The organism is Streptomyces sp. NPDC001890, assembly GCF_042891445.1.
Lineage (GTDB): Bacteria > Actinomycetota > Actinomycetes > Streptomycetales > Streptomycetaceae > Streptomyces.
This window is the reverse complement of record NZ_JBIATE010000015.1, coordinates 167,561-213,812: the sequence shown is the minus strand read 5'-3', so window position 1 is coordinate 213,812 and position 46,252 is coordinate 167,561. Positions and strand designations below refer to the sequence as shown.

Below are 46,252 nucleotides of genomic sequence, written 5' to 3'. Positions count from 1 at the left end.
ACCTCAAACACCCCCATCACCACAACACACCACAACCACCAGCCAGAACAGTCACACTCATCCCACCCACCAAACCCACCAGCAGACGCCAGAAGAGTCCTTAAAGCAGCGGTATTGGGCCTAGCCGAGAGATCGCCAAGGTCTTGAAATCGGACAATTCCGTCAACTGCTCATCGCGTGTGCTGATTCGCCTTCTCAGCTCAGCGTTGTGCTTCTTGAGCCGCTCGATTTGCGCGACTCGCGGATCAAGGATCTCCCCGGCGTCTCGAAGCTCCCTAAGCCGCCGCTCGAACTCCTCGGCCAGGTGCTGGTAGGCGCCGGGCCTTGTGGTGCCATCGCGGTTCGTCTTGGGATAGAAGCCGGTGCGGGTCACCCCGGCCAGAGCGGCGAGGGTCTTGAGGTCTGTCTTTCCCCCAGGCGGCAGGTTCCCGCTCAGGATCCGCTCCATGGCAGCCCGGATCGCGGCCTCGTTACGGGTCTTGGTCTCCTCGGTGAGCCGGGCCATCTCAGTCCTTTCCAACGGGCGCCGCAGCTTGGGAGGCGGCGCCGATCTCGGCGACGACCCGTCACGGTTCCCGCGACCAGTCCCGGCTCGGCTTCATCGGGCACGATCACTTTTGTCCAGTCCGTGTCCGCCGCCGCCCGTTGGGCATCACGTCGGACCTTCGACTCCATGCCCTCGCGAGGCAACGGGCCTCCAAGCTCGACCATCATGGCCAGGTTGCATCGCATCCGAACATAGGCGTCGACATCGCCGTACTCAACATCACGTAGCAGCATCCGTGTTGCTCCCTTGCCTACTGGTCTCATGCTTCTCCCGCGATCATTCCGGGAGGCTGTCGGATATGGACGTCATGGCTGGCGGTTGCTGACAACGGCTGCGTAGGCGGCCCAGTCGCCGGCTGATGTTTTCTGCCACTGGACGGCAACTTGGATGTGGACGCCGAGTACCCGGGCGAGGATGGCTGCGGGCAGTTCAGCGGCAAGGGTGAACAGTGCGGTGGAGCGGTCCTGACGGGGCCGGATCCCGATCTCGTGGAGGCGCTGGGCGATCCGATCGTCGCGGAGGGGGTGCCCGGGGCGGCCCCCGGGAACAGTCAGGGGACATCGTCTGGGGTTCCGATCTTGGCTTTGCCGCGTCGGGTCGCGACGAGTTCGCGGATCAGGCCGGCCAGCGGTTCGGGGAGGACGACCGGTGAGGTGCCGAATGTGATTGCGACGGTGTCGTCGTCGACCGAGACGGCGAGGATGACGGCCTCCCCCGGCGAGAAGGGCCTGCGGCTCTGCTCGCGCCGGGCCATCACGAACAGCACGGAGGACGGGGCGTAGATGATGAGACAGGCGCTGGCCCAGTACCCGACGGCCGAGAAGAACCCGAGGTACTCGCCGAACCCGGCCTTGGCGTAGGCGTAGACCCCGGCATCGAGGTCCGGTCTGCGGACCGCGAGCGCCTGGAAGACGAAGGCGAGCATCAGCATGCCGGTCCCGGCGACCGCCCAGGCAATGAGGGCCCCGGCGGCGCCGGTCTCCTCGGAGAACCGGCGCGGCAGGGAGAACACACCGGCCCCGACCATGGAGCCGACCACCATCGCGGTCAGTGTCGGAACGGTCAGCTTGGCGGCCTGTCCGGCGGCCGGTGCCGCGTCTCACGTCGAAGCCCCGAGAACATCTACCGAAAATACGCATTACGGACATTAGTAATCCGGTGGTTGAATCGCCCGCAACCCGGCGGAACCGCCGGTCAGCCCGTGGGAAGGAGTCCGAGCGGCAGGCCGCGGACCCGGGATTCGATCTCGTCCCGGATCGGGCGGACCGCGTCGGCCCTGCTTCTGGTCCGGGCACCGTCTGCCGCGACCGGGAACGGCTGCGCTTCGACTACCTGGACCACGCCGGTTCGCCCCCCCCGCCGCGTCGTGGAGCCGTACCGGGCGGTGAACCGGGGCCGGCGCTGGTACCTGGTCGCGTGGGACGTCGAGCGCGAGGACTGGCGGACCTTCCGCGTCGACCGGATCGAGCCCCGCATCCCGACCGGACCGCGCTTCCCCCCGCGCGACCCGCCCGGCGGCGACGTGGCGGCGTACGTCTCCCGACGGGTGTCGGCCGCGGCCTGGCGCCACCACGCGCGGGTGACCGTCCACGCCCCGGCCTCGGCGTTGATCGAGCGGATCAACCCCGGCGTCGGCATCGTCGAGGCGCTCGACGCCGACACCTGCGTCCTGACCACCGGCGCCGACACCGTGCAGACCCTCGCGGTCCACCTCGGCACGCTCGACTTCGACTTCGACGTCACCGAACCCCCGGAACTGGTCGACCGCCTGCGCCGGCTCGCGGAGCGCTACGCCCGTTCCACGCGCGCCGATTGACCGCCGGCCGTTGCCAGGACCTCCGAGAGGAACCCCTGGAGCACCTGCCGCAGGACGTCGGGCCGCTCCAGGTGGACATCGTGTCCCGTCCCCGGGATGCTCACGGCGACCGTATGCGGCCGTTGTCGGAACATGCCGTCGGCCTCCTGCGGCGTGATGATTCCGGATTGCCCGAGGACGGTCAGGGTCGGGCATGCTACGCCTGCCCATTCGTCCCAGTAGGAACGCCGGACGTTCTCGGCCAGGGAGCCGACCATCACATCGCGGTCGAAGCGTGGCCACCATCCACCGTCGCGTTCTTCGAGCCCGGCCGCCCAGCCCTCGCCGACCGGTCCGCCGCCGAGGAACCGTACGGCTGCCTGCCTCGTGGGAAAAGGCGTCGGCCAGGTGTCGAGCCAACTGCCGATCTCGGCGGGAAGCTCCGGACCCGCCCCGCCGGGCCCGGCCTCGACGAGTACGAGCGCGCGGATCAGGCCGGGGTGCGCGGCAGCGGTGAGCATGGCGGTGTGGCCGCCGAGCGACTGACCCATCAGAACCGGCTGCCGGAGGGCCAGTTGATCGATGACCGCGACGGCATCCGCTACGTACGCGGCACGGGAGACGTCGCCCGGGTGGCGTTCGCTGGCGCCGTGGCCTCGTTGGTCGACGGCGATGACCCGGTACCGGGGACTCAGGCCCCGGGCCACGACGTCCCATTCGCCCGCGTGACCGGCCAGCCCGTGCAGAAGGACGAGAGGATGTCCGGTTCCGCCCCAGTCGCGGCAGGAGATGCGGACACCCTCGCGTACGACGGTGCGCTCGGACCAGTTCATGTGTCTTCTCCCGGTTTCACGGACGGTCGGGCCAGGCGCTTCGCCGGATCAGCGGTGGGCGGCGAGGAAGGCGCGGACGCCGGCGGCGGCGTAGTGGTCGAGGTCCGCCTCGGTGTGCTGGGCACTGCCGTGGAACATGGCCTTGTTCACGGGGATCCACAGCAACAGGCCGGCGAAGTGATGGGCCGCCAGCATCGGGTCGTCGGTCCGCAGCAGGCCCTCGTCGGCGAGATGCCGGAAGGTTTCCGACAGAGTGACCAGAACCCTTTCGAAGCCCTGCTCGTACCAGGCGGCACCCAGCTCGGGGAAGGCATCGGCGTTGGCGATGATCAGACGTCGCAGCTGAAGGACCTGGGGGCGGGTGAGGGCGGCCAGGAACTGGCGGGCGAGCCGGTTCAGGTTCTCTTCCAGGGCGTCGGCGTCCGCGGGGACGGCGGCCACCAGGTCGATCATGCCGTCGATGCGATCGGTGGTGGCCAGGACGATCTCGGAGAACAGCTTCTCCTTGTCCGCGAAGTGTTTGTAGACCGTCTGTTTGGACACCGCGGCCAGTTTCGCGATGTCGTCCATGCTTGTTCCCGAGTAGCCCTTGCTCAGGAACACCGTGGTCGCGGCCTCCAGGATCGCCTGGTGCTTGCGTGCTGAACGGCTGTCCATCGCCAACAACTTCCTTCCTGCCTCGGTTGGCCCCCATCGAAGAGTACTGGACTGACCAGTACTCATGTGGGTACTGTACCGTCCAGTTCCAAAAGCGCCAGGGATTCCGTCCCTGTGCGTGCGCACTGCGTATGAACATGAATGGGAGTGGGGATCTCGCATGGACAAGGTGTTCTCGTCCGACGGCACGGCCATCGCCTACGAGCAGCAGGGCTCGGGCCCCGCGGTGGTGCTCGTCGGCGGTGCCTTCATGACTCGGGGCGACTCCGCCGCGCTCGCCGGCCTGCTGGCCGAGCGGTTCACCGTGATCACGTACGACCGCCGGGGCCGCGGCGACAGCGGGGACAGCGCGGCGTACGACGTGCAGCGCGAGGTCGACGATCTGGACGCGCTGATCGAGCGCGTGGGCGGCGAGGCGATGGTCTTCGGGATGTCCTCCGGTGCGGTGCTGGCACTGGAGGCCGTGGCCCGGGGCAGTGCCGTGTCCCGCCTGGCCCTGTACGAACCGCCGTTCATCGTCGACACCACCCGCCCTGCGCTGCCCGCCGACTACGTCGACCACCTGAAGGCGCTCGTGGCCGAGGAGGCGTACGGCGATGCTGTCGCCTACTTCATGACCGCGGCCGTGGGCATGCCCGCCGAGGCCGTCGCCGGGATGCGGCAAGCCCCCTTCTGGGCCGGGATGGAGGCCGCCGCCCGCACCCTGCCGTACGACGGGCAGGTCATGGGCGACACCATGTCGGGCCGCCCCCTGCCCGCCGACCGCTGGCAGTCCGTGACGGTCCCCGTCCTCGTCGGCAGCGGCGATGCCGACGAGGACATGCTGAAGGGGGCGCGCGAACTCGCCGCGCTGGCGGACAACTTCACCCTGCACACCCTTCCCGGCCAGGACCACAACATCGACCCGGAGTCCCTCGCTCCCGTCCTGGACGGCTTCTTCGCCGCCGGGCAGCAGGTCTGAGCAGGGCTCCAGAACCACCACACCTACGTACGCACATGTACATGCGCGCAGGAGGAGACAACGACATGACCGCACCGGTGAACGGCCCCGCCAGCTACTTCCCCTCGATCGAGAAGAAGTACGGCCGCCCGATCGAGGATTGGAAGAACCTCATCCGCACATCGCCCCTGACCAAGCACATGGAGCTCGTCACCTGGCTGAAGACCGAGCACGGCCTGGGCCACGGCCATGCCAACGCCCTCGTCGCACACACCCTGGCCGAGGCGAAGTCCGGCGCCGAATAGCGGTTTGTGCACACTGCCGGTCGCGGGGTCGAGTCCGGCTGTTGTCGTGCGGGTATGGATCTCTTATGAAATGGTCGTCACCGCAACCCGGTTCGCGTTCACGCGGACGGCGGCGGGCGGTGGCGAACCGTACGTAAGGTCCGCGACGTCCCGTACACCTCGGGCTGAAGGGAAACGAATGGCTAGTCCTCTGTCCGCCTCCGCTGTGCTCAAGGCGTTGCGCGCCGAGGGCGTGCGCGTGGTCGAGGTCGGCAACTGGCGTACTCACAACCGCAATTCGAAGGGCCCTTGGGGCCCGGTCAACGGCAGCATCGTGCATCACACGGTCACCAAGGGAACGGCGGCGACCGTGGCCATGGTCCGGGACGGATACGCGTCCCTGCCCGGCCCGCTGTGCCACGGGATGATCGCGAAGGACGGCCGGGTGCACATGGTCGGCTGGGGCCGGGCGAATCACGCCGGTGGCGGCGATCCCAAGGTGCTGGAGCAGGTCATAGCGGAGTCGTATGGCACCCGCCCGACTCCGCCGACCCGCGGCAACAGCAACGGGGTCGACGGCAACGCCCGGTTCTACGGATGGGAGTGCGAGAACCTCGGCGACGGCAAGGACCCCTGGCCCAAGGCCCAGTACGACGCGATCGTCCGCGTCCAGGCCGCCCTGTGCCGGGCGCACAAATGGTCGGCGAAGTCCGTGATAGGCCACCTGGAGTGGTCGAACGACAAGGTCGACCCCCGCGGCTTCACCATGCCCGCGCTCCGCGCCGATGTTGCCGAGCGGCTCAAGCACCCCGCGAGCTGGAACCCTGGCTCGGACCAGGAGGAGGACCCCATGGCAGGCATCACCAAGCGCGACATCTTCGACGCCGTGTGGAAGACCGACGCGATCGGCGGTCCGGCGGACGCGGCGGACCACTCGACGAATCCGACATGGCAGCCGCAGTCCATCCTGAAGGACATGCAGGCCCGCATCCGGTCCATGGACAGGCGGATGGCCGCCCAGACCGCCGCGATCACCGCGCTCGCCGGTCAGGTCGGCACGGGCGCCGACACGCGGACCGTCGTCGCCGCGGTCGAGGCCGCGATCGAACGGGCCGTCATCGACACCGACACCGACACCGAAGCCGACACCGAAAGCGGCGCCGCCTAGGGACAGCCCTTAGGCTCCCGCCGGCCGGCTTTCCGTCGCGGAGCCGGGCAGGGCGCTCAGGGGCAGCAGTTGGGGACGCTTCGCGGTGCGGCCGGCGCCGGAGGACCGGCCGCGAAGGCGGCGTCCGAGCCAGGGGCCGAGGAACGCGGCGGCCCAGCGCAGTTCGGCCGCCGCGGTCTGACGGCCCGTGGGGGCCTTCCGCGGCGGCAGGGCGCGGGTCCAGGCATCGCTGCTTCCGGGCAGGTGAAGGGCTTCGGCGAAGGCTGCGGCGATCCGCTCGTGGCCCAGGGGACTGGCGTGGAGCCGGTCCGCACTCCACAGCCGGGGATCGGTGGCGACGGCCGCCCGGCCGGTTTCGGCGACCGTGACCCCGTGGCGGGCGGCCGCGGACCGGATGCACGTGTTGAGGTCGGACACGCGGGACCTGATCGGCCGGGCGAGGGGCACGATCTGCCCCACGTCGGGGAAGGTCAGCGTCACCACATGGGCCCCGGCCGCGGTGAGCGCGGCGAACATCTCCTCCATGTGCCCGGCCACCTCGGCCGCGTCGAACCGGGGCCGGAGCAGATCGTTGACCCCGGAGACAACGGTGGCCAGATCGGGCCGCAGATCCAGGGCGGGCCCCAGCTGTTCGGCGCGGACCTGTCCGGCGACACGGCCGCGTACGGCGAGGTTGGCGTACCGAAGGCCCGGGTCGACGGCCGTGAGGTGCTCGGCGAGCCGGTCGGCGAAGCCCCGCAGCCCGACGGTGTCGTCACCGTCGCCGAGCCCTTCGGTCTGGCTGTCGCCCAGGGCGACGTAGCGCAGGTACTCACCGTTCGGCATGCGTCGACTGCCTTTCCCGGAGTACGGCCGCGATCCGCCGGCACCAGTCCCGGTGCTCCTGCTCGAAGGCCAGGCCGCGCAGACAGGTCAGATACGGCCCGATCCGCTCGCCCCGGAGGAGGAACTCCTCCTCGTCCATGTCGCCGCGCAGCTGCCGCAGCAGCTTGCCGAGAAGCTCGATCTTGGCCTCGGCCGCGGACGCCCGCTCCTGGAGCTGCTCGATCACCGAATCCGTGCCGATGCGGTCGGCGACCTGGACCTTGACGAGCAGATCGTCGCGGATGAACGAGGGCTTCGACACGGCTGCGGCGAAGTTCTCCAGCTCGGCGCGACCGGCGTCGGTGACCTGGAAGAGGCGTTTGTTGGGCCGGGTCTCCTGGACCACCTGCCGCCCCGCGACCAGACCTTCCTTCTCCAGCTTGGCCAGCTCCGCGTACAGCTGCTGCGGCAGGGCGTGCCAGAAGTTCGCGACGCCGATGTCGAACGCCTTCGCCAGCTGGTATCCGCTGTACTCGCCGTCCAGCAGCGCCGCCAGCACGGCATGTCGCAAGGCCATCGAAGCGACCCCTTCCCTTTCCTCGTCCGCCACTGCATCATACTCAAGAAAATGACTAATCACATTCTTGTGTATCAGGAGGAGCCATGGAGGTCATGGAGACCGTGGAGACCACCGAACGCTTCCGCGCCGCCGTGGAGAAGGGCGAACTGGCCGCGCTGGGCGACCTGTTCACCGAGGACATCCGCCTCTACAGCCCCGTGAAGTTCACCCCGTTCGAAGGCAGGCCCATGGTGCTGGGGCTCTTCGGCGTACTGCTGCGCACCTTCGAGGACTTCCGCTACGTCGGACACTTCGAGGGCACGGCCGAGACGAGTGCCGACGGCGAGGAAGCCCCGTCGACGGTCCTGCTCTTCCGCGCCACCGTGAACGGCAAGCAGATCCACGGCATCGACCTGCTCCAGTTCGACGGGGCGGGCCGGATCAAGGAGTTCACCGTGATGGTCCGCCCCCAGTCCGCCGTGCACGCCCTGGGCCAGGCGGTGCTCGACGGCCTGATCGCCGACGGCCTCGTCCCCGGGGCCGTCGACCGTTGATGCCCGATACGGCATGATCCTCAGCCTCCTGGCACGACGGGACAGCCGTCAGCCCCTGATACGAGCCGGGTTCGTGCGCCGCGCGAGTCGGAGGAGCGAACCGAGGCGCTGCGCGGTTCCCGCCCGGGGCGTCGAACCCGGATGCGCGCGGACGGTCGGTGCTGGGACACTTCCGGCATGCCGCTTGTCGAAGCCTTGCCCGGGGTGTCCATCGAGTACGAGACCTTCGGTGACCCCGCTGATCCCGCCGTTCTGCTCGTGACGGGTTTCAGCGCCCAGATGATCGCCTGGCACGAGGACTTCTGCCGAGCGCTCGCCGAACGTGGACGCTACGTGATCCGGTACGACAACCGCGACTGCGGGCTGTCCACCAAATTCGACGAACATCCCGTCGACATGGGCCGGTTCATCGAAGTTGTGAGCTCCGGCGACATCCCGTTCGCCCAGGCGATGGCGCCCTACAAGCTGCAGGACATGGCCGACGACGGCCTCGGCCTGCTCGCCGCGCTCGGCATCGAGCGGGCCCACGTGGTCGGGTCCTCGATGGGCGGCATGATCGCCCAGACGATGGCCATCAGCCGGCCGGAGCGAGTGCTGACCCTGACGTCGATGATGTCCTCGACCGGCGAGCCCGACTACGGACAGCCCAGCCCCGAGGCCCAGGCAGTGGTCTCCAGTCCGAAACCATCGGACCGCGAGGGGTACATCGCGGCGGCGGAGAAGGACCTGGTGTGGGCCTCCAAGCGGTACGGCGACCCGGCGCCCCTGCGTGAGCTGGCTGCCCGGAGCTACGACCGCGCCCACTACCCGGCCGGTGCCGGGCGGCAACTCGCGGCAATGATCCTCAGTGGATCGCGCACCGACGCGCTGCGCGGGCTCCGAGTGCCGACCCTGGTGATCCACGGTCTGGACGACACGCTGACCGACCCCAGCGGGGGCAGGCGCACCGCCGAACTGGTGCCCGGCGCGAGGCTCCTGCTGCTCGCCGACATGGGGCACGACCGGCCCCGCGAACTCTGGCCCGAGATCATCGACGCCCTGGAGACCCACACCCGTTGAGCGGCCGTGCTCAGGCCGTGGTCAGGCCGTGAACCAGCGCCCGACCGCCGCCCGCAGCCCGGCCAGTTCGGCCGGGTCCGGGACGGGGGAGCCGCTGGCCCAGGCCACGTATCCGTCCGGGCGGATCAGCAGGGCGGAGAGGCCGGCCGGGCCGCCACCCCGTGCGACGACGGGATCGATGGTGTCCTGGTCCTTCGCCAGTACGGCCGCCGCCGACCGGTCCTCGGTCAGGTCGATCAGCAACGGCCGGGCGCTCCGGGCGAGTTCGGCGAGCCGGACCTTCTCCGTCCCGGTGACCAGCTCCAGTTCCGGTGCGAAGTGGCCGACCGCGGGGTGGGGGTCGGTGAGGCCCATCTCGTAGCGCACATCGGTTCCCGCGGTGAGATCGGCGAGGCGCTGGACGACCTCCTTTTCGGTGAGCAGCTCGGTGAAGAGTTCGCGCAGGGCCGTGGTGTCGCTCCCCGGAGCGGTGAGCGCGGACTGCGCCTCGGAGTTGAGCACCATGCGGCGGGCGGCCAGACGGCGCTCGGTGTCGTAGCTGTCGAGCAGGCCGGGCGGGGCGGTGTCGCGCAGCGTGGCGGCGAGCTTCCAGCCGAGGTTGGCGGCGTCCTGCAGGCCCAGGTTCAGCCCGGGACCGCCGCCGGAGGCGTACACGTGGGCGGCGTCGCCGACGAGGAGGACCCGGCGGTCGCGGAACCGGTCGGCGACCCGGGTGTTGCCGCCCGCCAGCCGCCGCAGCACATGCGGGCCCGTGCCGTCCGGTGGGCCGAGCGGCAGGTCGACGCCGAGGACGCGGCGGACACTCGCCTCCATTTCGGCCAGGGTCATCGGCTCGTCCGTCGCGGGCTGGTCCCATTCGGTGGTGCTGACCAGCGGTGGCTGACCGGGGAACGGCGCGTAGGAGAAGCCGCCCCGGTCGGTGCGGTGGGGCAGGAAGGGCAGGACCGGCCCGTGGCCGGGAACGGTGAGGGCGCCGTTGCCCGGGTCGACCCAGTCGGCCGGGACGGTGACGTGGGCGGTGCGGTTGGTGCGGCGGTCGTGGCTGACGCCGGGGAACCCGATCCCGGAGAGCTTGCGGATCACGCTGTGCGCGCCGTCCGCGCCGACCACGTAGCGGGCGCGGAGCTGCCGGTCGCCGTCGGGGCCGGTGACGTCGAGGGTGACGGCGTCCTCGTCCTGGGCGACGGCACGGACCCGGTGCCCGCGCCGCAGGTCGACGCCGAGCGAGCGGGCGCGCTCCTCCAGGACCTGAACGATGCGGTGCTGCGGGGCGGCCAGGCCGAAGACCGGATTGGCGTCCAGTAGGCCGAGATCGAGGCCCATGGCGGCGAACATGAAGTAGGCGGAGTTCGGCTGCGGGGGTTCCGGGCTGCCGCTGAGCGGCTCGTACAGACCGCGGTGGTCGGCCAGGCGCACCACCTGGCCGAGCAGGCCGTTGGCCTTGGGCTCGGTGCTGGGCTCCGGGAGTTGTTCGAGCACGATCGGGCTGATGCCGGCCAGGCTCAGCTCGCAGGCCAGCATCAGCCCGTTCGGGCCGCCTCCCACGATGATCACGTCGGCTGTCACGGTCGTGCCTCCTTGGTACGGAAGGGGGAGAGAAGAGGGCGTCGGCGTGCGGTGGTGGTCAGCGTTCTTCGCTCGGGACCGGCAGGCCGGCGGCGAGCTGCTCGAAGACCTGGGCCAGGACCGCGCCGAGCGGCGCGGGGTCGTCGGCGCGCAGACTGTGCTCGACGGCCGTCGCGCTGCCCGCCGCCACCACGGCGGCGACCAGCTTCGGGTAGACGTCGCGTTCGGCGTCGGTGCCGGTGCGGCGGGCGACGGCCTCGGCCAGCGCCTGCTGGGCGGCGGCGTTGGCCTTGACGATCTCACCGGCCAGCGCGGGTTCGCCCAGCATCAGCCGCACCCCCTCGCGCCACCGCTCGTTCTGCGGTGCGTTCCGGGACGCGGGGGTCTTCGGCGGTACGAACCGGCCGACGACCGCGTGGAGCAGCGAGTCCCAGAGCGGTTCGCCGGCCGGGCGAGCGAGCAGGTCCTCGGCGACCTGCAGCATCCTCTCCAGGTGGCTGGCGGCGATCGCCTCGGCCTTGCCGGCGAAGTAGTTGCGGAAGGTGCGGACGGAGACGTTGGCCTCGGCCGCGATCTGATCAACCGTCACATCGGCCCAGCCGTGCAGGACGCAGAGGCGGATCGCCGCCTGGCTCAGGGCGACCCGGGTCTCCCGCTTCTTGCGCTCACGGAGTCCGGGCTGCCTGGCCGTACGGGCCTCGTCTGCAGGTGTCATGCGAGCAGCGTAGAGCAAATCTTGCCGTCACGGCAAGATTGCAAAAATGGAAAAATTGCTGGGATGGAAGGAAGGTTCGAGATGGGTCGCCCGGGCGTGTGGCGGTGCCGCCTCGACGGTGTCGACGTGACGGCGCTGCCGCGACAGCGCCGGGTGGGGGGCGCCGGTGGGGGTGCCGCCTCAGTCGGGGGAGGCCGCGAGCAGGGCGATGGCGGAGCCGGCGAGGACGGTGGTATTGCGGGGGTAGGTCTGGGCGCGCACCCAGCGGGGGAAGGCGTTCTCGGCGGCTTGGGGAAGCGGTACGCGGGAGAGGGCGGCGACCGGTGAAACCGCACGTCAACGGCTGAATGCTCGCGGTTCTGCGTGAAGGTCGTCCGCTCCTGAATGAAGATCATCATCCGCTGGGATCACCCCATTCATGTCATGGACACGGGGAGTTTGATCTGTGAACCACAGGAGCGGGATGCGTCCGCGGGCGTACGGCGCGGTCGTCGGGATGTCGCTGTCCCTGGCGCTGATAGCCGGATGCGGCAGAGCCGACGGGACGGCCGGCGACGGTACGGCGTCGGCGCCCGCCAGGGCCGCCGATGACGCCGTGAAGGGCCCCGCCTACAAGGGTCCCGCACTGCCCGGCTTCGCCGCCCGGCCCGCCTGGAGCCTGCCCGCGGGCGACGCGGCACCCGGCGTCCTCGACCTCGGCTCCACCCTGCTGCTGGTGAAGGACGCGCAGGGCGACTACGAGAGCTCGGGCGGACTGACCGAGGGCGTGCTGCACTCCTCCGAGGAGGCCGATCCCCTCACGCTGGAGTTCCGTGATGGGAAAACCGGCGCCGTGACCCGGTCCGCTTCACGGCCGACGGCTCGGTGCTGTACGGGGTGACGGACGACGAGAGCGCCACGAGCACCGGCATCGCGGTGGACAGCCGGACGAAGAAGGTGCTGGCGAAGGACCTGCCCGAGGAGAACATCCCCTCCGTCGAGACGGCCACCGGTTACGGCTACGTCGGTACGGAGGCGGGCCTGTTCGTCTTCGCGCCGGCGTGAGCCCGGTCGGCGGCCGGTTGAGCGTCCGACCGCCGACCGCCGACCGGCTCCGGCATAGGAGCCGCGTAGTCCCTCGCAAGGAGCGCGCCGTCCCATGAGGGGCCGTGGGGGTTCTCCGTAGTGGGCTCCCCGGAGGCGAAGGAGGGTGAGATGGGCAGTCCGGACAGTTCCGGGATCGCGCTGAGCGTCGAGCGGGGGCAGGCCACCGACGAGGAACTGGCCGCGCTCACCGTGGTGTTGCTCGCGCTGCGGGCCGATCGCGCGGACCCGCCGCAGCGGCAGTCCGTCGCCGGGTCGCGGTGGTGGCGGCACGCGGACCGGTACGACGCCCCGCTCAGCTGGCAGTGAGGGGGACGCCATGACGACGACGATCGACCCCTCCGCTTCTGCCGACGCCGGTGTGGGTACTGGTGCCGTGGGCGCCCCGACCGATGTCCGGGGGCGTGTCGTGGAACTGCACGCCCTGCGTGAGCTGGCCCGCAGCGGGCCGAGCGAGAAGGCGACCGAGGCCCAGCACGCCAAGGGCAAGCTGACCGCGCACGAGCGGCTGGCGCTCCTCTTCGACGAGGGCACCTTCTGCGAGGTCGAGCAGTTGCGGCGGCACCGGGCCACCGGCTTCGGGCTGGAGGACAAGAGGCCGTACACCGACGGCGTCATCACCGGCTGGGGGCTCGTGGACGGCCGGACCGTCTTCGCCTTCGCCCACGACTTCCGGATCTTCGGCGGTGCGCTGGGCGAGGCCCACGCCACGAAGATCCACAAGATCATGGACATGGCCATCTCGGCCGGTGCCCCGCTGGTCTCGCTGAACGACGGCGCGGGCGCCCGTATCCAGGAGGGTGTCAGCGCGCTCGCGGGTTACGGTGGGATCTTCCAGCGCAACACCCGGGCCTCGGGTGCGATTCCGCAGATCAGTGTGATGCTCGGCCCGTGCGCGGGCGGTGCGGCGTACAGCCCGGCGCTGACGGACTTCGTGTTCATGGTCCGCGAGACCTCGCAGATGTTCATCACCGGGCCGGACGTGGTCAAGGCGGTGACCGGTGAGGAGATCACCCAGAACGGGCTCGGTGGCGCGGACGTGCACGCCGAGACCTCGGGCGTCGCGCACTTCGCGTACGACGACGAGGAGACCTGCATCGCCGAGGTCCGCTACCTCATCGGGATGCTGCCCTCCAACAACCGGCAGGACCCACCGGTCCAGCCCACCCGCGACCCCGCCGACCGGCGCAACGACGGTCTCCTCGATCTCGTGCCCCTCGACGGCAACCGGCCGTACGACATGCACAAGGTCATCGAGGAACTCGTCGACGACGGCGACTACCTGGAGGTCCACGAGCGCTGGGCCCGCAACATCATCTGCGCGATGGCCCGGATGGACGGACAGGTCGTCGGCATCGTCGCCAACCAGCCCCAGTCGCTGGCCGGGGTGCTGGACATCGGGGCGTCCGAGAAGGCCGCGCGCTTCGTGCAGATGTGCGACGCCTTCAACATTCCCATCATCACGCTGCTGGACGTGCCCGGCTTCCTGCCCGGCGTCGACCAGGAGCACGGCGGGATCATCCGGCACGGCGCGAAGCTGCTGTACGCGTACTGCAACGCGACCGTGCCGCGGATCTCGCTCATTCTGCGCAAGGCGTACGGCGGCGCGTACATCGTGATGGACAGTCAGTCCATCGGTGCGGACCTGACGTACGCCTGGCCGACCAACGAGATCGCGGTGATGGGCGCCGAAGGCGCCGCCAACGTCATCTTCCGCCGGCAGATCGCCGCCGCCGAGGACCCGGAGGCGATGCGCGCCCGCATGGTCGAGGAGTACAAGGCCGAGCTCATGCACCCGTACTACGCCGCCGAGCGCGGGCTCGTGGACAACGTCATCGACCCGGCCGAAACCCGGGAGGTGCTCGTCAAGTCCCTGGCGATGCTCCGCAACAAGCACGCCGACCTGCCGTCCCGCAAGCACGGGAACCCCCCGCAGTAGAAGGGAGCGGCGCCGGGGTGCGGGAGATGGGATCCCGGCGTGCCCCGGCGATCCCGTCCCGGCCCCGGTCCGGGCCCGCGCCCCGGTCCGGACCCCGGTTCCGGTCCTGGTCCCGCAGGCGGTTCTGCCGGTGGTTCCGTCCGTCGCGGGTCCGATCGCCGCCGATCGGACCCGTACGGTTGTGACCGCATATGACAGGTAACCGGTCCCCGGCGGTATGTCCGCGGCCGGCACCGGAAATCGGTCATCGAGAGTTCGTCCCCGATCACCCGTTTCGAACTCCTGGACGGGTAATGTGATCCCGGAATTCCTCGGGGTGGGGGAAACGGGAGGCCCGGTGGGGGAACGGCTCTTATTCAAAATCCTTGGCCCACTCATGGTGACGTCGGGCGAGCGAAAGGTGGTCATCGGCGGGGCACGTCAACGGACCACACTCGCGCTGCTGTTGCTCAATCCTGGCCGAACCGTGCCGGTGGACACTCTGGTGCACGAAGTGTGGAACGGGAACCCGCCCGCCACCGCCCGTACCCAGATCGCCATCGTCATCGCCGCGCTCCGCAAGACGTTCAAGGCGCAGGGCGCGGCCGACGACACCATCGTGACCACGCATCCGGGATACCTCCTGGACGCCGGGAGCCACTACATCGACTCGGTGGAGTTCGCCGGCCTCGTCGCCCAGGCGGAGACCGACGTGCGGGAGCAGCGCCTGGAGGACGCGGCGAGCGGGTACCGGCGCGCCCTCGACCTGTGGCGCGGGCCCGCGCTCGCCGGGGTTTCCGGGCTGCTCGTCGAGGAGGAGGCCGGCCGGCTCGGTGAGTACCGGCTCAACGCCTACGACGACGCCACCGCCGTCCAGCTGGCGCTGGGGCGCCACTACGAGCTGCTGCCCGAGCTCGGCGGGGTCGTGCAGGAGAACCCGCTGCGCGAACGGACCCGGTACCACCAGATGCTCGCCCAGTACCGGGCGGGCCGGCGCGCCGAGGCCATGGAGTCCTACCGGGAGGCGCGCGAGCAGTTCATCGAGGAGCTCGGGCTCGATCCGGGCCCGGACCTCCAGGAACTGCACGACCTGATCCTGCGCGACGACCCCTCGCTGACCCCGGCCGACGGACCGGTCTCCGTCGCGGCCGAGGCCGCGGTGCCCGAGGTCGTCGTGGTCCCCTCCGAACTTCCGCCGGACGTACCGGGGTTCACCGGCCGCGCGTGCGAACTCGCGTCCCTGGACGCGCTGATGATCGAGTCCGGGGCCGCGCTCCAGACCCCCACCGTCGGCCTGATCACCGGTGTCGCCGGGGTCGGCAAGTCCGGCCTCGCCCTGCGCTGGGCGCACCGGGTCGCCGACGGCTTCCCCGACGGGCGGCTCTTCGCCGACCTGCGCGGCTACGACGATCAGCACGAACCCGCATCCGTCGCCGACGTCCTCGGCCGCTTCCTGCGCTCGCTCGGCGTGCCGGGGCAGCAGATCCCGGAGGCGCTGGAGGAGCGGATCGCGCTCTACCGCAGCCTGCTCACCGAACGCCGCGCGCTGATCGTCCTGGACAATGTGCGCACCCACGCCCAGGTCGCCCCGCTGCTGCCGGGCAGCGGCGCCAGCTGCGTGGTCGTCACCAGCCGCGACCAGCTGGAGCAGCTGGTGACCTGGCCGCAGGAGGCCCGTGTCCACCTGGGTGTCCTGCCGCCCGACGCGGCCGTCGAACTCGTCGCCAAGATCGCCGGCGAGGAACGGATCACCGCCGCCCGCACGGACGCCAACCGGCTGGTCGAGCTCTGCGACCGGCTGCCGCTCGCCCTGCGCATCGCCGCCGCCCGCCTCGCGTCCAAGCCGCACTGGACGGTACGGCACCTGGTGACCAGGCTCAGCGACGAGCGGCGCAGGCTCGACGAGCTGAGCCAGGGGGAGTCCCGGGTACGGGCCGGGTTCGAGCTCAGTTACCGCTACCTTTCCCCCGACGCGGCCCGCCTCTACCGGCGCCTCGGCCTCGCCGACGTACCCGACTTCACCTCCTGGGTGGCCGCCGCGCTCCTCGATGTCGACGTGATCGACGCGGAGTTGCTCCTGGAGGACCTGGTGGACACGCAGTTCCTGGAGGTCGTGGGCGTCGACGCGACCGGGCGGCTGCGCTACCGCTTCCAGAACCTGCTGCGTCTGTACGCGGGGGAGCGCGCCCGGGACGAGGAGTCGGACGAGGCCTGGCGGGACGCCTGCCGCCGGGTCTTCCGCACCGCCCTGACCATTGCCCGCGAGGCCCATCGCCGGGAGAGCGGCGGGGAGTTCAGCATCGTGCACAGCGGCACCGAGCCGGCCACCATCGACACGGACCTGCTGGAGGAGCTCCTCGCGGACCCACTGGCCTGGTTCGAGGCGGAGCGGCTCTGCCTGGTCGGCATGGTCGAGCAGGCGGCCCGGATGGGCATGGCCGATCTCGCCTGGGACCTCACGGGGTCCGCGTCCGTGCTCTTCGAGACGCGCAGCTACGTGGAGAACTGGGAGAGCTGCGCGGAGCACGCCCTGGACGCGGCCCGCGCCGCCGACGACCGCCTGGGCCAGGCGGTCATGCTGCACCACACCGGGGCCGCCGCGCTGATGCGGCAGAGCATGGACGAGGCGAAGGCGCGCTCCGAGGAGGCGCTGGAGCTGTACGGAGACCTGGACGAACGGCTGGGCCGCGCCCTGGTCCTGCGCAACCTCGCGGTCGTCCACCGGCTCCAGGGCGACCCCGACGCGGCGGCGGACCGGCTGCGCGGGGCCCTGCCCATCTTCCGGGAGGCCGGTGACCTCTCGTCGGAGTCGTCCGTCCTCCAGAACATGGCCCAGCTGGAGCTGGACCGGGGCAACTACGAGGCCAGCCTCGGCCACGCCCGGGACGCGGTACGGGTCGCGGAGTCCATGGAACCCGCCGCCTCGCGCAGCCTCGCCCAGTGCCTGTACCGGCTGGGCAGCGCGCAGCTGCTGTCCGGACGGGCGGAGGAGGCCGAGGAGTCGTACCTGCGCGTGGAGGAACTGTCCCGGGCGAAGGCCGACACCCACGGCCTCGCGCATGCCCTGTACGGACTCGGCCAGGCCCGGGTGGCGCTCGGCGCGCTCGAATCGGCCGAGACCGCGTACGTCCAGGGCCGCAAGGTCGCCCGCGGGCTCGACAGCCCCGTGGTCGAGGGATCGATCCGGCTGAAACTCGGCGTACTCCTGCGGGAGCTGGGCCGGGAGGAGGAGGCCCGCGCCGAACTCCTGGGCGCCAAGGAGCTGTTCACCCGGCGAGGGGCCACGCACTGGCAGGAGGAGGTCGCCCGGGAGCTCAGCGGATCCCCGGATGTCGCCGCGGAGGTCCCGCCGGAGGTCCCGCCGGTCCCGCTGGAACTCGGCCCGGAGGTGGGAATCGGCGAATAGGAAGAAAAGGACCGGCCATTCTTCCCGGACCGGCCACGGGCGACGGGACGGGGGTCCGCTTTGCGGACGGGGTTAATCCGGCGATATCACGCCGATAAGGCCGTTGCCTAGCGTCATCACAGAAATTCGGTTTCCCGAGAGCTGTGGAGTTTGTGATGCCGCCTACCCCCGGGGTGCCCTCGTTCGCCGTGATTCCCGGCGCGCAGGTGCACCGAGTCCTCGACGGCCGGCACGAGGAAGTGGTCCGGCTGATCGAGTCGGCCTACCGCGTGCACGGCGGTGGTGACACGGTCAACCCGCCCTCCTATTTCCTGCGCTTCCCCGACCGCCCCACCTCACGCATCATCGCGCTGCCCGCCTCCCTCGGCGGCGCCGCACCCGTCGACGGCATCAAATGGATCTCCAGCTTCCCCGAGAACGTGGCGGCCGGGATCCCCCGGGCCTCCGCCGTGCTCATCCTCAACGACCCGGTCACCGGCTATCCGCTGGCCTGCCTGGAGAGCTCCATCATCAGCGCGGCCCGCACCGCCGCCTCGGCGGCGCTCGCCGCGGACCGGCTCACCGAGGGGCGCGACCGGCCGCGCCGGATCGGCTTCTTCGGCACCGGCCTGATCGCCCGGTTCATCCACCAGTACCTCGTGGGCACCGGCTGGAGCTTCGAGGAGACCGGGGTGTACGACCTGTCGGAGGAGCACGCCCGGGGCTTCGCCGCACACCTGGAGCGCGAGGGCGACAACGGCACGGTCACCCTGCACACCGGCCCCGAAGGCCCCGAACAGCTGATCCGCTCCAGCGACATCGTGGTCTTCGCGACCGTCGCCGGAGCCCCGCACGTCACCGACCCGGCGTGGTTCACCCACAACCCACTGGTCCTGCACGTGTCGCTGCGCGACCTGTCGCCCGAGGTGATCCTCGCGGCCACCAACGTCGTCGACGACATCGACCACTGCCTCAAGGCCGACACCTCCCCGCACCTCGCCGAACAGCTCAGCGGGAACCGGGAGTTCATCGACGGAACCCTGTACGACGTACTCACCGGCGACCTGAAGATCCCCGACGACCGGCCCGTCGTCTTCTCACCCTTCGGGCTCGGCGTCCTGGACCTCGCGGTCGGCGGACACATCTACGAAACCCTGCGCGCCGACGGCCAGCTCGCCGTTGTGGACGACTTCTTCCACGAGATGCGCCGATACGGCTGAGATGAGACGACCGTGACCACTCTGCTCGACAGCCCGCCCCGGCCCGCTGGGCCCGGCCCGGGTTCCCTCACCGTACGTGTGGAGGAGACCGCCCTCGCCCCGCACGAACCGCTCGACCTGTACGCCGCGCTGCGCGAGCAGTCGGCGCACGACGTCTTCCTGCTGGAGAGCCGCGAAGGCCCCGGACAGTCCCCCGGAGCCACCGTCGTGGGCCACGGACTGCTCGCCGAGATCCGGGTGCACGCCGACCGGATCCGTGTCGACGGCGCCGAGGCCGTCGTCGCCGCGGCCCTCGCGGCCGCCGACGGCCTCGGCCTCGCTCCCCGGCCCGGCAACGAGCGCGGTCTCCTCCACGGCGACCAGCTCTGGCAACTGCTGCGCACCGTGCAGGACCTGTTCACCGTGGAGACCGACCGGCCCCACGACAGCTACGCCTTCGGCTTCCTCGCCACCTTCGGCTACGGCTCCGCCTGGCACATGGAGACCCTGCCCGACCGGGGCGAGCGGGACCACGGCGAACCCGACATCGTGCTCGGCCTGTTCCGCGAGACCGTCTGGTACGGCCCCGAACCGGGCACCGTGCGCAGACTCACCGCGCACAGCGACGCCTTCCCCGACCCGGAACCCCTCGACCTGAGCGAGGAGACCATCGCGGCGGTCGCCGCCGTCGGCCGGGTCCCCGAGGTCCTGCCCGAGGCGCCGAAGCCGCACTCCGTACGGGACACCTGCGACGAGCAGACCTTCCTCGCGCGGGCCCGGCGCTGCCTGGAGCACATCGGCGTCGGCGACATCTACCAGATCCAGATCGGCCACCGCATCGACGTCGAATCCGACCTCGAACCCTTCGAGGTCTACCGGCGGCTGCGCGGCCGCAACCCGTCCCCGTACATGTACCTCGTCCCGCGCGACGGGCGCACCGTCATCGGCGCCAGCCCCGAAGTTCTCTTCCGCACCGAGGGCGGCAAGGTCGTCATGCGGCCCATCGCCGGGACCGCGCCGCGCAGCGGCGACCCCGGCATCGACGAGCCCCGGCTCGCCCGGCTCGTCGCCGACGAGAAGGAACGGGCCGAGCACGTCATGCTCGTCGACCTGTGCCGCAACGACATCGGCCGGGTCTGCCTGCCCGGCACGCTGGAGGCGCACGGGCTGATGACGGTCGAGACGTACTCGCACGTCTTCCATCTCGTCTCCACCGTCGAGGGCACCCTCGCCCCCGAGGACGACACCTGGTCCGTGCTGCGCGCCACCTTCCCGGCGGGCACCGTCACCGGCGCGCCCAAGATCCGCGCCATGGAGATCATCGAGGAGCTGGAGAGCGAGCCGCGCGGCATGTACGCGGGCGCCGTCGGCCTCGTCGACCTGCGCGGCTGGAGCCAACTCGCCCTGTGCATCCGCACGATCGTGCACGACGGCCGCAGCGGCACCTACTCCACCCAGAGCTGCGCGGGCATCGTCGCCGACTCGTCCCCCGGGGCCGAGTGGCGGGAGACCCTGCACAAGATGGGTGCGGCCTACTGGTCGCTGACCGGTGAGGAGCTGCTGCCGTGAAGGTCCTGCTCGTCGACGCGTACGACAGCTTCACCCACATCATCGACCAGTACCTGCGCACCCTGGGCGCCGACACCGACGTCGTCCGGTCGCACACCCGCACCCCGCAACAGCTCGCCGGCATGCGGCCCGACGCGGTCGTCCTCGGCCCGGGGCCCGGCCACGCGGCCGACTCGGGCCACGTCGAGCTGGTGCGCACCTTCGCCGGGTCCGTACCGCTGCTCGGCATCTGCCTGGGCCATCAGGCGATCTGCCTGGCCTACGGAGGCCGGGTCACGGTCGCCGAGCGGCTCAAGCACGGCAAGACCAGCCTCGTGCGCCACGACGGTGCCGGGGTGTTCGAGGGGCTGGAACCGGTGATGACCGCCACGCGCTATCACTCGCTGATCGCAGACGAACCGCTGCCGCCCCCGCTGATCGCCACCGCGCACGCCCAGGACGACGGCTATGTGATGGGGCTGCGGCACCGCACGCTCGCCGTGGAAGGGGTGCAGTTCCACCCCGAGTCCATCACCACTGTCGGCGGCCTGCGGCTCCTGGACAACTTCCTCACGGCCGCCGGGCGGAAATTGAAATCGATCTCCTGAGGCTGGGACCGTCCCGTGGGACATACCATCCAGATGGCTGGAATATTCACGTCCGAATGGCGCTGACCAGCGGTTATATCAAATATATTGCTGCGTCTGATGGGTGGAAGTCCCGGTGATAATGATTCGAAACAGGTCCTTCCTAATGTTCTGGATGTCGGAACGAACCGCAACAGTTCATAGGGGGAAAAGGAATCATGAAGCTCGATGCGATCACCGGGAAGATCCAGCAGACCCTCGTCGTGACGCTCGCCGGTGCGGCGATATTCGCCACCGTGCAGACCGTCGCGGAGGCCGGCCGGTCGGACCGCGCCGGCTCCTACCTCACCGCCGCCGCCACGCCGCTCGACGACCCGTGGCACCCGAGCCCCGTGGCCGCCCAGGCATCGAGACTGGACGACCCGTGGCACCCGAGCTCCGTGGCCGTTCAGGCTTCGGCGTTGGACGACCCGTGGCACCCGAGCCCTGTGGCCGTCCAGGCTTCGGCGTTGGACGACCCGTGGCACCCGAGCCCTGTGGCCGTCCAGGCTTCGGCGTTGGACGACCCGTGGCACCCGAGCCCTGTGACCGTCCAGGCTTCGGCGCTGGACGACCCGTGGCACCCGGCGCTGAGCGCCTGACCGAAGAAGGAGAAGACCAGTGAGCGCCACGACACCCGAACAGGACCGCTCCTGGCCCCCGTTGCTGGGGCAGGTGCTCGACGGCCGGGATCTCACCGCCGTCGACACCGCCTGGGTGATGGACCAGGTGATGCGGGGCCGCGCGACCGACGCACAGATCGCCGGCTTCCTGGTGGCCCTGCGGGCCAAGGGCGAGACCGTGGGCGAGCTCGAAGGGCTCGTGCACGGGATGCTGGCCCATGCCGTACACATCGACGTGCCGGGGAGGACCGTCGACGTGGTGGGCACCGGGGGCGACGGCGCACGCACGGTCAACATCTCCACGATGTCCGCGATCGTCGCGGCGGGAGCGGGGGCACGGGTCGTCAAGCACGGCAACCGTGCGGCGAGTTCGGCCTCCGGCTCCGCCGACGTACTGGAAGCGCTGGGCGTCACCCTGCGGCTGCCGCCCGAGCGGATCGCCGCCGTGGCCGACGAGGCGGGCATCACCTTCTGCTTCGCGCCGGACTTCCACCCGGCGATGCGTCACGCGGCGGGACCGCGCAAACAGCTCGGCATCCCGACCGTCTTCAACGCGCTGGGCCCGCTGACCAATCCGGCGGCGCCCACCGCCCAGGCGGTCGGGGTCGCCGACGCCCGGCTGCTGCCGCTGATCGCCGGAGCGCTGGCCCGGGCCGGCGGCCGGGGCCTGGTCTTCCGGGGCGACGACGGGCTCGACGAGCTCACCGTCACCACCACGTCGACCGTGCTGACCGTGGACGACGGCGACATCAGGCAGGAGCGGTTCGATCCGCGCGACGTGGGGATCGCGCTCGCGCCGCTGGAGGCACTGCGCGGGGAGGACGCCGCGTACAACGCGGCCGTCGCCCGGCGGATCCTGGACGGTGAGCGCGGCCCGGTACGGGACGCGGTGCTGCTCTCCGCGGGCGCCGCGCTCGTGGCGGGCGAACCCACCGGGGGCCGTACCGTCACCGAACGCCTGGGCTGGGCGGTGGAAGCGGCGGGCCGGGCGATCGACTCCGGCGCCGCGGCCGACACCCTCGACCGGTGGGTGCGGGCCACCTCGGCCCCGCACGCCGACGCCCCGCACGCCGACACCCCGGTCGCCGAAGCCCCGGTCCCCCGGGTCGCCACGGCGGCGTGACCGGGCAGGGCACCCGGGACGGACGTGGACCGTGGACGGCACCATGGCGGTAAGGGCTGCCCCGTAAGCCCCGGGAGACCGGTGGGCAGTACGGCCATGGCGCGTCCGCGCGGTCACCTGGCAGCGGTGGGTTCGAGAGCCTGGTCCCGCTCCAGGTCCGCTTCGCCGGCCGCCGCCGGCTCCGCGTCGTCCCGGGCGGCCGCCTCGGACCCCGCCGGCCGGGAACCGCGGAACTTCTCGCGCCGGATCCAGGAGAGGGCCGGCGACGTGAGGCCCGTGGTGATCAGCGCCATCAGCACCAGCATGGTGAACAGATCAGGCCCGATCACACCGAGTTCGAGCCCCAGGTTCAGCACCACCAGCTCGGTCAGTCCCCGGCAGTTCATCAGCGCCCCGATCGCCAGGGAGTCGCGCCAGGACTGACCCGACAGCCGGGCCCCGGCCGTGCTCCCGCCCCACTTGCCGAGCATCGCGACGGCCAGCACCGCCAGCGCCCACAGCCACTGCACCGGGTCGCCGGCCAGCAGTGAGACATCGGTGCGCAGCCCGGTGGCGACGAAGAACAGCGGCAGCAGCACCGGAACCGAGAACGCGCGCAGCCGAGCCGTGCAGCGCTCGATGACCCTGGATCCCCGAGGAGTGACCAGGCCGAAGACGAAGGCACCGAACAGCGCGTGCACACCGATCCGGTCGGTGGCCAGTGCGGAGAGGCACAGGCCGCTGAAGAGGACGACGAGGACCACCCCGTCCACGGTCCGCTCGGCCCGCTTCGCCCAGCGGGCGAGCAGCGGACGCAGCGCGTAGACCATGACGGCGAGGAAGACCGCGGCGAGCGCCGCCGTCGTCAGCGCCTCGGCCGGCGAACCGCTCGTCGACACCGCGACCACCGCCGCCAGCAGGCACCAGGCGGTCACGTCGTCGACCGCCGCGCACGCCATGGCCAGCGAGCCGATCCGGGTACCGATCAGACCCCGGTCGGTGAGGACCCGGGCGAGGACGGGGAACGCGGTGATGCTCATCGACACGGCGATGAACAGCACGAACGGCAACCGGCCCACGCCCGGCGGCGCGAACGAGCCGAACATCGCGAGGGCCAGCAGCGAGCCCAGGACCAGCGGCAGGACGATGCTGGCCTGACTGACCGCGACCGCGGTCCCGCGATGGCCGCGCAAGGTGCCGAGATCCAGTTCGAGTCCGATCAGGAACATGAAGGCCAGCAGGCCGATGTTGCCGAAGGCGCCGATGTACGGCAGCACCGACTCGGGGAACAGCCAGGTCTGTGCCGCGGGCGAGATCCAGCCCAGCAGCGACGGCCCCAGCATGATGCCGAGGGTGATCTCACCGATGACCGGCGGCTGGCCGAACCTGCGGAACAGCTGGGCGCCCGCCTGGCACACCAGGATGACCACCGGGATGGCGATCAGGAGATCGGGCAGGGGGTCACGTGCCGACACGGCCGGCTCCTTCCTTGGCGGTCGCCGTGGCGTCCGACCAGCGTGCGTATCGGCGCCGCCCGTACAACAGCGGCTGGGCGGACTCGTCGGCGGTGAACCGCCGCACCTGGGCGAAGACGGTGGTGTGGTCCCCGACCTCCCGCGTACCGACCACCGAGCAGTCGGCGATGGCGTGCGCGGCCTCCGTCAGATGCGGGCCGCCCGCGCCCAGCGGCAGCCGCCACTCGCTCAGCGCGAACCGTTCGGGGTTGCCGGAGCTGAAGAGGTCGGAGGTGCCGTGCGCGTCCTCGTGCAGCAGGTTGAGGGCCAACTGCCCACTGGACAGCACCGATTCGGTGGTGGGGCTCGCCGTGCGCAGGCAGATCACCAGCGTCGGCGGGGAGAGCGCCACGCTCGCCAGCGAACTGCAGGTCATCCCGCGGGGCGTGCCGTCGGCGTCGAGCGTCGTCACCACGGAGACGCCGGAGGGGAAACTGCCCATCAGCGGGCGTATGTCGGCTTCCGGAACGGGCCGGTCGGTCATGGTTTCTCCTGTCGAAGACGTGTGCCGCGCGCCCGGCAGCCGGCCGGAGAGGGGTCCCGGCTGCCGGGCGGCGCGGTGCGGCACGACTACTTGCCGTGCAGCTGGCGGAGCGCCTCGTAGGTGCTCGGCAGGGAGTTGAGGAGTTCCTGCTGCTCCTTCTTGACCTTGGTGAACATGGCCTGAGCGGCGGCCACGGACTCCGGCTTGTGGTAGAGGATCGGCAGCGGTGCGTCCGGCTCCAGACCGAGGCCGGCGAAGATGCAGTAATAGCGCTCGTTGGTCCAGAAGTTACGGAATTCCGCCTCGAAGTTCCCGTAGTACGTGGTGTCGTCGGTGGCCGCGGGATTGACCGGAAGGCCAGCCTTGTACGCGTCGATCTTCTCGCGGATGCTCGGGGCGAGCTTCAGTTCCTTGTTGGCCCGCCAGAAGGGCGAGTCGGTGCGCGGCGCGAAGTAGAAGTGGGTCTGGATGAAATCGCGGGTGTCGTCGAACATCACCTCTATTTCCTTGTTGAAGTTGTCGACCAGGGCCTGGTTGAACGTCTTGTCCGGGAAGTGCTTGGCCAGCTGATAGGCGGCGGCGGTGATGAAGTAGATGCCGGTGGACTCCAGGGGCTCCAGGAAGGCGCTGGAAAGGCCGATGCCGATGACGTTCTTCACCCAGGCGCGGCGGTTGCGGCCGACCCGGAACTTCACGTGGTTGAACTGGGTGGTCTCGGGGTCCAGGCCCCACAGCTCGCAGAACTCGGCGGTGGCCTCCTCCTGCGTGGTGAAGCGGCTGGAGTAGACGTAACCGGTGCCGAAGCGGCCCAGCATCGGGATCTTCCAGGTCCACCCGGAGGACATCGCGATCGCCGAGGTGTACGGCTCCACGCCGTTGGCCTCGTCGTCGTGCGGCACGGCCGTGGCGACCGCGCGGTCGCACAGCAGCTGGTCGCTCATGTCGACGAAGGGCTCCTCCATCGCCTGGTTCATCAGCAGGCTGCGGAAGCCGGAGCAGTCCACGAACAGGTCGGCGTCGAGGACCCGGCCCTCCTTGGTGTGCAGGGCCTTGACGAAGCCCCGCTCGTCCTTCTCGACGCGGGTCATCTCGTCCTGGATGTGGTGGACACCCTGCTTCCCGGTGGCGAACCGGCGCAGGAAGTCCGCGACGAGCGCCGCGTCGAAGTGCCAGGCGTACCGGGTGGGCGAGGTGCCGTCCAGGTGCCGCGGCGCCTTGTTGGCGTCCATCAGCGGAGCCTCGCGGAAGCAGGCGTAGTCGTACGGCTCGTCCGTCTTCCCCTCGTACTTGTTCTTGAACCAGTAGTGCGACATCGGGGTGTTGTCGTGCTCCGGGCTGATGCCGAACGGGTGGTAGAAGTGGTCCGGACCGCCCTTGTCGAGCTCACGCGGACTGCTCTGGCCCTTGCCGGGAGTACGCCAGTTGATGAAGCGGACCGCCATCTTGTAACTGGCGTTGCATTCGCGCATCCACTCCTCCTCCTCGATTCCGAGGAAGTCGAAGAGAACACGGTGCAGATTGGGCACGGTGGCCTCGCCCACACCGATGCGCGGAATGCTCGGCGCCTCCAGGACCGTGACGTCGACCGTGCTCTGGAGGGCCTTGCCGAGATAGGCGGCGGTCATCCAGCCGGCCGTACCGCCGCCGAGGATCACGACCTTCTTGATGGCGTTGTCTGTTGCGGTGGAGGTGCCCGTCATATCGAATTCCCTCTTCTGGCGGAGTTGTGGTGGCGGAACTGTGGGGATGGCCAGAGTCGGCAGCAGCTCTACGGCACTTCTATAACCCGGCGGAAAAGGCCGAATGAGATTGCTGGGTGTCGGGATTTATGGAGGGCGTATAGCGCGCGGGCACAGCCTGGGACCTGTTGATTCCGCACTCGTATCTCCCAGCAGAGGATGGCCGCATCACATGGCGAGCACAGAACGGGAGCCGGAGACGGGGCTGAAAGGCATCCTTTCCACTGTGGGAGGAACCCCGCTCGTAGAGCTCGAACGGTTGATGCCGGGTTTCACCTCGCGGGTGTTCGCCAAGGTGGAGCGTTTCAACCCCGGCGGTAGTGTCAAGGACCGCTCCGCGCTGAGCATGGTGGCCACGAAGATCCGGTCCGGGGAGCTCGTCCCGGGCCGTTCGACGGTCATCGAGTCCAGCTCGGGGAACCTCGCGATCGGGCTCGCGCAGATCTGCGGCTACTACGGCCTGCGGCTCGTCTGTGTGGTGGACACCCGCACCACCCGGCAGAACATCGCGATCCTGCGGGCCTACGGGGCCGAGGTCGAGATCATCACCGAGCCCGACCCGGCCACCGGGGAACTGCTGTCCGCCCGGCTGCACCGGGTCGCCGAACTGGTGGCGACCACCCCCGACGCCTACTGGCCCGACCAGTACGCCAACCCGCTCAACCGGCGGGCCCACGAGACCACGATGGGGGAGATCGCCGAAGCCCTCGACGGCAAGGTCGATCAGCTCGTCGTGGCCGCGGGCACCAGCGGCACGCTCGGCGGCTGCGCCGAGTACATCCGCCGGCACCACCTCGGCACCACCGTCAACGCGGTCGACGCCCTCGGCAGCGTGCTGTTCGACTCACTCGTCGACTGCGCCCGCCTGGTGCCCGGCCACGGTGCGTCCGTCGCGCCCAAACTGCTGCGGCGGACCGACGCGGACCGGGTGGTGCACGTCGGCGACCTGGACTGCGTGGTGGGCTGCCGCACCCTGGTGCGCCGCGAGGCGATCCTCGCCGGCGGCTCGTCGGGTGCGGTCGTCGCGGCCCTGACCCGGCTCGCCCCCGGCATACCACCCGGCTCCAACGTGGTGATCGTGCTGCCCGACGGCGGCGACCGCTACCTCGACACCATCTACGACGACACCTGGGTGCAGCAGCACTTCGGGGACGTAGCCCACCTGTGGGACGGGCCGTCGGACGCCGGGTTCGTGGGCCAACTGGCCGATATAGCCCAGTAATAGCGCGTCACCGCAGGCTTTCCTCACCAGCGGACAGTTCCAGCGAGCAGTTCCAGCGAGCAGTTCGAGCGAACAGCACCGGGGAGCAGCACCCGCGAACAGCACCGGGGAGCTGCTCCCGCGAACAGCACCGGAGAGCAGTTCCAGCGAACAGCACCACAGACCCTCGAAATGACCCGAACCGAGACCCGGAGGCACCACATGACCACCCAGATCGCCGACCTCAGCACCGAGCGCAAGGCCGAGATCAAGGAGATCGTCTGCGACATCCTCGAACTCGAACTCGACGAGGTCACCGACACCAGCCTCTTCAAGGAGGAGCACGACGCCGACTCCCTGCGCACCATCGAGATCCTCGCCTCCATGGAGCGCAACTTCGGTCTCGTCCTGGAGCAGGCCGAGCTCAGCCGCATGATCAACCTGGCGGGCGTGTACGCCGTGGTCGCGGAGGCCGAGGGAAAGTGAGCGGAGCGACGGGCGGCACGGCGCCGCGCACGGCCCCCCGGCACCGGGTGGTGATCACCGGGCTCGGCGTGGTGACCAGCATCGGCACCGGGGTGGACGCCTTCGCCGACGGCCTGCGGGCCGGACGCAGCGGCGCCAAACCGATCGGCGCCTTCGACACCACCGGATTCGCGTACTCCAACGCCTGCGAGATCACCGATTTCGACCCCGGGGCGTGGCTGCGCGAGATGGCGGCCGACGAGCTCGGCCGGGCCGCGCAGTTCGCGGTGGCCGGCAGCCGGATGGCGGTCGCGGACGCGGGACTCACCGAGGACGACGTACGGGCCAGGCGCACCCTGGTCTCGGTCGGCACCACCGACGGCGAGTCCCGCGACCTGGACCACCTGATCGGCCTTCAGGTCGCCGAGGGCGAGGACCGGCTCGATGCCACCGTCGCCCGCCGGGTGTGGCCCGGCCGGCTCTCCGCCGGCATCGTCCGCGAACTCGGCCTGGAGGACGTGGAGACGGTCACCGTCCCCACCGCCTGCGCGGCGGGCAACTACGCGGTCGGCTCCGGCTACGACGCGATCAGCTCCGGTGACGTCGAGATGGCGCTCTGCGGCGGGGCGGACGCCCTGTGCCGCAAGACGTTCACCGGCTTCTACCGGCTCGGCACCATCGCCCCCGACGTGTGCCGCCCCTTCGACGCCGACCGGCAGGGCATCCTGACCGGCGAGGGCGCCGGGATCCTCCTGATGGAGTCCCTGGAGTCCGCGTTGGGGCGCGGCGCCCGCATCTACGCGGAGGTCCTGGGTTACGGGCTGTCCTGCGACGCGAGCCACCCGGTCGCACCCGACCGGGACTCCATCGCACGCTGCATCACCGCCGCCCACCGCAACGCCGGCATCGAGGCGTCCGACGTGGACTTCATCTCGGCGCACGGCACCGGCACCAAGGCCAACGACGTCACCGAGGTCGGCGCGATCCGGCAGGTCTTCGGCGACGAACTGCCGCGCACCGTGTCGATCAAGTCGATGATCGGCCACACCATGGGCGCCGCGAGCGCGCTGGCCGCCGCGGCCTGCTCCCTGGCACTGCGGGAGGGCTTCATCCCGCCCACCATCAACCACCGCACCACCGACCCCGAGTGCGCGGTCGACTGCGTACCCAACGAAGCGGTCGAGGCCCGGCTGCGGGTCGTGCAGAACAACGGCCTCGCCTTCGGCGGGAACAACGCGGTCCTGATGCTCGGCCACTGGGACGAGAACGCGGCCGAAACCCTGCCCGCCGACGCGACAGCGGCGGCCTGAACCGGCCCGACGCGGCCTGAGAGGAGTTGGACGGAATGTCAGCCGACGCGGTCACCACCGCGCAGGACCTGGTCGTTTCGGGCTGGGCAGTGTCCTCCCCGTACGGGCTGGGCCGGGACGGGTTCACGGCCGGACTGCGCGAGGGGCGGCGCGCCGTCGCCGCCCTCGACAGCGAACAGTGGCCGGTGCCCTACGAAGAGGCCGGGCTCATACCCGGCTTCGACATCAAGGCCGTCCTCGGCCGCAAGGGCACCCGCTCCATGGACCGGGTCACCGCCATCGCCGCCACCACCGTGGGCATGCTCCTGGAGGAGTACGGGGCCGGCCTGGCCGCCGACCCCGAGAGCACCGGCCTGGTGCTCGGCACCTCCGGCAGCGTCCAGTCGATCATGGACTTCACCCGGGACGCCCTCACCGGCAAGGCGCCCTACCTGGTCGACCCCGCCAGGTTCCCCAACACCGTGATGAACTGCCCCACCGGGCACAGCGCCATCCGGCACACGCTCAAGGGCCCCAACGTCACCGTCTCCGGCGGCGCCGCCACCGGGCTGCTCGCCCTCAACTACGCCTCCCGGCTGCTGCGCGGCGGCCACGCCACCGCACTCCTCGCGGGTGCCGCCGAGGAGTTCTCCGTACAGCGCGCCCGGCTGGAGCACGTCGCCGACCACGGCGGCAGCGCCGCCGAACCGCTCGGCGAGGGCGCGGCGCTCTTCCTCCTGGAGAGCGGGGCGGCGGCCCGCGACAGCGGACGCACCGTCCTGGCCACCGTGCTCGGCTGCCGCTTCCGGGCCTTCCGGAACACCGGCCGTGCCTCCGCCGTGCTGAAGAGCTGCGTCGACGAGGTCCTGGCCGCCGCCGGGGCGACCCCCGACGACATCGCGATCGTCGCCCCCGGCACCCCGCCCGGTGTCTTCGGCAAGGAGGAGACGGCGGCCCTGGACGGCCTCGCCGCGCCGCGCCTCGCGGTCCGCCCCCTCATCGGCGACGCCACCGCGGCCGGTGCCGCCTTCCAGCTCGCCGCCGTACTCGCCGAGTCGGCCGCCCGCCCGGCGCTGGTGGACCGGCTCGCCCTGGTCACCGCCATCGACCGGGACGGCACCGTCGGCGCGGCCCTGCTCCGCCTCGGCTGAGCCACCAAGCCCTCCGTAAGTCCCACCCTCCCGCGCAGCACTCGCAGAAAGGGCACGCACCATGTCCGACACTCCCAGGCCGGTGGCCCTCGTCACCGGTGGATCGCGCGGTATCGGGCGGTCCGTCGTGGAGGTCCTGGCCCGCGACGGATACGACGTGGCCCTGTGCTACCAGTCCCGGGCGGAAGCGGCCGAACTCGCCGCGAAGGCGGCCCGGGAGCACGGCGCCCGGACGCTGGCCGGCCGCGTCGACGTCACCGACCGGGACGCGGTGCGCGCCTTCGTCGCCGAGACCGAGAACACCCTCGGCCCGGTCGACACCCTCGTCACCGCCGCCGGAATCGTCCGGGACAGCAACCTGGCCACGCTCACCGACGACGACTGGGACGCCGTGGTGCGCACCAACCTCGACGGCACGTACAACTTCGCCAGGGCGCTCGTCTTCCCGATGATGAAGCGCCGTCGGGGCACCGTGATCACCCTCTCCTCGGTCGCGTCCCAGGGACAGGCCGGCCAGACCAACTACTCGGCCTCCAAGGCCGGGATCATCGGCTTCACCAAGGCCCTCGCCAAGGAGGGCGGCCGGGCCGGGCTGCGCGCCAACACCGTGGCCCCCGGCTTCATCCGTACCGACATGACCGGCGGACTCTCCGAGAAGTACGCCAAGGACATGACCAGGAGCATTCCGCTCGGCCGGTTCGGGGAGCCCGAGGAGGTCGCCGAGCTGGTGTCGTTCCTCGCCTCCGACCGTGCGTCCTACATCACCGGACAGGTCTTCTCCATCGACGGCGGCCTGGTCGTCTGACACCCCGGTCCTCCCGTGATCCCAAGGAGTTCGCCATGACCGCCCGCACCACCAAGCCGCCGCGGTTCTACTTCAACCTGCGCAGCCCCTACAACTTCTTCGCCCTCGCCGACCTGGAGCGCGACCACCCGGAGCTGCTGGACCGCGTCGAATGGCGCCCGTTCTGGGAGCCGGACCCGACCAGCGAGAAGCTCCTCGCCGAAGCCTCGCCCGGCGCCGAGTTCCCGTTCCACCCGATGTCCCGCGCCAAGCAGTTCTACATCCTGCGCGATGTGCGCAGGCTCGCCGCCGACCGCGGCCTGGCGCTGACCTGGCCGGTGGACCGCAAGCCCTGGTGGGAGCCGGCCCACCTGACCTGGTTCCTTGCCGAGCGCGAGGGGCTCGGCCGCGCCTGGGTCGAGCGCGCCGGGCGGGCCCGCTGGCTGGAGGGGCGCGACATCTGCGACCCGGACGTGGTGCGCGAACTGGCCGAGGAGATCGGCCTGGACGGTGCGGAGGTCGCCCAGGCCCCCCATCACCCGCTCGTGCGCGAACAGGGCGTACGGGCACTGCTCGACGTGCACCGCGACGGCGTCTTCGGCGTGCCGTACTTCATCAACGGCAGCGAGCCGTACTGGGGCCTGGACCGCGTCACCGACTTCGCGGCTTCCTTCGCACCCGCCCCGGCCACCGCGGCCGGTGCCGCGCCCACCGCCGCCGAGCCGCCCGCCGTGCCCGCCGCGGGCCGGACCACCGACATGAGCCACGCGGGAGGCTGCGGATGACCACCGCGACCGGCACCGACGAGCGCGCCACGGCCGGGGGAACCCTGCCGCTGACCGCCATCCAGGAAGCGATGTGGACCGCGTACCGCGTCGCACCGGAGAGTGCCTCCTACAACATCGTGATGCCGCTGCTGCTGCGCGGGCCCATCGACCCGGCCGCCATGGCCGAGGCGGTCACCGCCGTCGGCGACCGGCAGGAGCTGCTGCGCTCCGTCTTCACCGAGCAGGACGGCACCCCGGTCCGTACCGCCGCCGAACAGGCCCTGGTCCGCATGGAGTTCAGGGACCTCGACGGCATCGACGAGGAGGGCCTGCGGCGCGCCGCGGAGGAGGCGGGCGCCCGCCCCTTCCGCCTGGAGTCCGGCGCCTTCCGAGTCGTACTGCTGCGCCGCTCCGACAAGGAATGGGCGCTGGTGACCGCCGCCCACCACATCGTCAGCGACTTCACCTCGCGCTGGCTGCTCGTCCGCGACCTGCTCGACGCCTACGCGGGCATCTCCACCGGCACCGCCCCGGCCTGGCGGCCCATCCCCGGCTCGTACGCCGACCACGCCGCCGAGGAACTGCGCCACACCGCCTCCGAGGCGGGGCGGCGCGGCGCGGACCGGTGGCGCGAGTCGGTCGCCGGGGCGCCCGCGGCGGAGCTCCCGCTGGACCGGCCGCGCCCCGTCGTCCGCTCGCTCCGGGGCGGCACCGTGGTCCGCGTGCTCGCCCCGGCCACCGCCCAGGGGCTCGACGCGGCGGCCGACGACGCGGGCGTCACCCCGTTCGCGTATCTGCTCGGCGTCTTCCAGGCACTCACCCACCGCTGGACCGGCCAGGAGGAATTCGTCCTCGGGGTGCCCGCGACCAGCCGGATGGGCAAGGCGCAGCGGGACGTGATCGGCTGCTTCCTCAACACCATGCCGGTACGGGCCGAGTTCGACGCCACCAGCACCTTCCGGGGCACCGCCGCGCTGGCCGGCGAGCGGGTGATGCGGGGCATGGTCAATGTCCGCTACCCGTGCGCCCTGGCCTTCCCGCAGGCCACCGTCTTCCGCACCGCGCTGTTCCTGGTCCAGATGGACCGGATGGACCCGCCGGTGCCCAACGTCCCGCCCGGGCAGGTCATCGGCCCGTCCGTCGCGTACAAGGGGCTGGACATCGCCCTCATCGACGTACCGCAGCAGGAGGGCCAGCTGGACCTGCTGCTGCGCATCGAGCAGACCCCCGACGGTGTCACCGCCGTCTTCTCGTACGACACCGACCTGCTCGACCGCGCCACGGTCGAGCGGTTCGCGGACGGCTACGAGCGGATGCTCGCCGCGGCCGTCGCCGACCCGGGCACCCGGATCACCGACGTGGAACTGGCCGGACAGGACGAGACGGCCGCGCTGCTCGCCCTCGGCACCACCTCCTTCGACAACGCCGCCGATTTCGGCGACTTCAACGACATCGACGACTTCGAATCCTTCGAGAACTCCTGGGAACACCGATGACCATGCGCATCGCGATCGTGGGTGCGGGACTCGGCGGTCTGACGGCCGCCGCCGCACTGCACCACCGGGGCCTGGACGTCCAGGTCTACGAGCGGGGGGAGGAGCTGCGCGAGCAGGGCGTCGGCATGCACCTCGGCCCCAACGGCACCCGGCTGCTCCAACGACTGGGCCTCGGGCCGGAGTTGGAGCGGTGCGCGGTGCGCCCCGAGGCCCTGGAGGTCCGGGCCTTCCACAACGGTGCCACCGTGGCCCGCCAGGAGATGGGCGAGGCGTGGCAGGAGCGGTTCCGTGCCCCGTACTACACCGTGCACCGCGGTGACCTGCACCGGATGCTGTCCTCCCGGGTCCCCGCCGAGCGGGTGCACACCGGCAAGGAGCTGGTCCGGTACGAGGAGACCGTGTACGGGGTCGTCCTGCACTTCGCGGACGGCACCGACGCCCACGCCGACGTACTGATCGGCGCGGACGGCGTGCACTCGGCGGTCCGCCGCGCGGTCGCGGGCGCCGACGCCCCGGTCTACTCCGGCAACAGCGCCCTGCGCGGTGTGGTCGACGCCGCCGACCTGCCGGACCTGGACCCCGCGCTGATGTACATGTACGCGGGCCCCACCGCGCGCGTCCTGCTCTACCCGGTCGCCGGGGGACGGCAGTTCACCTACGTCGTGGTGACCCCGGCCGCCGAGGGTGCCGCCGAGTCGTGGACCAGCGCGGGCGACCGCACCGACCTGGACGCCGTCCTGATGGGCTGGGACCCGGCCGTGCGCGCGCTCGCCGACGCGGCGGGCGAGGTGCGCCGCTGGGCACTGTACGACCGCGAGCCGCTGGAGCGGTGGAGCACCTCCCGCACCACCCTGCTCGGCGACGCGGCCCACCCGATGCTCCCGCACCACGGACAGGGCGCCAACCAGGCCGTGGAGGACGCCGTGGCGCTCGCCGTCTGCCTCGAAGGGGCGGCACCCGGCGCGGACGGCATCGCCGCCGCACTGCGCCGCTACGAGGAGGCACGCCGCCCGCACACCACCCGCGTGCAGCTCGGCTCCCGCACCGGGCAGCAGCCGAAGGACGCCGCAGCGAACCGCCGCATCGACGCCGAGAGCGTCGACTGGGTCCTGGACCACGACGTCGAGGCGGCCCTCGGCGGGTCGGCCCTCGGCGGGTCGCGGGACCGCCTTCCCCAGGCCGCCTGACGCGCAGTCGAGCCGCGTGCGAATGGACCAGGGGCCCCTGACGCTCTCCCCGCGCCAGGGGCCCCGCCATGTCCGGGCACGGAATCCGGCGCGGTCCCGGGCCAGGGGCATTGCGTGATGGGAATGGTCCGGTTCGCCGGCCCCGCGAGTGGCGTGGTGTCATGTCCGTTGTGCGGCAAAGGACCCGGGAGAGCAGAGCGGGCACGGCGCTGGCAACCATGTGGTTGTCGAGACCCATGAGAGGTGTCTTGAGAGTATTCGGCAGGCCACGGTGGGTGCGTGATCCTGGCGGGCTTTCGTCGGCGACCACTCCCACGATGCTGTGCGAGGCATTGCTGCGCGATACTCGTCCTGTGGAGTGGTTCGAGCAGGCCCAGGAAGCGGAACAGCGTCGGGATTGGGATGCGGCCATCGAATTGGTAAGCGCCCACGCCGAGTGCTATTCCACCGATCACAACAGGCACGACAGCCATCTGTGGCACATGGATCTGCTCGTCCGTGCGGAACGGCTCTCGGAACTCACGGAGCGCGCTCTCACGGATGTCCACGCTCGTCGGAGACTCAACACATCGCTTCGCGAGCGGGGGATGGGGGCGGCGCTGCGCAACCGTGCCAGAGACGGTGATCATGGTGCCCTGTACGCCCTCGTTCGGCTGCTGTGCGAGACGGGCCGGGCCCAAGAGGCCCATCGAGCGGTCCAAGACCTCGGTCCGGACAATCAGTACGCACACCAGATCGTAGCCAGCTTTCGATCGCCGTCGAGCGGTGCACAGTAACGCCGCCGCCGGCTTCGCTTCACCACGCGATGGTCCTGGACCGACGAGATCACCCGGGCAATCGACTGGATTGCTCCATGGCTGAGACTTCCGTTGCCGATGACGTTATTCATCTCGCCTGCGGCATCTGCCCTTCACGCCGATTCCCCGTTGAGGTATGGGAACGACCGACGAAAGAGTGTCCGTTCAACGCTGAAGACGGGCACTGCTACGCGCCTGGTCGCGTGACCACTGGGTGAGCGGGATTCAGCGCACCCAGGGTCCGGGGAGGTCCTTGCGCACGACTTCAAGATCAGCAGCCGCCCGGCCACGGGCATGGATCCAGGACTGGTCCTGGATCCCGTCTCGGCGTACCAGTCGACCAGGTGCCGCGTACCAGCGCACGGGCGAGTCGTCCTTGCTGGCCCACATGGGGTGGTCAGGCAGGTCGACTCGGGCGTAGCGCTCGTAGAGGCTCGGCAGCAACGCTTCCGGTAGCTCGCAGGCGTCGTAGAGACGCTGGTCGTCCGCTCCGAAGAGCGACTCGCTCAGCACGAGTTCGACCCACGCGAGGGACAGCCGATCAAGAAACGGGACCCAGCCGTCATGGGACTCCACCACGACCGGTGGATCATCCTGTTCGATCTCGGCCATGGGGATCGCCCAGAAGGCGCAGTCCTGATTCTCACGGCGAAAGACCAGGACGCCTCCCAAGGCATCGTCGACGTAAAGCCCAGTTGCGGGAACCAGGGGATCCTGCTGTCGACTCAGGTCGTGCCGGCGCCCGAACAGTGCATACCCCTCGCGCAGGGCCGCCGGGAGCTCGAAACCCAGATCGGCTTCTACGGCCGCCAACTCTTCCTCGCTGCAGCCGTCTGCCGACTCCAGCGGTCGGCCCATCCACGAATCGACGAACCAACGCACGAAATCCCAGGCCTGCGCGCGAGTGTGTACCCCACCTCGCAGCGCGACCGAGACATCAGGACCATCCAGCATGCTGAGGACGCTACCGCCTTCGATCCCGCGCTGAAGCACAAGCTCGGCTTCCCAGGATCGCCGACCATCAACTTGATCCGCCAACGACATGAGATGTCTTCGACCGCTCGGCGATGGTGTGGTCGCGGGTGGGGACCAAAGTGCCGTCCACGATGAGCACGGTGTCCTTGGCGAACCGCTTGCGGGGCTGGAGGGCGAGCATCGGTCCGAGGTGGCCGATGATGCGGTCCGCCGCCGACTTCGAGACCCCGAACAGCGGGGCAAGCTGCCGCATGGTCAGGTTTGTGCGCCAGCAGATCGCGACCAGCAGGGCCCGGTCCTCCAGCGGAAGACTCCACGGCCGGCCTTTGCGGATCGCGTCCGCACCTGTGCGTCGCAGCACCGTCACCAGCTTGCGGAACTGCCGTGGGCTGAGCCCTGTGCACGGGGCCACCCAGGAAGGCTTCGACGCCGTGATCACACCAGCCACGCAGCGATCATTTCAGTTGCCGATGACGCTCGTTCTGGCCGATCCTGACCACTTCGCAAGCGAGGAGGGCCACGTGGGCTTGACTCTGTTCCCAGGAGACGGAGACGTCAGCAGCCCGGACGTCTCATGGTCCTGCATCAGCTTCAATGCTTTCCGGGAACGGCTCGCACGGGCCGAGGGGTTCAGCCTCCCGGAAATGTGGGGCTTCGGGGGCAACCGGCCGTGGAGCGACATCTCCACCACCCTGGAGCCGCTCCTCGATCACCCGGATGCCGGTGGTGACGATCTCTCCACTGCCCACTGCGCTGCGATGCTGCCTCGCCTTCAAGCGATCACCGGCGAATGGCTGGAGAAGCCCGACGAACCACTCCTCCAGCAGCACATCCAGGACGCTCAACGACTGATGGTCGTCCTGCGTTTCTGCGTAGACGAGAGCGTCGCACTCATCTTCCTTTGACGTTGAGGCGTGCCCAGGCAGCCGACACCCCACCCCGGCCGCAGCCACGGGACAGCCCCTAGCGCTGTGACCGGGAAGGTTCGCCTCAGCTCGGCCCGGCCGGCTTGTGAAGGCCGCGAAGACGACCGCCGAGACCAGGACGGTTCTTGAGGGGCTGGATGAGAAGGCGTCGGCTGGAGTTTGATTCCCTGACCAGGATCGGCCAGATCACGCCACCGCCCGTACTGTCCGTTGCTCACGGGCAGGAACGGACGCAGCCGCTCTCACGCGGGCAGGTTCATGAGCGAATCGACCACCCAGTCCGCTGTCTCCCGTACCTGCGGGTCGGCCGCCCACAAGTGTCCCCACGGCCCACGGCGGAGGTGCACGGTCCGCAAGCCGGCCCGCGCTGCCGGGAAGGTGTCGTTCATCGGGTGGTCACCGACGTGGACGGTGTCCTGGGCCGGGGCCTGGGAGGCGCCGAGGACGCGGGCGAAGAAGTCGGGCGACGGCTTGGCGCAACCCCACTCCCCGGAGGTGGCGATGAAGTCCGCGGGCAGATCCAGACCCCGCAGCAGTTCCCCCGCGCGAATCGTCTGGTTGCCCGCGATGACGACCCGGACGCCGAGCTCGCGCAGCGCCGTGAGCGCGGGACGCACATCGTCGTACAGGTCGGCCTCGTCGAGACGCTCGCCCCGGCCGGCGGCCTCGCGAGCTGCGTACTCGGCCGCGATGTCGATGCCGGGGCGGAGTAGGCGAAGGGCTTCCGCATTGTCGAGGCCCTGGGCGGTGACCGCACCGACAAGTGCGGAGAGGGTGTGCCTGGGAACGCCCAGCCAGTCGGCCCAGGAGGCCCAGTACCGGTCGTCGCGGACGAGCGTCTCACCGATGTCGAACACGATCGTCTCCATCACTCCGCGAGCCTACGAGCGGTAGCCAGGTCTGCAGCACCTCGGGGTGCCGCGGACCCCGGAACAGGAACCAGGCCGGACGGATACGCCCCCCACACCCCGGGCTCGACGAAATACATGGCCGGCATAGGGCCCGGATAGGCCGCCCTTCAAACATGGCCATAACCGACCACACAAAGGGGCGTCGAACTGATGAGCGAGAAGCAGCAGACTGAAGAGACCCTGCACCGCGTCGTGCTCAACGACGAGGAGCAGTACTCGATCTGGTGGGCGGACCGCGCCCTGCCGGCCGGCTGGCACGCCGAGGGCACCGAGGGCAGCCGCGAGGAGTGCCTCGCGCGCATCGCCGAGATCTGGACCGATCTGCGCCCGCTGAGCCTGCGCCGCCGCATGGACGCCACCGCCGCCTGACCGAACTGGCCGCTGGATCCGAGGCCGGGCCCGACCCCCACCGCGCCGCCCGATCCCGATGGAGGAGAGACTGTGAACGACCGCACGCTGTCGGGTTCGTACGCCGGTGCGACCACTGCCCGGCCCAGGACCGCGCCCCTGCTGCCCGCGCTGTTCGCCGCCCAGCGCACCCGTACGCCCGACGCGCCCGCCGTGATCGGCGCCGATGGAAGCGTGGTCACGTACGCCGGACTCGGCGCGCGCGCCGCCCTGTTCGCCACCCGGCTGCACGCCCTGGGCGTGCGCCCCGGCGACTTCGTGGGCGTGTGCCTGCGCCGTGGGCCCGACCTGGTCGCCGGGCTCCTCGGCGTCTGGCTGGCGGGCGGCGCCTACGTACCGCTCGACCCCAACCACCCCGAGAGCCGCATCGCTCTCGTTCTCGACGACGCGCAGGCACCGGTGGCCCTCGCCGAGCGGTCCACCGCCGACAAGCTGCCCGCGGCCACCCGCGTCCTGCTTGCCGAGGACGTCACCGGCGAGCAGCACCAGGATCTCGACGGCGAACAGGCCGCAGCAGCACCGGAGTTCGTCGCCGAACCGGCCCGGCCCGCCTACGTCCTGCACACCTCCGGCTCCACCGGCCGCCCCAAGGGCGTCCTCGTCCCGCACGAGGGCATCGCCAACCGGGTGCGCTGGCTGGCCCACCGTCACCGGCTCGGTCCGGCCGACCGGGTGCTGCTCAAGACGACCGTCGGGTTCGACGCCGCCGGACTGGAGCTGTTCTCCCCGCTCATCAGCGGAGCCGCCCTCGTGCTCGCCCCCGAAGGCGCCGAGCGCGACCCCGCGACCCTGCTCGCCGCCGTCGCCGACCACGGCGTCACCGTCCTGCAGGGCGTCCCCTCCGTCTACCGGCGCCTCGTCGACGAACCAGGCTGGGAGCGCGCCACCGCGCTGCGCCTGGTCTTCAGCGCCGGCGAACCCCTCCACGCCGACCTGTGCCGCCGCATTCTCGAACGCGCGCCCGGCGTACGGATCTGGAACACCTACGGACCCACCGAGGCGTCCGTCGACATCACCGAGCACCAGTGGGACCCGGACCGGGACACCGGTGCCGTCCCCATCGGGCGTCCCATCGGCAACATGCGCGTGGTCGTCCTCGACCCGGCGGGGCGGCCCGTGCCCGTCGGTGTGCCCGGCGAGCTCCACGCGGGCGGCATCGGGCTCGCGCTCGGCTACCTCGGCCGCCCCGACCTGACCGCCGAACGCTTCGTGCCCGACCCGCACAACGACGGACAGCGGCTCTATCGCACCGGCGACAAGGTGCGCTGGCGCGCCGACGGCGTCCTCGAATACCTCGGCCGCCTCGACCAGCAGGTCAAGGTCAACGGCGTACGGATCGAGCCCGGCGAGGTCGAGGCCGCGCTCGCCGCCCACCCCTGGGTGCGTACCGCCGTCGCCGCCGCCGTGCCCGACCCCGCAGGCGCGGGCCACCGCCTCGCCGCCTGGGTGCAGCCGCGCGGCGAGGCGCCCCGCCCGGACGAGCTGCGTGCGTTTCTGCGCCGCACCCTGCCGGATGTCCTTGTGCCGTCGGTGTTCGTGACCGTCGACGAGTGGCCGCTCACCGCCAGCGGGAAGATCGACCGGGGCGCGCTGCCCGACCCGGCCGAGACTCGTGCCGAGACCGTGTACGTTCCGGTGCGCGACGCCACCGAGCGGGCCGTCGCCGAGATCTGGTCGCAGCTGACCGGCGTCCCCGCCGGGGAGATCGGCGCCACCCACGACTTCTTCCAGCTCGGCGGCTCGTCCCTGATGCTGACCCGGCTCTCCGAGCTGCTGTCCGCGTCGGCGGGCACCCGCGTACCGCTGCGCGCCCTGTTCACCGCGACCACCGTCGAGACCCAGGCCACGCTGCTCGGCCGCCCCGTCGCCCCGACCGGCGACGAGCACCTCGCGGAAACGGTCCTTCCCGTGCCCCGCAAGCCCGAAGGACTGCCGCTCTCGCCCGGCCAGCAAGGCATGTGGCTGCTCGACCGGCTGCGCCCCGGCAGCAGCGAGTGGAACGCCCCCGCCTTCCTCACCCTGCCCGCCGAGTACAGCGACGCCACCGTCGCCGCCGCGCTCGGCGCACTCGCCGACCGGCACGAGATCCTGCGCACCCGGTACGTGCTGAACGGCACCGAGCCCGTCCAGATCGCCGACGCGCCCGGCACCCGACCGCCCCGGCTGCGCACCGCGCTCGCCGCGAGCGCCGACGAGCTGAACGCGCTGGTGCAGGAGGAGTTCGCCCGCCCCTTCGACCTGGAGAACGGCCCCGTCTGGCGGGCCCTGACCGTACGCCGGGGGACCGAGCACCTGCACGTGATCCTCTCGCTGCACCACATCGCCTGCGACGGCTGGTCCTCCGTCGTCCTGGAGCGCGACCTCAAGGCGCTCGCCGAGGCCGCGCACACCGGCACCGACGCCCGGCTGCCCGAGCTCCCGGTGCAGTACGCCGACCACGCCGCCCACCGGCGCGCCCGGCTCACCGACGCGTTCCTGGCGCGCGAACTCGACCACTGGAAGCGGGTGCTGGACGGCATCGTGCCGCTCGACCTGCCCGCCGACCGGCCCCGGCCCCCGGTGCGCGACGCGCACGGCGCCGTCCACCTCTTCACCGTCCCGGCCGCGCTCACCGAGCGCGTCGCGGCCCTCGGCCGCAGCTGCGGGGCAACCCTCCAGCAGACCCTGCTCACCGCGTTCGCCGCGCTCGTCGCCCGCCTCACCGGCCGCTGGGACGTCCCCGTCGGCATCCCGGTGGCCGGCCGCGAGCGGCCCGAGACCGCCGAGGTCGTCGGGTTCTTCCTCAACACCCTCGTGCTGCGCTGCGACGCCGTCGCCGACGACACCTTCCGCGACGCCGTCGTACGGGTCCGTGACACCGCCCGCACCGCCTTCGCCCACCAGGAGCTGCCGTTCGACCGGCTCGTCGCCGAGCTCGACGAGAGCCGCGACGCCGCCCGAACCCCGCTCTACCAGGTGATGTTCGACCTGCACGAGGAGGGCCGCACCGGCACCGCGACCTCCTCCGGCGACCTCGACGCCTTCCGGGGCGCCTGGCAGGCCGCCCGCACCGACCTCACGTTCGTCGTGCAGCGCCAGGGCGACGGCTCGCTGCTCGGGATGGCCGAGTACGCCACCGCCCTGTTCGACCCGGCCACCGTCGAACGGTTCGCCGACTGCTGGACCCGCCTGCTGGAGGCGGTCGCCGACGACCCGTGGGTACGGCTGGGCACCGCCGACATCCTGCCCGCCGCGCTGCGCGCCGAACTCGTCGCCCACGGCCCCGGCCCGGCCGGCGCGGGGGACACGATCACCGGAGCGTCCGAAGGCGGCGTGCACACCGCGATCGCGGAGGTGGCCCGGCGTTCCCCCGAGGACCCGGCCGTCGTCTGCGGCGACGAGACCTGGACGTACGAACGGCTGAACCGCCGCGCCGAATTCCTCGGCCACCGGCTGCGCGGCCTCGGGGCCGGACCGGAGACCACCGTCGCCGTGCTGCTCGGCCGCACCCCCGAGCTGCTCGCCGCGATCCTCGGCAGCTGGCACGCCGGCGCCGCCCATGTGCCGCTCGACCCGGGCGCCCCCGACGACCGGATCGCCCATGTGCTCGCCGACTCGGGGGCGGGCGTCCTCGTCACCGACACGGCGGGCGCCGCACGCCTCGCCGGGATCCACCGCGGCGCCGTCCTCACCCTGGACACGGAACCGGACGCCGCACCGCCGGCGGACGCCGAGCCGCTGCCCGCCGGGGACGGCACGCGCCTCGCCTACCTGATGTACACCTCCGGCTCCACCGGCCGCCCCAAGGGGGTCGCCGTCGAGCACCGCACCCTGCTGCCGACCCTGCGCGCCTTCCAGGCCCACCTGGACTTCGGGCAGGGCCCCGACGACGCCTACCTCGCCCTGGCCCAGCCCACGTTCGACATCTCCTGGACCGAACTCGTCATGCCGCTCGTCGCGGGCGGCCGGGTCGTCCTCGCCCAGGAGCACGAACTGCGCGACCACCGCGCCCAGCTGGCCCTGCTCGACCGGCACGGCGTCAGCCACCTCCAGGCCGCCCCCGCGCACTGGCAGATGCTGATCGACGCCGGTTTCGGCCGCCGCCCGCTGGTCGGCAAGACCGGCGGCGAGGACTGCCCGCCCGCCCTCGCCCGCGAGCTCTCGCGCAGACTGCGACGGTTCATCAACGAGTACGGGCTCACCGAGACGACCATCGCCTCCACCCGGTGGGACGCGCACGACACCGCGCAGTCCACCCCGATCGGCCGCCCCTACCCGCACTGCACGGTCCGGGTCCTGGACGAGAACCTCACGCCCGTGCCGTACGGGGTGACCGGCGAGCTGTGCATCGGCGGCACCGCCCTCGCCCGCGGCTACCACGGCAGGCCCGACCTGACCGCCGCCGTGTTCGTGCCCGACCCGTACGGCGAGCCCGGCGCCCGCCTCTACCGCAGCGGCGACATGGCCCGCATGCTGCCCGACGGCACCCTGGAGTTCGCCGGGCGCGCCGACGGCCAGGTCAAGATCCGCGGCAGGCGGGTGGAGACCGGCGAGGTCCAGGGCGTCCTGGCCGAGCACCCCGCCGTCGCCGGTGCCGTGGTCACCGTCCACGGCACCGGCCCCGACGCCGCGCTCGTCGGCTACTGGGTGGCCGCCGACGACATGCCCGTACCCGGCGACAGCGCCCTCCTGGACCACTGCGCCCGCAGCCTGCCCGACTACATGGTCCCCGCGCTGCTCGTGCCGATCACCACCGTGCCGCTCACCCGGCACGGCAAGGTCGACACCGCGGCCCTGCCCACGCCCGACCTCGCCGCCGCGCTCGCCGACGAGCCGTACACCGCGCCCGAAGGCCCCGTCGAGGAGATCATCGCCGGGATCTGGGCCGAGGTGCTGCTCGGACCCGACGCCGTCGCGGGCCACCGGATCGGCTCCCGCCAGGGCTTCTTCCGCAGCGGCGGGAACTCCGTGCGCGCCGCCCAGGTCATCGCCCGCATCCAGGAGGAGTTCGACGTCGAACTGCCCCTGCGCGCCGTCTTCGAACGCCCCACCGTCACCCGGCTCGCCGAAGCCGTGGAAGAGGCCGTGACGGCCGAGATCCAGACGCTCACCGAAGCCGAACTCGCCCTCGCCCACAGGGAGTACCAGTCGTGACCGCACCCACCGCGCCGACGCAGCCCACGCAGGAGGAGCTGCGCGCCGAGCTCCTGCGCCGCCGCCTCGCCGGGCGCGCCGGGCGAGGCGCCGACACCCCCGTCCGCAGCGCCGCCATCCCGCGCGCCGACCGCACCAAGCCCCTCGAACTCTCGGCCGGGCAGCGCCAGTTGTGGTTCCTGCACCAGCTCGACCCGGAAAGCCCCGAGTACCTGCTGCCGATGGCGTACCGGCTGCGCGGCCCGCTCTCGCCGGGCACCCTCCAGCAGGCCTTCGACTCGCTCGCCGCCCGCCACGAGATCCTGCGCACCCGCTACGTCCTGGACGCGGCCGACCCCCGCCAGGTCGTCGACCCGGCCGGGCCCGTCGACCTCGCCGTCACCGACCGGCCCGGCCTGGACGCCGCTGCCCGGGACGCGGCCGCCGTCGCCTTCACCGAGGCCCGCGCCGCCGAGACCTTCGACCTGGCCGCCGACCACCCGCTGCGGGTCCGGCTGCTGCGCTTCGCCCCCGACGACCACGTCCTGCTCGTCGTCATGCACCACATCGCCTGCGACGCGCTGACCCGCCCGCTGCTCCTGGCCGACCTCGCAGCCCTCCACCGGGGCGAGGAACTGCCCGAGCTCCCCGTCCAGTACGCCGACTACGCGGCCTGGGCCGCCCGCCGGCAGAGCGGCCCCGAAGCCGACCGCGGACTCGGCCACTGGCGCCGGGAGCTCGCCGGCGTCGAACCGCTCGCCCTGCCCACCGACCGGCCGCGCCCCGCCGTACGCACCTGGGGCGGTGCCACCCACGGCTTCGACGTCCCCGCCGAAACCGCCACCGCGCTGCGCCAGGTCGCCCGCGACGGCGACGCCACCCTCTTCATGGTCCTGCTCACCGCCTACCAGACCCTGCTCGGCCGCTACACCGGCAAGCGGGACGTCTCGGTCGGCACCGCCGTCTCCGGGCGCACCCGCCCCGAACTGCGGCAGATGGCCGGATACGCGTACAACACCCTGGTGCTGCGGGCCCGCTGGGGCGCCGACCCGGCCTTCCGGGACGTCCTCGCCGCCAACCGCACCACCGTGCTGGACGCCTTCGACCACCAGGAGACGCCGTTCGACCGGATCGCCGACGAACTGGAGCCCGAGCGCGACCTGTCCACCACGCCGCTCTTCCAGGTCATGTTCGACCTCGCGTCCGGCGAGGGGGCCGACGGACCCGATCTGCCCGGCATCTCCGCCGAGCCCGTCCCGGCCGCCGGCGCCATCGCCCGCTTCGACCTCACCCTGCACCTCACCGAACGTGCCGACGGCACCCTGCACGGCAGCCTCGAATACGCCACGGCCCTCTTCGACGCGACCACCGCCGCCCGGATCGCCGGGCACTACACCCGGCTCCTCGCACAGATCGCCGCCACCCCCGGCGCCCCGCTCTCCACCCTCGACCCGATCGGCCCGAAGGAGCGCGCCCTGCTCCTCGACGGACCGGCCACCCCCGTCGGCACCGACCACGCCCTCGACGCCACCGCCCTGCGCCCCGTCCTGGAGACCATCCTGGAACAGGCCGCGGCCACCCCCGACGCCACCGCCCTGCGCCACGGCGACACCACGTACACCTACCGCCGGCTCGTCGAGGAGTCGGAGCGCCACGCCCGCCGGCTGGCAGGGCTCGGCATCGGCCCCGAGGACACCGTCGCCGTCCTCCTGGACCGCTCGCCGGAACTGGTCGCCGCCCTGCTCGGCATCTGGCGCGCGGGCGCCGCGTACGTACCCGTCGACCCCGGCTACCCGGACGAGCGCGTCGGCCACATGCTGGCCACCACCGGCACCCGGACCGTCCTCACCGAGACCCGCTACGCCGACCGCTTCGAGGGCCCCGCCGCCCTGGGCGCCGATGAAGACCGCCGCACCGTCCTGGTCACCGACGACCCCGCCGAGCAGGCCGCCCGCGCCGCCGCCACCGCCGCCCTGCCCACCGGCCACGACCTCGACGCGCTCGCCTACGTCATCTACACCTCCGGCTCCACCGGCCGCCCCAAGGGCGTCCTCGTCACCCACCGCGGGCTGGCCAACTAC

The 46,252-nt window shown here is 71.3% G+C and carries 42 protein-coding genes and 1 pseudogene (1 of these 43 only partly in view); 29 read left to right on the top strand and 14 right to left on the bottom strand.

The features are described 5' to 3' along the window. Positions 1 to 100 precede the first annotated feature (100 nt). Together ACFYY1_RS29740 and ACFYY1_RS29735 are read right to left on the bottom strand one after the other, a co-directional pair. Positions 101 to 505 carry a hypothetical protein gene (locus tag ACFYY1_RS29740; RefSeq protein ID WP_388591061.1) on the bottom strand — a complete coding sequence of 135 codons (405 nt, stop codon included), beginning with the start codon at positions 503 to 505 and terminating at the stop codon, positions 101 to 103. Positions 506 to 1,097: 592 nt separating this feature from the next. Then, positions 1,098 to 1,613, bottom strand: a complete 516-nt coding sequence (locus ACFYY1_RS29735; RefSeq protein ID WP_388591076.1) for an amino acid permease — start codon at positions 1,611 to 1,613, stop codon at positions 1,098 to 1,100. 318 nt (positions 1,614 to 1,931) lie between these two features. Between ACFYY1_RS29735 and ACFYY1_RS29730 the strand changes: the two genes are divergently transcribed. Next, positions 1,932 to 2,363 (top strand): WYL domain-containing protein, encoded by a 432-nt coding sequence (locus ACFYY1_RS29730; RefSeq protein ID WP_388591060.1) that lies wholly within the window; start codon positions 1,932 to 1,934, stop codon positions 2,361 to 2,363. On the opposite strand, the gene ACFYY1_RS29725 is transcribed toward ACFYY1_RS29730, so the two are convergent. Together ACFYY1_RS29725 and ACFYY1_RS29720 are read right to left on the bottom strand one after the other, a co-directional pair. After that, a complete protein-coding gene (locus tag ACFYY1_RS29725; RefSeq protein WP_388591059.1) occupies positions 2,336 to 3,175 on the bottom strand; it encodes an alpha/beta fold hydrolase in 840 nt (279 codons plus the stop codon). The two genes, ACFYY1_RS29730 and ACFYY1_RS29725, sit on opposite strands and share 28 nt — an antisense overlap. A 48-nt stretch (positions 3,176 to 3,223) precedes the next feature. Next, positions 3,224 to 3,832 (bottom strand): TetR/AcrR family transcriptional regulator, encoded by a 609-nt coding sequence (locus ACFYY1_RS29720; protein ID WP_388591057.1) that lies wholly within the window; start codon positions 3,830 to 3,832, stop codon positions 3,224 to 3,226. A gap of 160 nt (positions 3,833 to 3,992) precedes the next feature. Between ACFYY1_RS29720 and ACFYY1_RS29715 the strand changes: the two genes are divergently transcribed. The 3 genes from ACFYY1_RS29715 (at position 3,993) to ACFYY1_RS29705 (ending at position 6,224) form a co-directional block, all read left to right on the top strand. Continuing rightward, the gene (locus ACFYY1_RS29715; protein WP_388591056.1) at positions 3,993 to 4,793 is read left to right on the top strand and encodes an alpha/beta fold hydrolase; all 801 of its coding nucleotides are present in this window, start codon (positions 3,993 to 3,995) and stop codon (positions 4,791 to 4,793) included. 65 nt (positions 4,794 to 4,858) lie between these two features. Then, entirely contained in the window at positions 4,859 to 5,077 is a 219-nt protein-coding gene (locus ACFYY1_RS29710; protein ID WP_388591054.1) for a DUF4287 domain-containing protein, read from the top strand. Positions 5,078 to 5,255: 178 nt separating this feature from the next. Beyond that, positions 5,256 to 6,224, top strand: a complete 969-nt coding sequence (locus ACFYY1_RS29705) for an N-acetylmuramoyl-L-alanine amidase (RefSeq protein WP_388591052.1) — start codon at positions 5,256 to 5,258, stop codon at positions 6,222 to 6,224. A gap of 9 nt (positions 6,225 to 6,233) precedes the next feature. Here ACFYY1_RS29705 and ACFYY1_RS29700 read toward each other — a convergent pair whose 3' ends face one another. After that, complete coding sequence (locus tag ACFYY1_RS29700; RefSeq protein WP_388591050.1) at positions 6,234 to 7,049, bottom strand: SGNH/GDSL hydrolase family protein; 816 nt, start codon at positions 7,047 to 7,049, stop codon at positions 6,234 to 6,236. Beyond that, positions 7,036 to 7,605 carry a PadR family transcriptional regulator gene (locus tag ACFYY1_RS29695; RefSeq protein WP_388591048.1) on the bottom strand — a complete coding sequence of 190 codons (570 nt, stop codon included), beginning with the start codon at positions 7,603 to 7,605 and terminating at the stop codon, positions 7,036 to 7,038. Before ACFYY1_RS29695 ends, ACFYY1_RS29700 begins: the two co-directional genes overlap by 14 nt. Before the next feature lie 86 nt (positions 7,606 to 7,691). Between ACFYY1_RS29695 and ACFYY1_RS29690 the strand changes: the two genes are divergently transcribed. Next, positions 7,692 to 8,141 (top strand): nuclear transport factor 2 family protein, encoded by a 450-nt coding sequence (locus ACFYY1_RS29690; RefSeq protein WP_388591047.1) that lies wholly within the window; start codon positions 7,692 to 7,694, stop codon positions 8,139 to 8,141. Positions 8,142 to 8,318: 177 nt separating this feature from the next. Next, entirely contained in the window at positions 8,319 to 9,200 is an 882-nt protein-coding gene (locus ACFYY1_RS29685) for an alpha/beta fold hydrolase (protein WP_388591045.1), read from the top strand. A gap of 21 nt (positions 9,201 to 9,221) precedes the next feature. Here the strand turns inward: ACFYY1_RS29685 and ACFYY1_RS29680 are convergent, their stop codons facing one another. Together ACFYY1_RS29680 and ACFYY1_RS29675 are read right to left on the bottom strand one after the other, a co-directional pair. Next, positions 9,222 to 10,766: an FAD-dependent monooxygenase gene (locus tag ACFYY1_RS29680; RefSeq protein ID WP_388591044.1), complete on the bottom strand. Its 1,545-nt coding sequence runs from the start codon at positions 10,764 to 10,766 to the stop codon at positions 9,222 to 9,224. A gap of 58 nt (positions 10,767 to 10,824) precedes the next feature. Next, the gene (locus tag ACFYY1_RS29675; RefSeq protein ID WP_388591042.1) at positions 10,825 to 11,481 is read right to left on the bottom strand and encodes a TetR family transcriptional regulator; all 657 of its coding nucleotides are present in this window, start codon (positions 11,479 to 11,481) and stop codon (positions 10,825 to 10,827) included. A 445-nt stretch (positions 11,482 to 11,926) separates the two neighbouring features. Here ACFYY1_RS29675 and ACFYY1_RS29670 point away from each other — a divergent pair, with 445 nt between their 5' ends. From ACFYY1_RS29670 to trpD, 10 genes are all read left to right on the top strand, one after another. Next, a complete protein-coding gene (locus ACFYY1_RS29670) occupies positions 11,927 to 12,361 on the top strand; it encodes a hypothetical protein (RefSeq protein ID WP_388591041.1) in 435 nt (144 codons plus the stop codon). Beyond that, complete coding sequence (locus ACFYY1_RS29665) at positions 12,358 to 12,525, top strand: hypothetical protein (RefSeq protein WP_388591039.1); 168 nt, start codon at positions 12,358 to 12,360, stop codon at positions 12,523 to 12,525. The genes ACFYY1_RS29670 and ACFYY1_RS29665 overlap by 4 nt, the downstream gene beginning before the upstream one ends. A 150-nt stretch (positions 12,526 to 12,675) precedes the next feature. After that, complete coding sequence (locus ACFYY1_RS29660; RefSeq protein WP_388591037.1) at positions 12,676 to 12,873, top strand: acyl-CoA carboxylase subunit epsilon; 198 nt, start codon at positions 12,676 to 12,678, stop codon at positions 12,871 to 12,873. Positions 12,874 to 12,883: 10 nt separating this feature from the next. After that, positions 12,884 to 14,503: an acyl-CoA carboxylase subunit beta gene (locus ACFYY1_RS29655; protein ID WP_388591035.1), complete on the top strand. Its 1,620-nt coding sequence runs from the start codon at positions 12,884 to 12,886 to the stop codon at positions 14,501 to 14,503. Between the two features lie 376 nt (positions 14,504 to 14,879). Continuing rightward, positions 14,880 to 17,888, top strand: coding sequence for a BTAD domain-containing putative transcriptional regulator (locus tag ACFYY1_RS29650; protein ID WP_388591034.1), 3,009 nt, complete (start codon positions 14,880 to 14,882; stop codon positions 17,886 to 17,888). 155 nt (positions 17,889 to 18,043) lie between these two features. After that, complete coding sequence (gene sbnB / locus ACFYY1_RS29645; protein ID WP_388591032.1) at positions 18,044 to 19,087, top strand: 2,3-diaminopropionate biosynthesis protein SbnB; 1,044 nt, start codon at positions 18,044 to 18,046, stop codon at positions 19,085 to 19,087. A 12-nt stretch (positions 19,088 to 19,099) separates the two neighbouring features. Next, positions 19,100 to 20,635, top strand: coding sequence for an anthranilate synthase component I family protein (locus ACFYY1_RS29640; protein ID WP_388591030.1), 1,536 nt, complete (start codon positions 19,100 to 19,102; stop codon positions 20,633 to 20,635). Continuing rightward, positions 20,632 to 21,222 carry an anthranilate synthase component II gene (locus tag ACFYY1_RS29635; RefSeq protein WP_388591029.1) on the top strand — a complete coding sequence of 197 codons (591 nt, stop codon included), beginning with the start codon at positions 20,632 to 20,634 and terminating at the stop codon, positions 21,220 to 21,222. The genes ACFYY1_RS29640 and ACFYY1_RS29635 overlap by 4 nt, the downstream gene beginning before the upstream one ends. A 197-nt stretch (positions 21,223 to 21,419) precedes the next feature. Further along, positions 21,420 to 21,842, top strand: coding sequence for a hypothetical protein (locus ACFYY1_RS29630; RefSeq protein ID WP_388591028.1), 423 nt, complete (start codon positions 21,420 to 21,422; stop codon positions 21,840 to 21,842). Positions 21,843 to 21,861: 19 nt separating this feature from the next. Then, on the top strand, positions 21,862 to 22,986 hold the full coding sequence (trpD, locus tag ACFYY1_RS29625; RefSeq protein ID WP_388591026.1) for an anthranilate phosphoribosyltransferase: 1,125 nt from the start codon (positions 21,862 to 21,864) through the stop codon (positions 22,984 to 22,986). 113 nt (positions 22,987 to 23,099) lie between these two features. On the opposite strand, the gene ACFYY1_RS29620 is transcribed toward trpD, so the two are convergent. The 3 genes from ACFYY1_RS29620 to ACFYY1_RS29610 form a co-directional block, all read right to left on the bottom strand. Continuing rightward, the gene (locus ACFYY1_RS29620) at positions 23,100 to 24,440 is read right to left on the bottom strand and encodes a cation:proton antiporter (protein ID WP_388591025.1); all 1,341 of its coding nucleotides are present in this window, start codon (positions 24,438 to 24,440) and stop codon (positions 23,100 to 23,102) included. Then, complete coding sequence (locus ACFYY1_RS29615; protein WP_388591024.1) at positions 24,427 to 24,963, bottom strand: flavin reductase family protein; 537 nt, start codon at positions 24,961 to 24,963, stop codon at positions 24,427 to 24,429. The genes ACFYY1_RS29620 and ACFYY1_RS29615 overlap by 14 nt, the downstream gene beginning before the upstream one ends. 86 nt (positions 24,964 to 25,049) lie before the next feature. Further along, positions 25,050 to 26,663, bottom strand: a complete 1,614-nt coding sequence (locus ACFYY1_RS29610; protein WP_356086164.1) for a tryptophan halogenase family protein — start codon at positions 26,661 to 26,663, stop codon at positions 25,050 to 25,052. 211 nt (positions 26,664 to 26,874) lie between these two features. Between ACFYY1_RS29610 and sbnA the strand changes: the two genes are divergently transcribed. From sbnA to ACFYY1_RS29565, 9 genes are all read left to right on the top strand, one after another. Next, positions 26,875 to 27,924: a 2,3-diaminopropionate biosynthesis protein SbnA gene (sbnA, locus tag ACFYY1_RS29605; protein ID WP_388591023.1), complete on the top strand. Its 1,050-nt coding sequence runs from the start codon at positions 26,875 to 26,877 to the stop codon at positions 27,922 to 27,924. Positions 27,925 to 28,125: 201 nt separating this feature from the next. Continuing rightward, positions 28,126 to 28,389 carry an acyl carrier protein gene (locus ACFYY1_RS29600; protein ID WP_388591021.1) on the top strand — a complete coding sequence of 88 codons (264 nt, stop codon included), beginning with the start codon at positions 28,126 to 28,128 and terminating at the stop codon, positions 28,387 to 28,389. Next, the gene (locus ACFYY1_RS29595; RefSeq protein ID WP_388591019.1) at positions 28,386 to 29,678 is read left to right on the top strand and encodes a beta-ketoacyl-[acyl-carrier-protein] synthase family protein; all 1,293 of its coding nucleotides are present in this window, start codon (positions 28,386 to 28,388) and stop codon (positions 29,676 to 29,678) included. Before ACFYY1_RS29600 ends, ACFYY1_RS29595 begins: the two co-directional genes overlap by 4 nt. A 35-nt stretch (positions 29,679 to 29,713) precedes the next feature. Further along, positions 29,714 to 30,808, top strand: a complete 1,095-nt coding sequence (locus tag ACFYY1_RS29590) for a beta-ketoacyl synthase N-terminal-like domain-containing protein (protein ID WP_388591017.1) — start codon at positions 29,714 to 29,716, stop codon at positions 30,806 to 30,808. Positions 30,809 to 30,869: 61 nt separating this feature from the next. After that, positions 30,870 to 31,613 (top strand): 3-oxoacyl-ACP reductase FabG, encoded by a 744-nt coding sequence (gene fabG / locus ACFYY1_RS29585; RefSeq protein ID WP_358944637.1) that lies wholly within the window; start codon positions 30,870 to 30,872, stop codon positions 31,611 to 31,613. Between the two features lie 35 nt (positions 31,614 to 31,648). Continuing rightward, positions 31,649 to 32,377, top strand: a complete 729-nt coding sequence (locus tag ACFYY1_RS29580) for a 2-hydroxychromene-2-carboxylate isomerase (RefSeq protein ID WP_388591015.1) — start codon at positions 31,649 to 31,651, stop codon at positions 32,375 to 32,377. Continuing rightward, the gene (locus tag ACFYY1_RS29575; protein ID WP_388591013.1) at positions 32,374 to 33,855 is read left to right on the top strand and encodes a condensation domain-containing protein; all 1,482 of its coding nucleotides are present in this window, start codon (positions 32,374 to 32,376) and stop codon (positions 33,853 to 33,855) included. The genes ACFYY1_RS29580 and ACFYY1_RS29575 overlap by 4 nt, the downstream gene beginning before the upstream one ends. Beyond that, a complete protein-coding gene (locus ACFYY1_RS29570) occupies positions 33,852 to 35,042 on the top strand; it encodes an FAD-dependent monooxygenase (protein ID WP_388591012.1) in 1,191 nt (396 codons plus the stop codon). Before ACFYY1_RS29575 ends, ACFYY1_RS29570 begins: the two co-directional genes overlap by 4 nt. Positions 35,043 to 35,395: 353 nt before the next feature. Further along, the gene (locus tag ACFYY1_RS29565; protein WP_388591010.1) at positions 35,396 to 35,818 is read left to right on the top strand and encodes a hypothetical protein; all 423 of its coding nucleotides are present in this window, start codon (positions 35,396 to 35,398) and stop codon (positions 35,816 to 35,818) included. A gap of 246 nt (positions 35,819 to 36,064) precedes the next feature. Here the strand turns inward: ACFYY1_RS29565 and ACFYY1_RS29560 are convergent, their stop codons facing one another. Further along, positions 36,065 to 36,793, bottom strand: a complete 729-nt coding sequence (locus ACFYY1_RS29560) for an SMI1/KNR4 family protein (RefSeq protein WP_388591008.1) — start codon at positions 36,791 to 36,793, stop codon at positions 36,065 to 36,067. 97 nt (positions 36,794 to 36,890) lie between these two features. Continuing rightward, positions 36,891 to 37,262: pseudogene (locus tag ACFYY1_RS29555) on the bottom strand (transposase family protein); the annotation flags it as partial. Here ACFYY1_RS29555 and ACFYY1_RS29550 point away from each other — a divergent pair. Beyond that, positions 37,213 to 37,719, top strand: a complete 507-nt coding sequence (locus ACFYY1_RS29550) for a hypothetical protein (RefSeq protein WP_388591078.1) — start codon at positions 37,213 to 37,215, stop codon at positions 37,717 to 37,719. The pseudogene ACFYY1_RS29555 and the gene ACFYY1_RS29550 overlap by 50 nt on opposite strands. Before the next feature lie 263 nt (positions 37,720 to 37,982). Here the strand turns inward: ACFYY1_RS29550 and ACFYY1_RS29545 are convergent, their stop codons facing one another. Then, positions 37,983 to 38,609 (bottom strand): HAD family hydrolase, encoded by a 627-nt coding sequence (locus ACFYY1_RS29545; RefSeq protein WP_388591075.1) that lies wholly within the window; start codon positions 38,607 to 38,609, stop codon positions 37,983 to 37,985. A 192-nt stretch (positions 38,610 to 38,801) separates the two neighbouring features. Between ACFYY1_RS29545 and ACFYY1_RS29540 the strand changes: the two genes are divergently transcribed. The 3 genes from ACFYY1_RS29540 to ACFYY1_RS29530 all read left to right on the top strand — a co-directional run. After that, positions 38,802 to 39,020, top strand: coding sequence for an MbtH family protein (locus tag ACFYY1_RS29540; RefSeq protein WP_388591006.1), 219 nt, complete (start codon positions 38,802 to 38,804; stop codon positions 39,018 to 39,020). A 72-nt stretch (positions 39,021 to 39,092) separates the two neighbouring features. Then, on the top strand, positions 39,093 to 44,192 hold the full coding sequence (locus ACFYY1_RS29535) for an amino acid adenylation domain-containing protein (protein ID WP_388591005.1): 5,100 nt from the start codon (positions 39,093 to 39,095) through the stop codon (positions 44,190 to 44,192). Beyond that, positions 44,189 to 46,252 carry the 5' end (the start) of an amino acid adenylation domain-containing protein gene (locus tag ACFYY1_RS29530; protein ID WP_388591003.1) on the top strand. 4,554 nt of this gene lie beyond the right edge of the window, so only the first 2,064 of its 6,618 coding nucleotides appear in the window; the start codon lies at positions 44,189 to 44,191; the stop codon falls past the right edge of the window. Before ACFYY1_RS29535 ends, ACFYY1_RS29530 begins: the two co-directional genes overlap by 4 nt.

Coding starts and splice junctions, on each gene's coding strand:
- ACFYY1_RS29740 (WP_388591061.1), bottom strand. CDS start 505: ATGGCCCGGCTCACCGAGGAGACCAAGACCCGTAACGAGGCCGCGATC.
- ACFYY1_RS29725 (WP_388591059.1), bottom strand. CDS start 3,175: ATGAACTGGTCCGAGCGCACCGTCGTACGCGAGGGTGTCCGCATCTCC.
- ACFYY1_RS29720 (WP_388591057.1), bottom strand. CDS start 3,832: ATGGACAGCCGTTCAGCACGCAAGCACCAGGCGATCCTGGAGGCCGCG.
- ACFYY1_RS29715 (WP_388591056.1), top strand. CDS start 3,993: ATGGACAAGGTGTTCTCGTCCGACGGCACGGCCATCGCCTACGAGCAG.
- ACFYY1_RS29710 (WP_388591054.1), top strand. CDS start 4,859: ATGACCGCACCGGTGAACGGCCCCGCCAGCTACTTCCCCTCGATCGAG.
- ACFYY1_RS29705 (WP_388591052.1), top strand. CDS start 5,256: ATGGCTAGTCCTCTGTCCGCCTCCGCTGTGCTCAAGGCGTTGCGCGCC.
- ACFYY1_RS29700 (WP_388591050.1), bottom strand. CDS start 7,049: ATGCCGAACGGTGAGTACCTGCGCTACGTCGCCCTGGGCGACAGCCAG.
- ACFYY1_RS29695 (WP_388591048.1), bottom strand. CDS start 7,605: ATGGCCTTGCGACATGCCGTGCTGGCGGCGCTGCTGGACGGCGAGTAC.
- ACFYY1_RS29690 (WP_388591047.1), top strand. CDS start 7,692: ATGGAGGTCATGGAGACCGTGGAGACCACCGAACGCTTCCGCGCCGCC.
- ACFYY1_RS29685 (WP_388591045.1), top strand. CDS start 8,319: ATGCCGCTTGTCGAAGCCTTGCCCGGGGTGTCCATCGAGTACGAGACC.
- ACFYY1_RS29675 (WP_388591042.1), bottom strand. CDS start 11,481: ATGACACCTGCAGACGAGGCCCGTACGGCCAGGCAGCCCGGACTCCGT.
- ACFYY1_RS29660 (WP_388591037.1), top strand. CDS start 12,676: ATGGGCAGTCCGGACAGTTCCGGGATCGCGCTGAGCGTCGAGCGGGGG.
- ACFYY1_RS29655 (WP_388591035.1), top strand. CDS start 12,884: ATGACGACGACGATCGACCCCTCCGCTTCTGCCGACGCCGGTGTGGGT.
- ACFYY1_RS29650 (WP_388591034.1), top strand. CDS start 14,880: ATGGTGACGTCGGGCGAGCGAAAGGTGGTCATCGGCGGGGCACGTCAA.
- sbnB (WP_388591032.1), top strand. CDS start 18,044: ATGCCGCCTACCCCCGGGGTGCCCTCGTTCGCCGTGATTCCCGGCGCG.
- ACFYY1_RS29630 (WP_388591028.1), top strand. CDS start 21,420: ATGAAGCTCGATGCGATCACCGGGAAGATCCAGCAGACCCTCGTCGTG.
- ACFYY1_RS29615 (WP_388591024.1), bottom strand. CDS start 24,963: ATGACCGACCGGCCCGTTCCGGAAGCCGACATACGCCCGCTGATGGGC.
- ACFYY1_RS29610 (WP_356086164.1), bottom strand. CDS start 26,663: ATGACGGGCACCTCCACCGCAACAGACAACGCCATCAAGAAGGTCGTG.
- sbnA (WP_388591023.1), top strand. CDS start 26,875: ATGGCGAGCACAGAACGGGAGCCGGAGACGGGGCTGAAAGGCATCCTT.
- ACFYY1_RS29600 (WP_388591021.1), top strand. CDS start 28,126: ATGACCACCCAGATCGCCGACCTCAGCACCGAGCGCAAGGCCGAGATC.
- ACFYY1_RS29590 (WP_388591017.1), top strand. CDS start 29,714: ATGTCAGCCGACGCGGTCACCACCGCGCAGGACCTGGTCGTTTCGGGC.
- fabG (WP_358944637.1), top strand. CDS start 30,870: ATGTCCGACACTCCCAGGCCGGTGGCCCTCGTCACCGGTGGATCGCGC.
- ACFYY1_RS29580 (WP_388591015.1), top strand. CDS start 31,649: ATGACCGCCCGCACCACCAAGCCGCCGCGGTTCTACTTCAACCTGCGC.
- ACFYY1_RS29575 (WP_388591013.1), top strand. CDS start 32,374: ATGACCACCGCGACCGGCACCGACGAGCGCGCCACGGCCGGGGGAACC.
- ACFYY1_RS29570 (WP_388591012.1), top strand. CDS start 33,852: ATGACCATGCGCATCGCGATCGTGGGTGCGGGACTCGGCGGTCTGACG.
- ACFYY1_RS29560 (WP_388591008.1), bottom strand. CDS start 36,793: ATGCTGGATGGTCCTGATGTCTCGGTCGCGCTGCGAGGTGGGGTACAC.
- ACFYY1_RS29545 (WP_388591075.1), bottom strand. CDS start 38,609: ATGGAGACGATCGTGTTCGACATCGGTGAGACGCTCGTCCGCGACGAC.
- ACFYY1_RS29540 (WP_388591006.1), top strand. CDS start 38,802: ATGAGCGAGAAGCAGCAGACTGAAGAGACCCTGCACCGCGTCGTGCTC.